Origin of the sequence: Pengzhenrongella phosphoraccumulans, assembly GCF_045689905.1 — a bacterium.
Lineage (GTDB): Bacteria > Actinomycetota > Actinomycetes > Actinomycetales > Cellulomonadaceae > Pengzhenrongella > Pengzhenrongella phosphoraccumulans.
This window is the reverse complement of record NZ_CP144210.1, coordinates 1-56,753: the sequence shown is the minus strand read 5'-3', so window position 1 is coordinate 56,753 and position 56,753 is coordinate 1. Positions and strand designations below refer to the sequence as shown.

Here is a 56,753-nt window from a genome sequence, read left to right as displayed (position 1 = left end):
GCGGGCTGGTTCGGCGACGAGCGGCTCGTGGACATTCACCTCGGACACGTCCGGGGCAAGCTCGGCGACGACGTCGCCGACCCCCGCTATGTCCGCACCGTGCGCGGGGTCGGGTACCGGATGGGACCCGGCTGAGGAATCTGCTGACTCGCTGCGCCCGGGTCGCGAGGGCAGGCCGCTCGCCGAGACGAGTCCGGAGGCTGACGTACCGAAGGCATCCTCCCCCTGGCATTCGAGGAGCCGCATCTCGTTCTGCAGTGGGCTTGGCGGGGAATCATCGGCTGGATTGCCAGTCGTGGACCGCGATGAGATCAATGGGCGAGCGAAGGGAACGGACATGATCGAGTGGTTGGGCGGCAGTGTGGAATCGTCGTCCGTCGCGGACGTGCTGTGGCTCGGCTTGATCATGTCGATCGTCGGGTTGGCGGCAGCATTGGGCCGGTCGCGCGTCCTGCCGGGTTCGCCACAGCGCTCCGGGCAGGACTCTGCGGTCGATTTTCTCGACCGACGGTTCGCCGAGGGCGAGATCGATCCGCAGACCTACCCCGCGCAGCGAGCGGCGCTCGTTCGGATCATGGCCGCATATCGGGAGCGTGAGCGGAATCCGGGGCAGGACGGCAGCCCGACATGAGAGCGCGGCGGGCGGGTCAGCGGCGAACACCGCTGGGTTTCGCCTGGCGGTTGATGGTGTCACTGGGGCTGGTGGTGCTTGCCGGTGCGGTGACCGTGCTCGGGGTCGCACTGGGCGTCGCGCCGCAAATCTTCGGCTCGCACCTGCGGATGGTCGCGGGTGCCCCCCTGGAGGATGGAATCAACGCTCAGGTGGAAGGGGCCTTCGCCAACGCGATCGTGCTCACCCTCGGGGTGGCCCTTCCGGCGGGAATGCTGGTGGCGTTCGCCGTCTCGTGGCTCGTCGCGCAACGCCTGGGGCGATCCGTGGCTGCGGTTGCCGCAGCAGCGGACCGGATTGCGCGTGGAAATCTGCAGGCTCGAGTCGAGGCGCCAGCCATCGGTCCCGAGTTCGCCCAGCTCGCCGACGCGTTCAATTCGATGGCCAGCCGGTTGGCCAAGACCGAATCCACCCGGCGGCGCCTCATCGGGGACCTGGCCCACGAACTGCGCACACCCCTGGCCTCGCTCGAGGCCACCGTGGAGGCCGTCATCGACGGGGTCCTGCCGGCAGACGGCATCACCCTGGACACGCTGGTGGACCAGACCGCACGATTGCAGCACCTCGTTGCTGACATGGCCGCTGTTTCGAGGGCCGAGGAACGACAGCTCGATCTGCGCCCCCGCGTCGTGGAGGTGGCATCGCTGGCGAGCGACGCCGTGCTGGCAGCGACGGCCAGGTTCGTCGCGGCGGGGGTGCGGCTTGAGCTCGACATCGTGGGCGAGCAGCCGAGAGTTCGGGTCGACCCCCAGCGGATCGCCGAGGTGCTCGCAAACCTGCTTGACAACGCGCTGCGACACACCCCTGCGGGCGGCAAGGTGCGCGTGGTCGTAGGTCCGCAGCGGGAGGCCACGGATGCCGGCGACCCCGTGCTGGAGGTCAGCGACACCGGGGAAGGGTTCGACCCGTCGGACGCCGAGCGGATCTTCGAACGCTTCTACCGCACCGATTCGTCCCGCACCCGGACCACGGCCGGGAGCGGGATCGGCCTGACGATCGCGCGGGCGATCGTCGAGGCCCACGACGGGACGTTGACGGCAACGAGCGGGGGCCTTGGAGCAGGCGCGACGTTCCTGATCCGCCTCCCTCGTCACCCTGCCCGCGGAGAAGATCGACGGGTGGGGCTCGCACGACGGAACTAAGTCGCCCCCGCCTTGTCGGGGGCCGAAGCTTCAAGAGATCGTCGACGCCCGAGTGGGACGGAGGCGGTCCCTCGACCCGATTCATCGACCTCGCGATCGTCCTTCGAATCTTCACCAAATCTTCAGCGTCTCGGTGTTCAACGAACATCCGCGGGGGCTTGACTGATTAGAGATACCCCACCGGGGTATGTGACGAGGGTACGGACCGAGACGTTCGCTCGACCGATAGGCACCGGAGGACCGATCATGACGACCGCCAGCTACGCCGTCACAGGGATGACCTGCGGCTACTGCATGGCCGAGGTGATGGAGCGCATCCGGGCACTGGTGGGCGTGACCGGCGTGGCGGTCGACCTCGTCCGGGACGGGCCGTCCCCGGTGGTGGTCACCTCGGGCGTAGCGGTCAGGATCGCCAATGTCCGGGCCGCGGTCGGGGAGGCCGGTTTCGACCTCACCGGGGAATGGACCAGCCAGCAGGCGGTGGACAGCCAGGACGTACTCAACAGTCGCAGTTTCGTGCGCGGCCGTTTCATGCGGGCAACACGTGGAGGCGTGAGTTCATGAGTGTGAACGAAGTACTGATTGTCGTCGTGGCAGCGGCCTTGACAGCGCTGATGGTGTGGTACTTCTTCGGTCCGAAGAAGTCACGCCTGGCCGTGATCGACGACGGGGTCCAGGTCGTACGGGTGACCGTCAAGGGCGGGTACAGCCCGGACGTGATCCAGGTCTCGCCCGGGGTACCGGTACGGCTGCTATTCGACCGGCAGGAGTCCGGTGACTGCTCCTCGCGGGTCGTCTTCCCGGACTTCAAGGTCAACCAGACCCTGCCCGCCTTCGAGACCACCGCCGTCGAGTTCTTGCCCGAGGTGCCCGGCGAGTACGAGTTCGCATGCGGGATGAGCATGCTGCACGGCAAGCTTCGCGTGGTCGACGAACTGGTTTCAGCAGGCGCCCTCGCGACCGTCGCCGCGTCGCCCCTGGCTCAAGATCGCACCGACCGCGGTGTCGCCGCCCTCGATCCCGATGCACCCGGCGGGCGCCCCACGTTGTCCAACGGGGTGCAGGTCGTCGCGATGACGGTGCGCGGCGGCTTCAGCCCCGAGGTGATCCGCGTGGTACCCGGCGTGCCGATCAGAATCGTCGTGTCCAGGCAGGAGGACACGGCGTGCTCCGAGCGGATCCTCGTCCCGGACCTGGGCATCGACGTCCCGCTGCGCGCCTATCGGCGAACGACCGTCGACCTCCCGGCGCTGACCGTGGGCACGCACGAGATCACGTGCGGGATGGGCATGCTGCACGCCCGCATCGTTGTCGAGCACGCCGCGACGACCTCGAACCCCGCCCCGGCACCCGCTCTGGCCGCGACGGAACCGGCGCCGGCCGCCACCCGTCCGAGTGAGCACGACCCGATGGGCGGCCAGGCCGCAGCAGAGTCCGCAGACGCGGAGGAGCGTGAGCGCAACGCGGAGATCGCGGACCTGAGGCGCCGGGTGATCATCGGCGCCGTCCTGACTGCCCCGGTGCTGTTCGCCGTGATGCTCGTCGAGGTCTTCGCCGTGACGTGGATGCCAGACCTGCTGATGAACCGGTGGGTCCAGCTCGCGTTGATCACGCCGGTGATGCTCTACACGGGCTGGCCCATCCACCGCACCGGCTGGCTCGCGCTGTCGCACCGCACAGCGGACATGAACTCCCTGATCACGTTGGGCACCATCGCGGCCTACGGGTACTCCCTCGTGGTGACCCTGGCCCCAGGTGCGCTGCCCGCCGACGTCCAGCAGGTCTACTTCGAGGCAGTCGGGGTCATCGTCACGTTGATCTTGCTCGGGCGGCTGCTGGAGACCAAGGCGAAGGCCGGGACCGGCGAGGCGATCCGCGCGCTGATCGGGCTCGCGCCACGCACCGCCCGCGTGATCCGCGACGGGGTCGAGTCCGAGGTCGAGATCGAGGACGTCGCCGTGGGCGACGTGGTCGTGGTCCGGCCGGGGGAGAAGCTCCCGGTGGACGGCGAGGTCCTCGAGGGCCGTTCGCCGGTGGACGAGTCGATGGTGACCGGCGAACCGATCCCCGTGACCAAGACCGTGGGGGACACGGTCATCGGCGCGACGATCAACCAGACCGGGTCGTTCAAGTACACCGCGACGCGCGTCGGCGCGGACACGATGCTCGCTCAGATCATCAAGCTCGTGCGTCAGGCTCAAGGCTCCAAGGCCCCGATCCAGCGCCTTGCGGACCGGGTCTCGGGCTATTTCGTGCCCGCGGTCATCGCGCTGGCGATCTGGACGTTCGTGGTGTGGGCGCTGATCGGGCCGCCGCCGGCGTTCATCTTCGCGCTCGTCGCTGCGGTCTCGGTGCTGGTCATCGCCTGCCCGTGCGCGCTGGGTCTGGCCACCCCGCTGTCGATCACGGTCGGCACGGGCAAGGGCGCCACCGCCGGGATCCTGATCCGCTCGGCGCAGGCCCTGGAGACCGCCCACAAGCTCGACACGGTGGTCCTGGACAAGACGGGCACCATCACCAAGGGCACCCCTGCCCTGACGGATGTCCTTCCGGCGGACGGCTTCACCGCCGACGAACTGCTGGCGTTGGTCGCGGCGGTCGAGGTCTCCTCTGAGCACCCGCTGGCCACCGCGATCGTGGCGGGGGCCCGTGAACGAGACGTGGCCTTGGTCGAGGCGACCGCGTTCGACTCGATCACCGGGCAGGGAGTGCGCGCGCTGGTCGGGGGTCGGGAGGTTCTCGTGGGCAACCGGCGCTTGCTTGCCGGCGCGGGGATAGACCCGGGCTCGCTCGAAGTGGACGCCGAACGGCTGGCTGTCGACGGCAAGAGTCCCATGCTGGTGGCCGTCGACGGGCGCCCTGCCGGGGTCGTGGGCGTGGCGGACACGATCAAGGACGGGTCGGCTGCGGCCGTCGCTGCTTTGCAGGCCCGCGGCATCGACGTCGTGATGATGACCGGCGACAACCGGGCCACCGCGGCAGCCATCGCCCGCCAGGTCGGCATCCGGCGGGTCCTGGCGGAGGTGATGCCCGAGCACAAGGCAGCAGAGATCCGTCGCCTGCAAGGCGAAGGCCGGGTCGTGGGCATGGTCGGGGACGGCATCAACGACGCCCCGGCCCTGGCGCAGGCCGACGTCGGTTCCGCGATCGGCACCGGCACCGACGTCGCCATCGAGTCCTCCGACATCACGTTGATCTCCGGTGCGCTGTCCGGGCTCGTGACCGCGATCGACCTGTCCCGGGCCACGATGCGCAACATCCGCCAGAATCTGGTGTTCGCGTTCGCGTACAACGCGATCGGCATCCCGATCGCCGCCGGCGTGCTCTACCCGGCGTTCGGCCTGAGGCTCAGCCCGATGATCGCCGCGGGCGCCATGGCGCTGTCCTCGCTGTCCGTGGTCGCCAACGCCAACCGGCTGCGGTCCTTCACCCCAGCGGTCATCCCCAACACCGTCCGCGTGCCACCCACCGATCCGGTAGTGGACGTCGGACGCGATCAAGAAGAGGAGCACGACATGTCAGAGAAGTCCCCGAAGGTGACCGACCCGGTCTGCGGCATGACCGTCGACCCCGCGAAGGCGGCGGCCAGCGTCGAGCACGAGGGCCGGACGTACTACTTCTGCTCCAAGCACTGTGCGGCGACCTTCACCGCAAAGCCCGAGAGCTACGTCAGCGCCGCGGTGTCCTAGCGAAATCTTCGCCGGGGGCGGACATGCCGCCCCCCGGCAGGCGACCGCTTGCAGGACGCATCGAGAATGAAGGGAGCCCCGGATGATCGGGGAGGCAAGCTCCAAGCGTGACCAGCTCAACCGGCTGCGCCGCATCGAGGGTCAGGTGCGCGGGATCGCCACGATGGTCGAGCAGGACGCCTACTGCATCGACGTCCTGACCCAGGTCGCGGCAGCCTCGCGGGCGCTGCAGTCCACGGCCCTGGCACTACTGGAGGAGCACATGAGCCACTGCCTGGTGGCTGCCGCAAGAGCGGGTGGTGACGAGCAGGAAGCCAAGCTCAAGGAAGCGTCGGCCGCGATAGCCCGACTGGTCCGGAGCTGATCACCAGATCGGCCCGTACTGAAAATGGCGTCGTGGAGCCGCCCGACGGCGACGCGCTCGTCGCCGTCGAACGGGCATATGACGGACCCCGTCGCGATGGGGGGGCCCGAGACGAACTACCGAACGGAATCTGACATGAACACTCGGACCACAGTCCTGCAGGTCGGTGGGTTGCATTGGGCGACGTCGGAACGCGGTGTCGAGGATGCGCTGATGCGCCGTCCAGGGGTGCTGGTCGTCGAGGCGAATGCTCTCTCGCAGACCGCGAGCGTCACCTACGACGCAGACCGCACCGCTGTCGCGGAGCTGGCGGACTGGATCCGCGACTGCGGGTACCACTGCGCGGGGCAGTCCGTGCCGGAGCACGTGTGCGACCCGATGGCCGAGCCGTCCGGCGTGACCACCACGGCGCCGCCCGTCGCCGACGCCGGGCACTCCGGGCACTCCGGCCACGATGCCCCAGTCGAGCCTGCCGGGCACGACGCTCCCGCAGAGCACGCGGGTCACGACGCGCACGCAGGTCCTGAGGTGGCGGGTGCGTCGCCGCATGACGTGATGGGTCATGGCGGGGGCCACGGCGGGATGTCGATGGCGGGCATGGTCCGCGACATGCGCAACCGCTTCATGGTGGCGGTGGTGCTGTCTGTGCCGATCCTGCTGTGGTCACCGATCGGGCGGGAGGTCCTGGGCTTCACGGTCCCGGCCCCGTTCGGGCTGCGTGACGATGTGTTCTCGCTGCTGTTGTCGTTGCCGGTGATCTTCTACTCGGCGTGGATCTTCTTCGACGGCGCCTACCGGGCGCTTCGAGCCAAGACGCTGGACATGATGGTCCTGGTCGCGGTCGGGGTCGGCACCGGGTGGCTGTACAGCGTCGTGATCACCCTCACCGGCGGCGGGGACGTGTTCTACGAGGCTGCCACCGTGCTCACATCGTTCGTGCTGCTGGGGCACTGGCTCGAGATGCGCGCCCGGGGCGGGGCGAGCGAGGCCGTTCGGACCTTGCTCGAACTCGCCCCCTCGACAGCACTGGTCCTGCGTGACGGCGAGACGGTCGAGGTGCCCACGGCGCAGGTCCAGGTCGGTGACCTGCTCCTGGTGCGCCCGGGGGCGAAGGTCCCCGTGGACGCGATCGTGGAGGAGGGCGAGTCCGACGTCGACGAATCGATGGTCACGGGGGAGTCCCTGCCGGTGGCCAAGACCCCGGGCGCCGAGGTGATCGGCGCCTCGATCAACACGACCGGCACCCTGCGCGTGCGGGCGACCAAGGTGGGTGCCGACACAGCGCTGGCGCAGATCGTGGCCATGGTGCAAGCAGCGCAGAACTCCAAGGCCCCGGGGCAGAGGTTGGCCGACCGGGCCGCGTTCTGGCTCGTGCTGGTCGCTCTCATCGGCGGCAGCGCGACGTTCCTGGTGTGGCTAGCGACCGGAGCGAGCGTGCAGACCGCGATGCTCTACGCGATCACGGTCGTGGTCATCACCTGCCCAGACGCACTGGGCCTGGCCACGCCGACGGCGATCATGGTCGGCACCGGGCTGGGCGCACAGCGAGGGGTGCTGTTCAAGAACGCGACCGCGCTGGAGACCTCCGCCCGCATCGACACGGTCGTGATGGACAAGACCGGAACCTTGACCAAGGGCGCGCCGGAGGTCACTGACGTGATCGCCTCGGGGTTGCCGGAGGAGGAGATGCTCGCTCTGGCGGCCGCCATTGAGCGCGAGTCCGAGCACCCCCTGGCGCGGGCCATCGCCGACCTCGCCACCACGCGGGGCCTGCAGGAACTCTCGGCATCGGACTTCCGCAACGTCCCCGGCCAGGGCGCCATCGCCCAGGTGAAGGGCCACCGCGTGCTGGTGGGCAACCGGCGGCTCATGACCGCAGAAAACGTCGACCTCGGCGACCTGGCGGGTCGCCGCGACGAGCTCGCGGCCGCCGGTCGGACCGCCGTGCTCGTCGCGGTGGACGGCAAGGCCGTCGGGGTGATCGCCCTGGCTGACGCGGTCCGGGACACCGCCGCGGCCGCTGTGGCAGCCCTGCACGAGTCCGGGATCGCCGTCGTGATGCTCACCGGGGACAACGAAGCGACCGCGCAGCGGATCGCCGACCAGCTCGGCATCGACAACGTAATCGCCGAAGTCATGCCCGGGGACAAGGCCGCCAAGGTCGCCGAGCTGCAGTCGGCGGGCAAGCGCGTGGCGATGGTCGGGGACGGCGTGAACGACGCCCCCGCACTGGCAACGGCCGACCTCGGCATCGCGATTGGCGCCGGGACCGACGTAGCGATCGAGACCGCCGACGTCGTCCTGATGCGCTCGGACCCGCTGGACGTTCCGGTGGCTCTGCGCATCGGCAAGGGCACGCGGCGCAAGATGCGCCAGAACCTCGGCTGGGCCATCGGCTACAACGTGATCGCCCTGCCGATCGCCGCCGGCGTGTTCGCGCCCGCCTTCGGTCTGGTGCTGCGCCCCGAGATCGCCGCACTGTCGATGTCCGGGTCGTCACTCATCGTCGCGGTCAACGCCCTGCTCCTCAAACGCCTCAACCTGCCCGCGACCGCGACCTCGGCGCCGGGCACCCCACCGATCCCGGTGCCGGCCCCTGCCGCGCACCGATGAGCGGTTAGTCGCAGTGAGTGCCATGGCGTTCGCGTCGGCCCTCCCGGGCGCGTCGGCGACCGGAGAGCGCGGACGCCCCCGGGCGCTGCGGATGGTGTGGCTCACGCTCGTCTACGGGGCCTGTTTCGTCGGTATCCAGATCGGCCTACGGGATGCGCCCGTGCTGTGGTTCGCGGCCCTGCGGGCCATCGTGGCCGGGATCGCCCTGTTGGCCCTCGCGGGTGTCCAGCGCCGGCCCGTCCCCTCCGGCGCTCGGGCGTGGGGCCTGATCACGGCGCTCGGCCTGGTCAACGTGACGATCGCTTTCGCGGCCATGTTCGGCGGTGTCGCCGGCTTGGCGACCGGCACGGCTGCGGTGCTCGCGAACGCCCAGCCGTTGTTGATCCTGCTGCCGGCCTGGTGGCTGTACGGCGAGGCGGTCTCCGGGCGCACGGTGGTGGCCTTGGCGATCGGCTTCGCCGGCCTGTTGCTGGTCGCGGTGCCCGGGGGAGGGGGCAGCGGCGCCGTTCTGTCTTTGCTGGCTGCCGTTGCCCTCACCGCCGGCACGCTCTTGGCCCGCCAATTGGGTGGGCTCGACGTCGTCGCCGCCACCGGCTGGCACCTGGTGATCGGCGGCGCGGGTCTGGTCGCCCTGGCCGCGGCCGTGGAGGGTGCACCAGATATCGCGTGGACCCCCCGCTTCATCGCGGCGCTGGCCTTCCTCTCCCTTGCTGGGACTGCCGCGACGACCGTGGTCTGGTTCATCGAGGCTGGCCGGTCGAGGCTCGACATCCTCAGTGCGTGGACGTTCCTGACGCCCGTCTTCGGGATCGCACTGTCGGCCGTGGTGCTCGGTGAGGTCCCGGCTGGCTGGACAGCAGTCGGCTTGGCCGTGGTGCTGGTCGCGATGCGCGTCGTGCTGCGACCGGCTCCCATTCGTGGGGCCATCCGTCGAGGGCGTGACCGGCGACCTAGGCAGAACGGCCGATCCGCCGGTGTCGTCGATGTGGAGGAAGACTGATGACGGGCACCGCAGAGCAGGCCGGAGAGGTCCCGCGGGGGTCGAGTGCGTTCGCGAGGTCGGCGCTATGAATGTCGACCTGCTATCCCGGGTCCTGGTCAGTCGCGCCCGGTATGAGCGACGCGACAGGTGGTCGCCTACCCAGCTCGCCGAGCACCAAGCCCGATCGTTGGCTGAGCTGCGCCGCTGGGCGTACGCCCGGTCCCCCTTCTACTCGCGCCACCACGCGGGCTTGTTCGATGCGCCCCTGTCGGAGTTGCCGCCCGTGACCAAGGAAGAGCTGATGGGCCACTTCGACGAGGTGGTGACCGATCGCTCCCTTCACCTCGGTGACATCGAGGACCACCTGCGCGCGATGGTGGACACCGGTGCGGACCCGGGTCGACCCTGGCGGGGCAGGTGGTGGGCTGCGGCGACTGCCGGAACCACCGGTCGCCGAGGTGTGTTCGTCTGGGACATCCGAGAGTGGTCCACGATCCTGACGTCGTACGCGCGCGCCAACGACTGGGCCGGCGTGAGCGCGGGCCTGACCCATCCGTTGCGGGTGGCTGTCGTGAGCTCGCTGAACCCCACGCACCAGAGCGCCGTCGTCGGCGCCTCGCTCGCCTCCCGGCTCGTGCCGACGCTGCGCCTGGACGCGACCGCGCCCATCGGCGAGACGATCGGCGCGCTGAACGCGTTTGGGCCACGGGTCCTGGTCGGGTACGCGTCCGCGCTCCGGCCGTTGGTGAGCGAGCAGCTGGCTGGTCGCCTGCGGATCGCGCCCGAGGCGGTCTTCTCGGCCTCGGAAGTGCTCAGCGACGTCGCGCGCCGAGAGTTGACCCACGCGTGGGGCTCGACTCCCTTCGACGTCTACGCCGCGACCGAGACGGCCGGAATCTCCTCGCCGTGCGCGCTCGGCAGCCGACACACCTACGACGACCTCGTCATCCTCGAACCCGTCGACGACCGCGGCGCACCCGTACCTGCGGGAACGACCGGTGCGCGGCTTTGGGTGAGCGTGCTGTTCTCTCGGACGCTGCCGTTGATCCGCTACGAGCTGTCCGACCAGGTGGCTCTCTCCGGGCCAGGATGCCCGTGCGGTCGACCGTTCGGGCTCATGGCCGGCGTCGAGGGCCGGTCTGAGGACGTCCTGAGCCTTCCCGCACCAAAGGGCCTGGTTCGGATTCACCCCAACGTGTTCCATGGCGTGCTCGACGAGCTCACGGTGGCCCAGTGGCAGGTCGTCCATCAGGCCGGCGCGGTGCGCATCCTGCTCGTCGCCACGGGTACACCCATCGACGAGGCCAGCGTGCGCCGGAGCGTCGAAGACGCATTGCGTACCTCGGGTGTTCCGCAGATACGGGTGGGGGTCGAACTGGTCGACAGCATTCCCCGGACCGCGCTGGGCAAGACGCCCCTGGTCCGGCGGGCACTGCCCTGATCGGAGCGGGACCGGCCCGCCCGGCAACGGCATTTTGGACAAGTCCCGGTAATCCCTCACAGCCCACCAGGTCGGATCGGCCGTGCTCCGGGTTTGCCGCTCGTGGCGACGATCCAGAGTTCAGAGAATCTTGACCGTTTGTTCGTAGGACCTACGTCCTTCTCGGCGAGCATGGCAATGGCCGCGGCGAGCGCTTTCTGTTGTCGAGCGCTCGACGCCCCCCTAGTGACTTGGAGTCCTCTCGTGCCGATGACCTCAGCTGGTCCACTGCCTGCCGCTGCGCGGACCCTCAGCCGCCGTAAGTTCCTGTGGCTGGGTACCAGCGGTGCCATCGTTGCCGGCGGGGTCTTCGCCGGCGCCCGAATCCTGACCTCGACGACTTCGGTGGGGCCTCGAGACGCAGCGGTCGGCGCGGCCGAGGCTGCGCGGCGCACGACGGGGAACGTCGTGCGCCGCGAACTGCGTGCCGCACCAACCACGGTCGATCTCGGCGGCCGAACCGTGCAGACCTGGGCGTTCGACGGAACGGTGCCCGGCCCGCAGATCCGGGTCACGGCCGGGGACGAGCTGCGAGTCCGGCTGCTCAACGATCTGCCGGCTCCGACCTCTGTGCACTGGCATGGGCTGGCGTTGCGGAATGACATGGACGGAGTGCCCGGCCTGACGCAGGATCCGGTCGCTGCCGGTGGCACCTTCGACTACGCATTCGTCGCCCCGTACCCCGGCACGTACTGGTTCCACCCCCACGTCGGGGTTCAGCTGGACACGGGCCTGCAAGCAGCGCTCATCGTGGACGACCCGCACGAGCCGGGCGACTACGACGAAGAGGCCGTGCTGGTGCTGGACGACTGGACGGACGGCTGGGGCGATTCTCCTGACACCATCCTCGCGCGCATGCGGCGCGACGGCATGGTCATGACCGGCCAGGCGATGGGCGGCATGGACATGGGCGGCATGGACATGAGCGGGATGCCGACCGCCGACCAGCCGCTCGGCGCCGACACCGGTGACGTCGCCTATCCGACCCACTTGATCAACGGTCGGATGCCCGCTGCGCCGGTGACCATCACCTCGACACCGGGCCGGCGCATCCGCTTCCGCATCATCAACGCGGGGGCCGACACGGCCTACCGGTTCGCGATCGGCGGCCACCGCCTCACCGTCACCCACACCGACGGATTCGGGGTGCGTCCGGTCGAGGTCGACACCCTCATCATCGGGATGGGCGAGCGCTACGACGTGGTGGTCACAGCAGGCGACGGTGCCTTTCCGATCGTGGCAGTGCCGGAAGGCAAGGACGACCCGGCCGGCCGGGCCGTCCTCCGGACCGCCTCTGGAACCACGCCCGATCCGCAAACTCGTCCATCAGAACTGGACGGCAAGCTCCTCACCTACGGCAACCTCGCCCCGACCCAGGACGCCGCCCTAGACCCGCGCGAGCCCGACCGCACGCTGACGCTCGATCTGCAGATGGCGGATGGCGGTCGTCGGTGGCTCCTCAACGGAGCCGCTTTCGGCGAACACGAACCGTTGGAGATCCGGGACGGCGAACGGGTGCGCCTGAAGCTGCGGAACCAGTCCATGATGTTCCACCCCATGCACCTGCACGGACACACGTTCGCCATTGCGGGCCGCTCGGGCACCGGCACCAGGAAAGACACCATCAACGTCGCGCCGATGGAAACCGTCTCGGTCGACCTGCAGGCTGACAACCCCGGGCAGTGGGCGCTGCACTGCCACAACATCTACCACGCCGAGCTCGGAATGATGTCCGTGGTGTCCTATGTCGCCTGACGCCGACCGGCCGCGACCGGGGTCCCGACCGATTCAGTTCGCAAGTGCGGGTGAGGCGGCGCGAACCACACGTGCGGCGAGCCCGCCGGTCGACGTGGTCATTCCGCGAATGGCCGCGATCAGCGGCGGATCAGGGCCCGGCTGGCCGCTGAACTTCGTGACGCTGGGAGTTGAAGCGCTGGCGTCGATGGAGCCACAGGCGATCGGCCTGACGTACTGGTTCGACGCGGCACCGCAGGGCGATCCCTACCAGGTCGCTGTTCGCTTCACCGGCAGACGCCTCGACGTGGAGGGCAAGCCCGGCCCCGCGGACGCCTTCCAGGTTCTCGCCACGATGGATCATGTCATCCCCGGAAGCGGCCGCGTGGCACTGACCCATCGGGTGCTCGACGCGGCACCTGGCCGCTGGCAGGTGACCGCCGACGCGCGTGAGATCGAACTGGCGGTCGCCGACGGCGCGCGGCCGACGACGCGGCGCCTTCCCCGGTCGACCACAGTGGGAGTCTCCACGTACGCCCCGCTCGTGCGGGTGCGCGCTCCGGGCGTCGTCCTGGGAGCGTGGCCGGCGCTGGTCGGTCTCGGCGTCGTGGCCGCGCTGATTGTGCAGTCGGTGCTCGCGGCCAGGCGCGGGCTACCCGTAACGCGCGTCTTCTTTATCGCTGCGTTGGCCTGTCTCCTGGGGCTGGCGGGAGCCAAGGTCTATCACCGCGTGACGCACCTTGAGGAGAAGGGCGGCCTGTTCCTCGTCGGGATGAGCATTCAGGGCTTCGTCATCGCGGCCCTCGGTACGTTCGTGGTGGGAGCGGCGGCCGGCGGCATGTCCATCGGCCTGCTGCTGGACGTCACCGTCCCCGCGCTGCTGCTCGGCCAGGCGATCGGGCGCCTCGGATGCTTCTTCGCCGGCTGCTGCGCGGGACTCCCGACATCGTCGCGGTGGGGTCTGTGGTCCTCGGACCGCACCGTCGGTGCCCGGCGCATCCCGGTCCAGCTGATGGAGTCCGGCCTCGCCGGCGTCCTGGCGGTGGCAACCCTGATCACAGTCCTGCTGTTCCCTCCGGCGGTCGACGGACTCGTCTTCGTGGCCGGGTTCGCCCTCTACCTCGTGGGTCGCCAGCTTTTGTTTCCGCTGCGCGGTGTTCCGCGCAAGACCGCCCACGGTCGGCAGATCACGCTCGTCGTGGCCTCAGCGGCCTTCCTTGCCTCGGTCGCAGCGGCGCTAAATGCGTGACCTCCTCGCAGGAATTGCGTTCGGTCGCACACGTGGTGACCGGGAGCACAAAGAGCACGAATCTTCAGTGATTCTTCGTCAACTCTGCACCAATCCACGCGGGTTCGACCGCCACGCTAACGGTGACAGGAATTCGGCGGAAGGGACGAGATGGATGTGAGCACGTGGCTCGTCCTCGGTGGCGTCAGCCTGCTATACGTCGCGCTAGGGCTGTGGGCGGTCTCCCAGATCTTCCCGACCGACAAATCATCGCGCGACAAGGCCCAGGCCACCCGAGTGCCGGACCTCAAACGCGATCAATGAGCTCGCCGTGGCCGACAACGCCCTCGAGGTCGCTGTGCTGCTCGCTCTCGTCTTCTGCATCGTGCGGGCGACCCTGCTGATCGCCGCGCCGCGGTGAAGTGGAACGGATTTGCGCTCCCAGCACCTCCTCGACCCACCACGGGTCGCCTGCGTAGCGATCAACCCCGATGAGGAACCCGCCGCGCCACCGGCGAGCCGCGCGATTGCCGGCGGCACGACAGCGGTTGGACGATGACGTCGCGCCTGGCCCCCCTCGAACACTTCACCTACTTTCGGCCGCCCGTGCCGTCCTTTTCAGCCACGGCGGCCGTGAATTCCCAGTGCCACGGTTCGAAGGATCCACCGCCACCGCGGCGCGCCCACGCGGGATTGGACCACCCGAAGACGGGACCGACGTCGGCCATCCACTGGCCTGCCTGGCCGGTGTAGACGGATGGGCAGAAGTCGACCGCAAGACCCCAGCCATGGTTGCTCTGCCCGGCGGGTGCTGCAATTGATCCCTTCTTCGCTCTCAATGCAGCTTGTTCCTCGCGGTCTCGGTACGCCGACGACAGGCACATGTCGGTGCCGAATCTTGCTTTGAACGAGTCGTTGAGGGCATCGAGCGATACGACGGCATCCGCGCGATCCTGGTAGGGGTGCTGCCATAGGTCGCACAGTTCCGAGGCGGGCACCCGTCCGTTCTCCCCCGCGCCTGATGCGATGCCGTCGCAGCCAGGCACCGGATCGCGGGCGAGCGACCGCGAGGCCCGTTCGGCGTTCTTTGTCAGGCCGGCGAGGAGCTTGACGGGAACCGCTACGTCCACGGGGGCTGCGAGGAGTGCCTCGACAACCGTCGGGCCGGCCGGCACCGCAACGGCCTCAGCCGAGGGGGCGGCCTCCTTGTACGAGATCGCGGTGAAGGAGACGACGAGAGCAGCGCTGATGAGGGACCGTGCGATCACCACACGAGGGCGGCGAGCTCGGGTATGAGCGGCGTCGACTCCGACCGAAGATCGCGGGCGAACACCCCGGGGTGAACGCTCGGTGGGCTCACTCGTCGAAGCTGGACCCCGTGGACGACGTGTCGGTGCGGCCTTCCGGTGTCCCCCCGCCCGCAGGTCGCGGCGGGAGACTGGCGCTGAGGGGATTTGGTTCGTCTCGGGTAGCTGTGGTGTTGCCAGTGGTGCAGGCAGGTAGGCATGGCGTGCTGAGATGAAATTCTCCGATCGTCGGCGCGGCGAGGTGGCCGGTCGCTAGCGGGGTGACGCAGGTCGGTGATCTGGGTCATCGAGCGCACCAAGGCGGGCCTGACGAGAGACCGCACGCATTTGGGCAGGCTGCCGTGCAGGCCGGTTTGCCGTCGCTCACGCCGCGAGACGGGCGGTGACCTCGTCGAGGAGCTTTTGGGGTTCGAGCCACATGGACGGGTACTCCCCGTTCCAGAGCTGGGTGCCGTCGGGGCCGATCAGGACGAAGGAGTGTCCGGGGAGGCCTTCGTGCATGCCCTTGCCGAGCGTGCCGTAGGCCTTGGAGACGGTGCCGTCGTCGAGGAGGACGGGTGTGGTGACGCCGTACTGGTCGAGGTCGGGCTGGATCTGTTCCTTGGTGTTCATCACGATGGGCAGGACGGTGATGCCTGCGGCGGCGAAGCCCGGGTCCTTCTCGATCGCGGCCAGCTGCATGGAGCAGGCACCGCAGCCGGCGCCTTCGTTGAAGTACAGGATCACGGGACGGTCGCGGTAGTCGCTGAGGCTGACGCTCGTGCCGGCGGTGGTGGGCAGGGTGAATCCGGGGGCCGTGCGCTGGCTGGCGGACGCGTCGGGACGCGAGGTGAGCAGGCCAACGGTCACCACCGCGGCGATGAGGACCAGCGCCCCGGCCCACGCCCCGAGCTGGAAGCGGCGGCGGTTGCGTTGCGTCTTGGCGCGGGCCGTCGCCTGGGCTTCGACGATGGCTTCGCGTTCAGTCTTGCTTCGGGTGGTCATGCGTGGGGCTCCTTCGGGGTGCCGAGGGTCTGTGCCGTCTCGGATGGTGTGGTGTCGGTGTGGCTGTCCACCTGGTCGTCGTCGACCGGCCTGCGGTGCAGGGTGGCGACGACGAAGATCGAGGCGACGGCGAGCAATCCGATCCCGAGGACGACCTCGGGGACTGGCGCGAGCCAGGTCTGCACGCGTTCGAAGGTGTGGGCGAGGTTCTCGCCGATGGCGCCTTGGATTGCGGACCCGCCGGTCATTTCCCCGGCCGCGGCCAGGTAGAAGATGCCTGCGCTCATGATCGTGAAGGCGACCGCGACCCCGATGTTGAGGGTGTTGGTCGCCAAGATCCGGCCAGCGACATGGATTCGGACGGGACGCGCACGCATCCACCGACGGTCGGACAGGTGCGCCTTGTCCCACACGAGCGCCATGACGAACAGCGGGAATACCATGCCGAACACGTACGCGAGGCCGAGGGTCAGTCCGCCGATCGCGGATCCGGACAGTGCCGACAGGGTCATCACCCCGGCCAGGACCGGGGCACAACAGCTGGACGCGATCCCGGAGAACACCCCGAGGGAGAAGAAGCTGGCGGTGTCCCCGCGGGTGGTGTCCGGGGAGGCGATGAACGACGGCAGCGACCACATCCGCCCCGACAGGGACAATGCCGCCAGGACCAGCATCAGGACCGCGCCCGCGTAGTACAGCGGTGCGTGGTAGTTGGCGATGGCGCCGGCCAGCAGTCCCATGCCGAGGGTGATGGGGACCAGGACCAGGGCCAGACCGGCGGCGAACACGAACGTGAACGGCAGGAGCCGCCAGCGCCGGTTCTTGACCGCCACGGCCATGTAGCTCGGCGCGAGGAACACGATGCAGCACGGCGCGAAGAGCGCCACACCTCCGGCGAAGAATGCCGCGAGGACGCTTCCGGTCGTCAGCAGATCACCCATGGTCAGCCCGCCATCGGAGAATTGTCTCGAGCGGCGTGCTCGACCGCGACCTGCTCGAGCAGCGCGGTGAGCTTCTCGCGCTGCTCCAGCAGTGCAGTGAGCTTCTTGCGCGGCAGTCGGCCCGCGCTGAAGAACCGTCCGTCGACCAGGACGAGCGGGCTCATGGCGGGTCGGTGTTTCGTGGTCAGGAGCACGCCCTCGTCGGACTCCAGCGCAACGACCCGCACGGCCAACGGGAATCGCGCCGCCAGGACCGACAGCGCCCGTTCCGCGTCGTCACAGAAGTGGCACGCGGGGGCGTGGACAACGGTGATGTCGACCCAGGTCGCGCCGCGCGGGAGTTCCTGCGCAACGCGGGTTGACTTGCCGAACATGTGTCCTCCGGAACGGTGATGGCGCGGGCGCGCTGGGCGCCGCTGAAACGAATACTCGGTCGTCTAACCCGCTTGTAGCCCGTAGAGCCGATGAAGATTCGATGAAGGAGTTGCTCGCGGTCGGTCGGGTGCGACTCGCAGCGGATTCGGCACGCGAAGATAGGCACATGTCAATCCCCGCCCACGATCCTCGACCTTCTTCGGCGACCCGGCCTCGTGTGCTGGTCGTTGACGACGAGCTACCTCTGGCCCGACTGGTGGCCACCTACCTTGAAAACGACGGGTTCGAGGTCGAGACAGCGGGGGACGGCGAGGACGCGATCGCCCGCGCCCGAGACTGGGATCCGGCCGTGATCGTGCTCGACCTGGGCCTGCCCGGCGTCGACGGCATCGAAGTCTGCCGCGCGGTGCGGACCTTTTCTGACTGCTACATCGTCATGCTCACTGCCCGTGTTGAGGAGATCGACAAGTTGGTCGGCCTGTCCGTGGGCGCAGACGACTACCTCACCAAACCCTTCAGCCCCCGCGAGCTGGTCGCCCGGGTTCGCGCGATGCTGCGCCGACCAAGGCGAGGTGAGGCCGAAGCCGCCGACGATCCGCCGTCCGAGTTCGGTGCCCTGTCGATCGACCTCGAGGGGCGAGAGGTCCGCGTGGCCGGAGAACTGGTCGACCTCACCCGGACAGAGTTCGACGTGCTGGCGGCGCTGGCCGCGCATCCCCGCATGGTCTTCACCCGGATCCAGCTCATCGAGGCAGTCTGGGGGGGTGCCTGGATGGGCGACGAGCACCTCGTCGACGTCCACGTCGGGCACGTGCGCCGCAAACTCGGGGATGACTCGGCCGCCCCCGTGTTCATTCGAACGGTCCGTGGTGTCGGTTACCGGATGGGCCCCGGCGAATGAGGTGGGCCCGGTCGTGGATCAACGGCCGCAGGGACCTCGGCACGCGTCTGCTCGGGGCGATCCTGGTCGTGGTGATGGTGGGAGGCGCAACGGCGTGGGTCGTGGTCGCGGGGATCGGACCCGCGATCTTCCACAACCACATGGGCCACATCGGTGGCTCGAGTGCCTTTGCCACGTTGCACGCAGAGGAGGCGTTCCGCACCGCCTCGGCCCTGTCGCTCGCGCTCGCCCTGGCTGCGGCTCTCCTCACCTCCGTGGTGGTCAGCATCTTCGTGACTCGGCGTGTCACCCGCTCTCTGACCCCGGTGACCGCCGCGGCCGGCCGGGTGGCCGGCGGCGACTACACCGCGCGGGTCCCCGCCGTGGGCATGGGTACCGAGTTCGACGACCTTGCCGAGGCGTTCAACACGATGGCCGCGGACCTGGGCCGGATCGAGGTGAGTCGATCGCAGATGCTCGGCGACCTCGCCCATGAGATGCGCACCCCGGTCGCCACGTTGGGTGCCTACCTGCAGGCGATCACCGAAGGCGTCGAGCAGGCCGACGCCCCAACCCTGGCCATGCTCGGCGACCAGGTCGCGCGTCTGACGCGGCTCAGCGAGGACATCGCCTTGGTCACCACCGCCGAGGAAGGACGCCTGACGATGCGTCGCACGACTCTCGCTGTCGCGCAGGTCGTGGCCGACGCGACCGCGCAGGCGACCCATCGGTACACCACAGGTGGGGTGGTCCTGGATGTCCGGGTCGCGCCGGTCGCCGCGACCGCCAGGATCGACGCCGACGCAGATCGGATCGCGCAGGTTCTCACCAACCTGCTCGACAACGCACTGCGGCACACCTCGCCTGGCGGCCGGGTCACGCTGATGGCGGACCGCGCGGGTGCGTCAGTCCGCATCGTGGTGGCCGATGACGGCGAGGGAATTCCCCCCGACCACCTGCCGCACATCTTCGATCGGTTCTACCGGGTCGACACCGCCCGAGACCGCGCCCACGGCGGATCTGGCGTCGGCTTGGCGATCGCCAAGGTGATCACCGAAGCGCACGGCGGAACCATCACCGCACACAGCGATGGGCCGGGTCGAGGCGCGGTCTTCACCGTGACGCTGCCCGCAGCCGGGGTGGTCTCAGGCCTCTAGGTGCACCTCGGGCTCGTGGCGCCCGCGAGATCCTGCTGGCACCGTGGATGGCCGGTTGGGTTCATCGGTCGGTCGCCGATTCCCTGGCAGACGAGAGCCTGTCCGCTTGGCTCGAATCGGCAGAAGAGCGCACGACGCCCGGCGACTCGGTGTGCGCCGGGCGTCGCGCGCTGCTCAGCCGACCCGGATGAAGGTCGGGTTGGACTGCCAGATGCTCCGGATCTGAATGGTCTGGCCGGGGCGGGGCGCATCGACCTGCAGGTCTCCGCCGGCGTAGATCGCAATGTGACCGGGGGACCAGATGAGGTCTCCGGGCTGGGCGTCGGCACGGGAGACGACCGTGCCGACCTCGCGCTGGGCCGATGAGGTGCGGGGCAAGGTGATGCCGACCTGCGCGTACACGTAGGACGTGTAGCCCGAGCAGTCGAACCCGGCCGGGGTCGTGCCGCCCCACAGGTAGGGCACCCCGACGTACCGCGACGCGATCTCGACGATGGCGCTCCCGTTCGCGCTGGCAGGTGCGGTCGCGCCGATCGCCGCGGCCGGTACGGCTGCGCGAGCCGCGCTCCGCGACGCGGCAGGTGGGGTTGCGCGGGGCGGCGGGGGTGGCGGGTCGGCCACGACGGCGAGCGCGGGGATGTCCAGGGACCAGGACGCCTCGTCGGGCACGCTGACGATCGGCGAGGTCGCGAGCGCCGCGCGTGCGCCTGCGGTGAGGCTGGAGGTGTCCACGGCGGCGTGACTGATGGTGTTCTCGTTGGGCCCGGTGGCGCTCGCCGGTGACGCGATCACCGACATGATCAGGCCGGAGGACGCCGCGACGACGACGGATCGACGACTGACGACCGAGAGAGTCCCGGTCGCGGTAGACGCGAGCTCGGAGAGGGCGGTGACTGGCCGACCGGCTGATCGGTGGCGGGCGGGAATAGAGCTCACGGGCATGGGGACCTCTCCGGTCGCCTTCGGGGTGAGCTGTCGGGTTCGGGCGGGAGTTTGCGCCCGGCCGATCACGAGCGATCGGCTTCACCCCAAGGACACCGACGTGCGATGTCCGCCGTGCTTGGGTCCCCCGCTCCTGCCAGCGAGACTTCGAGAGGGCCATCGGTGGTGGCAGGACTCGGCGTCCACCCCAGGCGACCCGGGATCGCCCCAGGGTGAGCCGACCCTAACTGACGCGAGCCCCGATTGTCACGGTCAGGTCACGGACCCTCGCAGGTGGCCGTCGACGGACACATTCCCCCGAACGCCAACGAGGCGATAGAGGCCGAGGACAACGGTCTCAACGTCCGCGGGCGCGTCGAGCAGATCTACGCCGCCGGAGGATTTGACTCGATCACTGCGGACGACCTTCGCGGCCGGCTGCGTGGGTGGGCCCGGGGCGCTCAACGACGTGACGATCACCCAGGCGTCCGCAGTTTGGGAGCTGCGCTCCGCGGACCCGAACGCGAGCCCGCGTGAGCTGTTCGGACGCGCGATGCGCATCGGGCTCGATCACATCGCATCGACCGTGTACACGATCGCCTTCGCGTACGCGGGAGCCTCTCTCCCGCTGCTCCTTCTCGTCGAGATCCACCAGCTGCCGCTGGCGCAGACGCTGACGGGCGGGGAGTTCGCCGGGGAGATCGTGCGCACCCTGGTCGGGTCCATCGGACTGGTTCTCGCGATCCCGTTGACAACCGCGATCGCCGCCCTCGTTGCGATCGCGGACCCGGCGAAGCCCTCACGTCAACGACACCGCGTGGCCGAGACAGCGGGCTACCACCACTGATCCAGGCATCTCGTGGACCACGAGCGCCCGCGGGCCGCCACGGGTCCCAGGCTTGGACCAACGGTGCGATCCACCCACCGTCACCGGACCTCGCGTATCGACGCGCTGGGGTTGGCATCGGTGACGAGGGCCGACTTCGCCTCCGTCCGTGATGCCGCGATCTTTGTCGGATCTTTGTCGTTTCGTTGCCGGGATCGATGGATTGGGGCGCAATTCTGGAGTCATCCCGAAAGACAGAATCCACCATGCACGTTGAGGAGTTCACATGATGAGCACCAAGAGCAGCACGAAGCTCGGCCGCGCCGTCGCCACCGCGGCGGTCGCAGCCGCCGTCCTTCTTCAGGCCTCGCCGGCCAGCGCTACCAGCGAAAATGCACGTAGCGAGTCCGTCGCCAGCGGCCCTGCCTACGGTCAGCACGTCTCCGAATGCGCCCACGGCGCTGGCTTCTCCGGCACCCACAACCCGGGGATGCACCAGGGGGCGCACGGCTCGGACCTCATGCGGACCATGTCGGCGGTCGCCTAGCAGACGTGCCCACGATTCTCGAGGGAGCGGGCGGGTCGGGCGTGAGCGCCGGCTCGCCGTTCCTGATGGGCTCCTCCGAAATGGTCAGTCGGGCCTGAGCGCGATCCAGGACAATGTCGCTGCGTTGAAGTCCGACGCTGACCAGAAGGTCATCGCCGCCGATGCTTCCCGCTCGGCGGCGCAAGCCCGGCAGGTCGAGATCGAGCAGCTGATCGCAGACCAGAGTGCCGAACAGCGGACCCTTGAGGGCATGAAGGATCATTCCGAGGCTGAACAGGTCGAGATCGACGCGCAGCGCGCCGTGTTGGCGGCCGATCTCGAGCGAATCATCGCGCAGCAGTGCGCCGCCGAAGTTGCGGCGCGAGCGGCGGCGGCCGCAGGCAGGCCCGCACCGCCGCCAGTTCCGGAGCTGTCAGGAGCTGTCGCCCGTTCATTGTTCGGGAACCCCGGGTCTCCCAGGGGGCAATTCATTGAGTACGGACGTCACGCTCGGCGCGAAAGAGCCCCGGCTAGAAGGAGGATAAAGAGATGGCAAGCCTGAGTGCTTCTTTGGAGGCCAATCTAGATAAGCAGGGATTTGACAGTTTCGACACCGAAGCCAAATCCTGCTTCGCAATGCCGCTGCGATTCACCCCCGCCGTGGGCACGATTCTGATCGTAATCGGACTCTTGTTGCAGTCGCCTATCTGGCTCGGAACCATGGCACTCGTTGCCTTGAGCGGGATAGTTTGGCCGCGCGGGATGATCCTCGACCTGGTCTATAACTTCATCGTGCGACACCTGTTTCGATCTCCGCCACTTCCGTCGACACCAACGCCGCGACGATTCTCGTACCTGCTCTCCACGGTAATGCTGGCACTGTCGGCATTGTTTTTTTACAACGGAGCGCCCGTGCTCGGTCTGATCTCCGGAGGATTTGTCGTCGCCGGGGGAGCGATTCTAACCGGCAGTCTCTGGTGCCTCGGTTCGTGGATCTACAGACTGTTCTTCGGGTCGAGCAGAAGTGTCCGGGAATTGCGTTGAACGGGTTGGTGTAGCGGCCCGCGACCAGCGCGAAGTCGATCGCATTGATCCCGCCGCCGACGACCAGGTCTTTCTACTGGCCACGTGCGCCGACTTCCTTATGCCCATGGATAAAGAAGATCGCCGACGCACGGATCCCCTACCGAGTTCCGGGCCGGGCGGAGCTGCCCGAGCGCCTGGACAGCGTGCTCACCGCCATCCACCTGCTCTTCAGCACCGGCCACACGGCCGGCGAGGGGGACGCGCTCGTCCGTGAGGAGCTCTGCGACCGGGCCCTGCACCTCGCGCGCACCCTCGCCGCGCTGCTCCCCGAGCAGGCCGAGACCCGCGGACTGCTGGGCCTGATGCTCCTCACCGACGCGCGCCGGGCTACCCGGACCGCCGAGCAGGGCCGGCTGCTCCTGCTCGCCGACCAGGACCGGACGCGCTGGGACCAGCGCGCGATTCTGGAGGGGCTCACGGTGACGGCCGGGGCGCTGGCGTCCGGCCCACCGGGGCGGTTCACCCTGCAGGCGGCGATCGCCGGCGTACACGCGATGGCGCCGTCCCTGGAGCAGACCGACTGGCCGCGCGTCGTGCACCTCTACGACCGGCTGCTGGCGGTGTGGAATACCCCGGTGGTCGCGCTGAACCGGGCCGCCGCCGTGGCGTTCGCCGACGGTCCGGCCGCCGCACTGCCGCTCCTCGACGAGCTGGCGACCGATCCTCGGCTCGCCGACTATCCCTACCTTCCCGCCACCCGTGCCGACCTGCTGCGCCGCCTCGGAGACGCCGCTGGCGCGGCTGAGTCGTACCGGCGCGCGATGGAGCTCACGGCGAACGCCGCGGAGCGCGCCTTTCTGGAGCAGCGCCTGGCCGAGGTCAGCCGGGCCGTCGGCGCCGAGCCCGCGCCCGGCTGAGGACGGCGGGCTCGGCGGTCACCGGGTGCACCGACGGGCGTCTCAGCCCAGGCGGAACTCCCCCCGGGTCCGTCCTGGCGCCCTTCCAACGCGCCGACTGGAAGGGATAGACCTCGACCACGACGGCCCGTACACGAGCACGCCGACGTCCGCCCCGAGCACCAGAGCGGTGACGATGCCGATGGTCCCCGCCACCGAGAGCATCGTCTGGAACGGCTACCGACGGGGAGAGCCCCTATGTTCTTCGTCAAGCGGTTCGGGCTGGTGGGTCGTAGAGGGTGCCGTCGCGGAGCATGGCGAACATGACGTCGCAACGGCGCCGGGCGAGCGCGATCAGGGCCTGGTTGTGGCGCTTGCCCTCGGCGCGTTTGCGCTCGTAATAGGCCCGGGAGATCGGGGCGCGAAGGGCCGCGAACGCGGACAGGAACAGGGCGCGTTTCAGGACCTTGTTCCCCGATCGTGAGGGGTGCTCGCCTCGGATCGAGGTCCCGGACCGGCGCGTGACCGGGGCCAGCCCGGCGTAGGAGGCCAGGTGCGCGGCGGAGGTGAAGTCCTTGCCGACGATCTCGGTCAGGACCCGGGCGGCGGTCCTGATGCCCACTCCGGGCATCGACATCAGGACCAGGTGAAGAGGGTGGTCATCGACCAGTTCCTCGACCTTGACGGCGACCTCGTCGCGTTGCGTGCGCAGCGCGGCCAGCTGCGCCGCGAGCTTGGGCAGCACGACACCAGCGGCCCTGGTGCCGGTGACCACGACCGTCTGCTCGCCCAGCGCGCGGGTGATCTGAGCGGCCAGGCGCTCGGCCAGGCGCGGGGCACCCTTGCGCAGCCGGGCGGTGATCCGCCGCGAGCCAGCGGCGGCGAGGTCGGCCGGCGTTGGCCACGTCTGGATCAGGTCCAGGACCGCGGGGTGGTCCAGGTGCGGGCCCAGGACCCGCTCCAGGGCCGGGTGGATCTGAGTGAGCAAGCCCCGCGCCCGGTTCGAGGTGGCCGTGCTCTGAGCGCGCAGGTCGTCGTCGAACCCGCACAACATCGACAGCTCGGCGACCTGTTCGTCGTCGAGCGCGATCGAGCGCAACGTGTGCGGCATCGAGCGGGCGGCCTCGGCGATGATCGCCGCGTCCCGGGCGTCGGTCTTGGCCTGGCCCGGGTGCAGGTCCGCGATCCGCCGCATCGACAACCCCGGCAGATACCCGACGATCACGCCCGCGTCCAAGGCGACCGCGACCGGCAGAGCCCCGATCGTGGCCGGCTGGTCAACGACCACCAGCACCTGCCCGTGCTCGCCGAGCTGGGCCAGGATCTGACGCAGCCGGGCCTCGTCGTCGGGCAGCGCCCGATCGAACAGGACCTTCCCTCCGCGGTCCAGCGCGACCTCGTGGTGGTCGCTCTTGCCGACGTCCAGCCCGACGAACACGTCGACCTGGTCATGACCACGAATCATCGCTGGACCCCCCTCGTCGGCAACAAGGCAAGCTGGACTGTCCCACGGTGACGAGCGTCGGCATCCACGTTACGGACGGCACTACGGAACCCCAGCGGGTCCTTGGCCGTGCCCCTATCAGCGATCACCCCTCACCTACCGGTCCCGGTGACAACACCCCCCGGATCATGGACGACTGGGGGCGGCAATCATGCCGAGACCGACAGGCCAGCACCCCCGATCCAACCCGACCCGCGGGGCTGAGAAGAAGGTAACGGGCGCCCTGGGAGTTGTCGGCGCGCACACGGATCGCGCGACGGCTCGGCGACGAAAGCGTCCGAGCGCTCACCCGGCTTACCCGGCGGCTCCCCTAGGAACACGTTGAGCTTCTCGTCGTCGGTGAGGGTGCCGAGGTTTTGACCGCGGGTGGCCGAGCGGTCATCGGCGGGTGTCAGACATCGAGAGTCAACCGGATGAGGTCGCGATGGGTGTCGGCCTGGAGCCTGCCTCGGTGTTTGGCAACGGTGCGAGGATGGTCGACGTGACGCTGCACCCTGATCCCGCGGAGGTTGAGCCCCGTCGTGCGGCCCTGTTGGTCGTCGTGCGTGCGCTGGGCGGCGAACTGGACCGTGCCGAGATCCGTGCCGCACTCGACGTCCTGGTTGACGCGCTCGAAGAGGTTGGGGTCGATCGCGCCGGTGTCGACGCCGACCTTCAGGAGTGGCGGGACACGGTAGCCGTGCGCATCGCCCTCATGCGCGAGCAGTCCCTCGCGATCTCCCAGGACCTCGACGACCGCGTTGAGGCCCGGCGGATCATGGCCGACCTGGCGCCCGACACCTACCCGGACCGGTAACGGGCGACTTCAACCTCGACCTAGGACGACCCCCTCGTGGCCATGACCGCGCTGGTTCTGTACGTGTTGGGGTGTGTCCTGGCCTTCGGTCTGCGCAGCTGGGCCCAGTGGCGCTCGACCGGGTCGACGGGCTATCGAGGCCTCTCCGGCCCGCCGCGGTCGTTGACCTGGTGGGGCGGGATCCTGTTCCCCGTCGGCGTCGTCTTGGGCATCGCCGCCCCGATCCTGACCCTGGCGAACGTGATGGCGCCGCCCAGCGCGTTCGCCCATCCGGCGTTCGGCATCGCCGGTGCGGTTCTTGCGATCGCCGGGCTGGTCGTGGTTCTTGTCGCCCAATCGACCATGGGTACCTCCTGGCGCATCGGCGTCGACCCGGGCGAACGAACCCCGCTGGTCACGACGGGGATCTTCGGCAAGGTCCGCAACCCCACCTTTGCCGGAATGGTGCTCATGGCCGCCGGCGTGATGGCGATGGTGCCCACACCGGTCGCGCTGCTGGGACTTGCGTGCCTGGCGGCGGCGATCGAGATCCAGGTCCGCGCCGTTGAGGAGCCCTACCTCGAACGCGTGCACGGTTCTGACTACGCGGATTACACACGGCGCGCGGGCCGGTTCATTCCCCGTTGAACCCGGGTCAACCCCGAGTCTGGCCCAGAGCCGGCTCAGAGCTTCTTCGGTGGTGCGACGAGGATCTCGACGCTCTGGGGGTTTGACGTCGGTGCCTGGTCCTCACCGGCGCAACAAGTGTCCGTGCACCCGTCAGCGCAATCACATCCGTCGTCGTCGTTCTCGGTGTCGTTGGTCACCAGTCCGTTCGGCACGCAGGTGCACGCTTCTCCGCGCCATGCCTCGAGTCCTTCCTTCACCGCGACGGCGGCGATCACCAGTCCCGCGAGGGGGTCGGCCCAGGACCAGCCCAGGGTCGCGTTCAGGAGGAGCCCGACCAGGAGCACCGCGGACAGGTAGGTGCACAGCAGGGTCTGGGTCGAGTCGGCGACCACTGTGCTGGAGCCGAGGGCTCTGCCGGTGCGGCGCTGTGCCCAGGACAGGAAGGGCATGATGGCCAGCGACGCGATCGCGAGGCCGATCCCCACCGGGGACGGGTCCGGGGTACCTCCGCCGAGAAGCGCACGGGCGGACTCGACGGTGACGTAGGCGGCGAGGGCGAAGAACGAGAAGGCCATCAGCCGCAGAGCCGCCCGTTCGCGGCTCTCGGGCAGGCGGTGCCGGAACTGCCACAAGATGATCAGGCCGCTGGAGACTTCCACGACCGAGTCGAGCCCGAAGCCGACCAGGGCGACCGACCCGGCCACGAGCCCCGCCGTGATCGCGATGACTGCTTCGACGGCGTTGTACCCGACACTCACGCCCGCGAGGAGCTGCGCGCGACGACCGAGGCGCGCGCGATCCGACGCCGAGAGCCCAGGCGCCGCGATCGGCGCACGGGCGCTCATCGGTTGGCTTTCTCGCCGTACGTCGGGCACAAGGCCACCGCGTTCCCGGTGACCTCCAGCAGCCGCTCGGCGGAGGCGAGCACACCGAGAAGCTCTACGCTCGCCGTGAGCGACCACATCGTCGCCCGGCCCTGCGCCCGGGACGCGACCAACCCGCAGTCCCGCAAGCACGCGAGGTGAGCCGACACGGTGGACTGCGCCAGCCCGAGATGCGCCGTCAGGTCCTTCACCATCAGCTCGTCCCCGGCGAGATGACGCAGGATCGCCAGCCGCGCGGGATCACCCAGGCTGCGAAACATGCACGCCGCACCGGACAAATCCGGCGACTCCTCGCGCGGGATTCTTGTCGGCCGTTTCACCTGGGTGTCAATCGTCATTGGACGATGATATCGCGAGACGCGAGCAGTCCACCCCGCCGTGTCCTCGAGGTGACCAGCCGATCGCCGCGTCGTCATCGCCTACAACCAGGGCTACAGCTCTAGCCTCGCAGTAGACACCTTGCGTCGTTGGGGCATTCGGCGCGCCACCGACCTCAGCGGGGGATCCCAGGCGTGGGTGAGCTTCGTCGAACGACGGGCCTGAGCGACGAACGGGGCGTAGCGGGAGGGCGACGAGCCGGCCCGACGACGGCGTCGTGTCAGTGGGCGTGGCGGTGGCGCGTGTCGGGGTAGTGCTCGTGGGAGTGCGCGAGCGCGGGGTGGGTGTGCTCGTGGGTGTGCCAGGTCCCTGCGGGCACAGACTCGGCGTGCTCGTGCTGGTGGTCGGCGTCGTGGGTGTGCCGGTGGTCGTGGGTGATCGGGTCGTGGGTGTGCTCGTGCGTGTGGCGTTCGGTCAGGTGCAGCCAGACCCCGATCGCCATGAAGGTCCCGGCCACGACGAGCGGCCAGGTGAGGCTCTCGCCGAGCGCGATGGCCAGGAGTGCACCGAAGAACGGTGCGGCGGAGAAGTAGGCGCCGGCGCGGGCTGTGCCGACGTGGCGCATCGCGACGATGAACAGCACGAGGCTGACGCCGTACGCGAGGAAGCCCACACCCAGGGCCGCGATGACGTGGTTCGCGGCGGGCAGGTGGGCTCCCAGTGCGAACGCCAGGATCAGGTTCACGGGTCCGGCGACGGCGCCCTTCACAGCCGCGAGCCAGGTCGCGTCGGCGAGGGTGACCTTGCGGGTGAGGTTGTTGTCCAGCCCCCAGGATGCGCAGGCGCCGAGGATCGCGAGCGACGGCCATGGGCTGCCGAAGCTCGCGCCGGTCGGGACGGCGAGCACGACCGCGCCGGCGACGATCGCGACCATCCCGAGCGCGACCCGTCGGTCGACGTTCTCTTTGAACACGAACCACGCCAGGAGTGCGGTGAATACGCCCTCGGCGTTGAGCAGCAGCGAGGCGCCCGATGCGGGCATGTTCGACAGGCCGAGCATGAGCAGAACGGGCCCGAGGATCCCACCGAAGAAGACCGCGCCCGCGAGCGGGAGCAGCTCGCCGGGCGCCAGGTGCACCGGGGGTGAGCGTCGGGCGATCCGGATCAGGCCGAGGCCGAGGCCGGACCCGCAGTAGAGCAGTCCGGCGAGCATCCACGGGCTGACGTCGCCGAGGAGAAGCTTGGCCAGCGGTGTCCCGGCGCCGAACAGCGCCGCAGAGACCAGGGCGGCCTGGACGCCCCGGTTGCGCAGGCTCGTCAGCATCACTGGCCGTCAGCCGTGAGCTCACCGGTTCGCGTGTGGTGCGCGGGCGCGACGTCCAGGACGTGCTCGGACTGGAACATGGCGTCGGTCACGAGTCGGCGGGCGTGCTCATTCTCGAGGAGATAGAAGACCCGGGCACCGTCGTGGCGGGCCGCAACGATCCGGGTGAGCCGCAGCTTCGCCAGATGCTGCGAAACGGCGGACGGGCTCCTGTCGACCACGTCAGCGAGGTCGTTCACCTACAGCTCACCGTCGCGCAGGGCGAGCACGATCCGTAGGCGCGTCGCGTCCGCGAGCATCGCGAAGATCTCGACCGCGAGCTCGACGTACCGACTTTCCGTGGCCTTTCGGACGGGCTGAGTATCTGCATACATACGCAGATCCTTTCACGATGGCGCGTGTCTTTGTGTCGTGGGCCTGACACGGAGTGCATCAGTCCGAGTCGGGGCATCGGGGGAGGCGCCGGATAGATGCGTCGGGGGGCAGACGTCCGGGTCTGATCCGGAGTCAGGCCGACTGGTTCAAGGCCGGCCTGCCCCGGATCGCGCCGCACCCGCCATCGAGCCTGCGGCAGACTTTCCGTCATGACACTGCTGCGCTCCCTGCTCCTGTTCGTCCTGGCGGCAGTGGCCGAGATCGGCGGTGCCTGGCTCATCTGGCAGGGCGTCCGCGAGCATCGCGGCGCTGTGTGGATCGGGGCCGGCATCATCGCCCTTGCCGCGTACGGATTCGTCGCCACCTTGCAGCCCGACCCGAACTTCGGACGGATCCTCGCGGCGTACGGCGGGATCTTTGTGGCCGGATCCCTGGCCTGGGGCGTGGTTGTCGACAAGTTTCAGCCCGACCGGTGGGACATCACGGGCGCGGTCATCTGCCTACTCGGCGTCGCGGTGATCATGTACGCACCCCGAAACTGATCCTGGGGATGGCATCGACCGCAATCTTCCGCGCGTGGCAGCGGGCCGCGGTACCGCTGACCGGCCATGAACGATGAGGACAACACCGCCCACGAGCGGCCAGGATCTGCGTGGCCGGCCGCCCTTCACAGCTGGCGTGGCCCGTCCTACAGTCGAAGCGCCGGGGTCTTTGGAGGAACGACCGATCGAACGCTATCAAACCTGAAGACCCCGGCCCCGACCCACTCGACGTTCAACGCCAGGTTGCACGTACCTGCCGGCATGACCCGACAAGCGCTTTCGATCGACAGGCATGCAGCAGGAGGCGCTCGCCCCCGTCCACCCAAAGGGGTCATGCGCTGGAACGCGGCGTTGAACGCCTTCGCGATCACCTTCGACGGACGCATCAACCCGTCGATGAACTAAACCGCCAGACGGCAGTCACACCGTCTATCGGACACTCCCGGTCTCTACGGTTTCAGGGATTGCCAGCACTGATGGGTTGAAACGCAGGTGGTACGGCGATGTTTCGGGGGATTGCCAGTCGGGTCCCGGCGTCGACGTGCCTCAAGCGGTCCCTGGTTGTCGGGTGGCTAGCTCGTGCCGCGCGTCCCATGCTGCTCCTGATTGGGTTTGGCGAGGATGTCAGCGGTGCGTTGCGGCAGGGAGATGGGTGCGTGGTGGTCGTCGGAGCGGTTGACGATGCCTTCGTCGAGTTTGGTGCGGGCGAGGGTTGAGTGGCCCTCGGCTTGGAGGATGTCGATGAGGTCTAGTCGTGCGGTTTCGTCGTCTGGCGCGGCGAGGATCGCCACGTCGACGGCACGCCGGGCCAAGGGGAGGTCGCCCGCGGTGAGCGCGTGAATTACTACGGTGTGGGCGACATCGACGATTGCGCACGGTGCGATGAGGTCGAGCCGTTCGGATTCGTCGAGCCACTTCCACGTTTCGGTGTGGCGCTGGCTGAACGGCACTCCAGTGACGAGGCCCAGCGCGAGCTCGAGGTCGCCGATGCCTCCGTTGGCGGCGCCACGCGCGGTGCCGCGGGCTCTCAGAGCTTTGAACAGTTCCCAGTCAACGAGTACGTCGTCGACCTGGTAGCGCGCCTCGCCGCTTGCCTTCGCCGCTCGGGTCCTGTCCGCGTAGGGAACGTAGTCCTGCCCCGTGAGCGGGTTCTTGCCCATCCATCGACGCAGGTCTTTGATGCTGTTGCGGTAGCTCTCGGCGCCGGCGACAGTCTTGACTTCGTCGGACGTCACCCCGCCGGGGTGGAGAGCGAGGTAGCCGAGCAGGCCGGTCAGGAAGGGTCGGCGTTTGGTTGCTGCGTGCGGGTCTCCTCGGCCGTGCGCGACCACTGGGCCGAGCAGGGTGAGGCGCGGTTTGGTGCAATCCCGCCCCCTGGCCCATTCGGCAAGGTCGCGGTCGAGCTCGGGGTACGTCGCAAGGACACTCCTGCGTGTCTCGTCGGGGACGGTGGGAGCGAGGGTCTGGACGTCTTGCGCTGTGGTTGGGGTGGTGGCGACGTACTGCTCGGTGGCCAGGGGCAGGAGCGAAGTAGCGCCCGCGGGTTCGGTCAGGTCTGCGGGGCGGTCATTGATGAGTTGGGGGCGCAGTGCGCCGGCGGCGTCGACGAGGGCGGCGATGCCACTCGAAGCTGCTTCGTCGATCGGGTACGCGACGCACGGGGCGTCGTCGGTCGTTGACGCCAGCAGGGCGCAATCGTGTGCCTCGGTGGCCGTGAGCCCGACACCGTCGAGCTTGAGGTCGAAGAAGGGGATGACGAGGCGGCCGTCGGGGGTCATGGTCGCCTCGATGTCGCCCTCATGGGCGCCAGCAGCGACTACGACGACGGCCGCGCCTGAGCGAGCGGGGTGCTTGGCGATCGCTTTGACGATGTCCCGCACCTGCGCGGAGTCTGCGCGCGGGGTGGTGGCGAGCAGGACGTGGAACGTCTCTGGGTCGAACCCGACGACGCCGCCGGATGGGTCGACGGCTTGTGTCATCTCGTCCAGGGCGTTGTGGTCGTCGTCGGCGTAGCTGGTGAACCGCAGCGGGTCGATCAGTGCGAGTTCTTGGCCGAACCCGATCGCATGCACCGAGACGAGCACCGACCATGGATTGAGCGCGAGTTCGGCGGCCAGGTAGCGCCCGAAGGCCTGCGCGCGCCCGCGGTCGCCCGTGATCGCCAACGAGCCGACTCTTTCGAGGTTGAGCAGCCAGAGGTGCCCGTCGCTCGACCGGCCGGCCGTGACAAGGAGCGGGTAGGGCGGGACGCCGGTCGCGGGCGCGCGCTCGGTGAGCGGCGCGGACCAGTGGCGGCCTTCGCCGGCCCACGGCGGGGGCAGTGTTGCGTTCGTTTCGAGGTGCAGGTCGGCGCTGGCGTCGGACAGTTCGACGGTGAGGATCGGCGGGTAGCCCTGCGGATCTGGGTACGCCGTTGATAGTTCGCGCAGCAGCGCGTCGAGCGTCTGGATCTGCGGGGCCGTCGGGCCTCCGGATGCTTCGATGGTGCGGTCGATGGCGCCGAGGCCTGCGGGCAGCGGTTGGAGCATCTGGCCGGGCTTGCGGTAGCGAATCTGGGTACGTCGGTGCGCACGTACGGTGAGGAACAGGGCGCCAGCAAGGAGTGCTCCAGTTCCGCTGAGCCCGGGCAGGAGCCATCCCGGCAATGCCGTCGGGGTCAGTTTCGCGATTTCAGTGTCGGGCGAAACCGTCGAGGGCGTCGGTGATGCCTCCAACGCTGGGGCGGTGGACGCCGTGGGCGTTGGGGCGGGGGCCACGGAGGCGGGCGGGGGCGGAACTGGCTCGGGGAGTTCCACGGTCGGTGGAGTCACGGGCTTGCTCGCCGGCGTGTTCGTGGCTGCGGCGGGCTCGCTGCCCGGTGTGACATCGAGGGCCCAGCCAGGCTTGATGAGGTCGGGGTCTGTGAGCCGCTCGCCGCCCGGCTGAGTGATGGCCGTGGAGGCTTCGAATATCTCGGGGTAGCGGGAGGCATCTCCCAGCTCGTCTTGCGCGATCTGCCAAAGCGTGTCACCTGCCTTGACGGCATAGGTCTGGTTGTCGGACGTGACCGACTGCGCCGCGACGACTTCATCGGTGGGCACGAGCAGCACCATTGGCGGTGCGATGAAGTCCGGCTGCCCGCCGAGCAGTTCGGCGTTCAGGGAGGCGATCTCGGTGTAGCGCAGGGGGTCGCCGAGAAGCTTCTCGGCGATCTTCCATAGGCTGTCGCCGCGTTTGACCTCGTATGTGGCCGTGCCGGGCGCGAGCATTGGTGGACTCGCAAGCGGGGCGGGGCGTGACGCGATCTGTGGGGACCGGGTTTCGGGGGCGCCGCGGCGGGGCACGTCCACGGATGTACGCACCGGATCTGGGCGCAGCGGTGCCGATGTTGCTATCGCCGGGATCGTTGGGCTCAAGGACGCCACGGCGCTGGGAATGGGGATCGAAGCGGTTGCGGCCGGCACCGCGACGAATAGCAAGGACGCCCAGGTGAGCAGGGTTCGAGCGGCGCCCTGCGGCAGGGCGAGCCCGCGCAGCGTGGGTGCGTCGATCCCGCGCAGGGCCGCGACGAACTCGAGAAGTAGGCACGAGACGAGCACCGCCCAGATAGCCCACACGATGATCGCGGTGCCGACCCACGCCATGGTGCCGTTGTCGGGGGCCAGGAGGTTCGACCAGATCGGGTGGGTGAGGAGGTCCAGGGGGCTGAGCCCGAACGAGGTGAGCGCGATCGGGATCCCGGCGGCGAACGAGACGAGCCCGAGTGCGGCGAGTAGACCGAGGAGCCTGCGGGTGAGTGTGGTCATTGTTCGGTGTCTCCCATCGTGCGGATCACGCGGGCGGTGGCGTCGCCGGTCACGGTGAGGTCGGCGATGCCGATGATGCCGAGGAAGAGGGGGCTGTAGGTGTCGGTGACTGCCACGTGGATCGTGGTCGCGCCGGTGATGGTGACCGTTCCGGCGACGTCGGCCGCGGCTAGGTAGGTGCTGGCGGCGGACTTGGCCTGGCCGATGGCCACCGATGGGAAGCGGCCCTCGATGGCCGAGTCGTCGAGATACTGTCCGGCGACGCGGGCTGCTTGCGCGGCGACGTCGCGTGCGTGCTGTTGGGCACGGACCTGGCCGCCGAGGTCTACGGCGATGCCCACGCAGATGATCATGACGACCGATGCGGCTGCGGCCCACACGGACACGGACCCGCGCTCGTCTCGCCCCCATGACGGCAGATGCGCCCGGCCCCGGTGCTGGGGGCGTATCACGGGTGCGTCCTGGATCTCCAGGCATCTGCTGGACTGACCATGGTTGCGGTAATCGTCTGAGATCCGGGCACTCCGGGCACCGACAGGTCGGCCAGGTTCAGGGTGCAGGTCACCGTGGCGGTGACCATGGCGGGTGTCCCGATCGGCGCCGACAGCCCGGACACATCAAGCTCGAGCGAGCTGGAAGCGCACCGCAGGTTGTTGTTGGCCAACGAGTAGGCAACGGCTTCTTCGGCCGCCGCTTGGGCTTGGCTCGCGGTCCGGGCGATTGACGCCGACCGGGCCGCGTCGGTGGCAACGGCGTCGAGGCCCTGGTGGGCGATGGCGGTTCGACCAGCGAAGATGAGCAGTCCGAGGAACAGGGTGAAAGTGGGCACGAGGATCGCCGCTTCGATGGCAGCAGAGCCACGGTCGTCGCGGCGTGGCAGCAGTTGACGCAGCCGGATGGTCATGTCCCGAATGCCGTGGGTTCCTTCGGCCACTGAGTTCCCGCTGTGACCGTTGGTCCTGCTCATCTCACGCATGAGCCACCGCCACCAATCTTCGAGATATGGTCGGGATTCCTGAACAGAGTCTGATATATATGACATGTGCATCTGATTCGTGATCCCGAGGCCTGGTCATGACTTTGGCGGTGGTGCGCTCGATCGACTCCCCTCGGCGGCTGGCTTCCGCGGCCGACATCGAGGAGTTCGAGCAGGACATCGTCGATCAGCACGCGCTCGCGATGGTGGGGGCAGGGCTGACCGACGGCTACATCGACGCTGAGCGCTCGGCGGTCATCGAGTTCGCCCGCTACCTCGGCGAACCGCTCTGGACCGCCACTGGCGACGACGCGGATCGGTACCTGACCTGGCTGCGTCGTGACCGGGGCCTCATGCGGTCCACCGTGGAATTGAAAGCGGCCGCGGTGGCGCGGTTCTTCGAGTTCATGATCGTCCGCTATCAGGGCGACATCCACACACTCACCGGTGTGGTCGTTGGCCAGCCGATCGACGAGTTCAACCGTCCCGCCTCGACCTGGACCCGCGCCGTACGGGTGCCTCCCAGCAACGACGATGTCGACCACCTCTTCGCCAGTTGGGGTGACGCGCTGCCCGACCAGCGCAAGTACCTGACCGCAGCCCGCGACTACATGGCCGCCTCGCTGTGGCGAAGGCTCGGACTGCGGCTGAATGAGAGCGTCATGCTTGACCTGCGTGACTGGCGCCCCGACCTCGGCGACCACGGCAAGCTTCATATCCGCCACGGCAAGGGCTCGCGCGGCCGCGGGCCCAAGACCCGTCTCGTTCCAGCCATCAACAGTGTCGACGAACTGCTGACCTGGTGGCTGACCGACGTACGCCACCAGTTCGGTGACGACTGGGACAACCCTGACGCCCCTCTCCTGCCTAGCGAGCGACACGACCCGATCACCCACCTTCCGACCCGGGCTGGCGCCGACACCCTGCGTTCGGGGCTGGCCAGCGCCGTCGAACGGTGGCTGCCCGACTGGAAGGGCCGCCTGACACCGCACGTGCTGCGGCACTACTGCGCGAGCTCGCTTTACCACCGGGGCATGGCACTGAAGGCCATCCAGGAACTGCTCGGCCACGAGTGGCTCAAGACCACCACCATCTACGTCCACGTCCACGACGACCACATCGAGCACGCGTGGGCCGAAGCCAACCAGCGACTCACCGACCGGTTCGACCTGGCCACAGACCCGAAGGAGCGATGACGAGGTGCAGTGGAACCTGCGCATGACCGCCGCCGAACGCGGCATCTGGAAGTCCACCCAGCTGCGCCGCATGCTGGCCGACGCCGGCCTCGAGATCTCCACCGGCAAGATGTCGGGGCTGTGGACCGGAACCCCGACGACCATCCGCCTCGAGGACCTCGACGTGATCTGCGCTGTCCTGGACTGCGAACCCAGCAAGCTGCTCGTCCGGGAGCCCGCCAAGGTCGCGGCCCTGCGCACGGCGAAGGCCGCTAACGGCGACGAGCAGCCGCCCGCCACCATCTCAGTCGTGCAGCCCCGGCTCGGGCGCAATCGGACCAAACCTCCGGCATAGGCGTGACCACACCACCCAAGCCCTGCCACGCCTGCCGCATCAGACCCGTCGCCTGGACCTCCCCACGCGTGGACTACTGCTACGACTGCCTGCCGGGCGGCCCCTTCGACCCGCCCGGCTGCAACCGCTGCGGCGTCGGCACCCATGCCGGTGGCTACCAGCACGGAGTTACCTACTACTCCCAGGGCATGTGCACCCGTTGTCACCCGACGGCGCCACAACGCCTGGAGTCCTGCCGCGACTGCCTCGCCTGGGGTGTAATCCGCAAACACAAGTGGCTGTGCTGGCGCTGCCGCAGCTGGCGTGCGCGTCTCCCGAAAGGAACCTGTCGGATCTGTCGCCGGGTCGACCTGGCGGTCAACCCTGCTCAGGTCTGCAACCTGTGCGACCGACAGATGACCATCACCCTCGGCGTCACCGTCGACGACGCCAATGCCGGCGGGCAGCAGCTCTACTTCGCGAACATGCCCTGGCAGCCCACCAGGATCCGCTGGGGCAACGTGCGCCGCGTGGACAGGCCCAACCCTCGCAGCCTCAACCGGGACCGCGCCGACAGGTTCGCCACCATCGAGTTCTCCCCGGTGGAGCACGTCCAGCCCGCGCTCTTCGACATGCCTCGCGATCTGGCCAACTGGATGACCGGCGCCCCACAGCGAGGGCCGTTCGCCGCCGAAGGACTGCCGGACCCGCCCAACGAGCAGATGGCCGCCTTCCTGGACGCCGCGGTCCTCGACCACGCCCGCCGCCACGGCTGGCCCAAGTCCACCATCCACCGCGCTCAGCGGTCGCTGCGCGTCCTGCAGTTCATGCAAGACACCCCTGGTGCCATGCTCCTCGCCTCCGACGCCATGCGACTCCAAGACATCGGCCTCACCGCGATCCCCGTCATCGACGTCGCAACCGCGGCCGGCGTCATGCTCGACGACCGCCAGCCCGCGATCCACGCCTAGTTCGCGACCACCATCAACGCCCTGCCCGACCCCATGCAGGCCGAGCTGCGCGCCTGGTTCGACGTCATGCGCGACGGGTCGACCACGCCGCCCCGACGACGACCCCGGGACGAGCAGACCATCCGTCACTACCTGCGAGCAGCGATGCCCGCCCTGACGACCTGGGCCGAGCAAGGCCACACCAGTCTGCGGGACATCACCCGCGCCGACGTCGTCGCGGTCCTGCCCCCGTCCGGCAACCCCCGCTCGATCATGGGAGCCGGACTCCGCTCGATCCTCACCGTGCTCAAGGCCGGCAAGATCCTGTTCGTCAACCCGATCGCCCGCATCCGGACCGGCGCCCACGAACGCCGCCAACCACTGCCCTTGGATACCGCCAGCATCCAGAAGGCCCTGAACTCGCCCGACCCGGCCTGCGCCGCGATCGCCGCCCTCGCTGCCTTCCACGGCGTCCGCACCCGCGACGTCCGCCACATGGTCCTCACCGACCTCGCCGACGGACGGCTGCGCATCGACCAGCCCAAGGACAAGCGCAGCATCCTGCTTGCCGAACCCGTCAAGGTCCGCCTCGCCGCGTGGCTCGACCACCGCGCCCGACGTTGGCCCAACACCGCCAACCCCTACGTGTTCATCAACCATCGCAACGCCGGCAGGCTCCTGCCCACCGGCTTCCACTGGGTCAGCCGCACCATGGACGTGCCCGTCAGCGTCATCCGCGACGACCGCATCCTCTACGAGGTCAACGCCACCAGCGGCGACCTGCGCCGCATCTGCGAGCTCTTCGGCATCAGCGTCGAAGCCGCCCTGCGCTATCTCCCCGCCCCCGACCTCGACGACCTCGAAGTCCCCTGACATCAACGAACCTCCGACGGTTCCCCGACGCACCACCACACACGCACCCCGTGCCACGCCCAGCGCATCGGTACCGTCAGATCCATGAACCCCTGGGCGATCGCCACCGCCATCCTCGGAGGGCTCCTGCTGTTGTGGCTGACCCTGGTTTTCGCGCTGTGGCTCGTTGCCCGCCGCGAGGGCAAACGCGTCAACCTGCGCGACATGCTCCGCCTCATCCCGGACCTGGTGCGCCTCCTGCACGGGCTCGCCCGCGATCCAGCCATCCCGCGAGGAGTGCGGATCGGGCTCGGGGCCCTTCTTGTCTACCTGGCTGTCCCGATCGACCTCATCCCCGACTTCATCCCAGTCGTCGGGTACGCCGACGACATCGTGCTGGTCGCTGTCGTCCTGAGGTCTGTTGCCCGACACGCGGGCCCAGAAGCCATCGATCGGCACTGGCCGGGCACACCAGAAGGCCTCCTCGCCATCAAAACGCTCACCGGCTACAGCAGCCCTGCGAAGTAGCCGACCGTCAGTTCGCGAACCCACGCCCACAACAGCGGTGGATGAGAGGCTTGGCACGTCAGTTCCCACCTCTGGACCCTTCAGAATTCGTGAACTCGCCGGAGGTCATCCGCTCAACAGGTACCGATGCTGCGGCCTGAACGCGGGGGCTCCACCCGGGAATCAGGGAGGCGGAGTTCCCCGCAACAGTGATCCGTGCGGCCGTGTCCGTGCGCGAGGCCGCGACTTCGACGTTCGTGAGGACGTCGTCGCCGCCGACATCTGCGACGAAATCCGCGGCTTCCGTGATGCCCTGACTCGCGGTGGAGTTCAGGGCCCCGGCGGTTCGGGCACCTTCTTGGGCGGCGGCGATCGCGAGGGTGTGTGCGTGGTAGTAGAACGCACCTTGGATCCCGAGGATCACGATGGCGAACAGGGCGGGCAAGACGAGGAGCATCTCGAGCGAGATCGAGCCGTGCTCGTCCCACCGGCCGCGCCGGTGGGGCGGGCGGGGGCGCTTGGGTCGCGGGCGCTGTGCCCGGCGCTCAGGTGATGAGGCCGGCTTGGGCATTGACATAGGCATTGATCGCAGCAACGACGACACCGACGATCCCGATGACCGCGACCGCCCACAGGACGTGCTCGACGGTGACGGACCCACGGTCGGGGTGATCGTCTGACTGAGGGGTCAGGAACATCTTGACGAGGGCCAAGGCGGCGATGAGGTGAGGCATATCTGTTCGTCCTTCCCAATGTGGTCGATTCCTTAAGTGGGTACTTCTTCCTTGTTCAGTTGGGTCCGGCTGTCCGGGTTTCCGCCGCACCGCAGGGGACGGGCCGGGGGTCAGGTTCTGGCGAACATGCCGAGGATGGCGGGAGCCAGGAGCAGGGCCATGAACACGACGCCGAGCAACGAGCCGGGGATCGACATGCGTTCGCCAGCGGCGTTGGCGGCGCTCAATTCGTCGGTGAGCATGGCTGCGCGCAGTGCTGTGGAGCGGGCGCGCAGGCTGGTGTAGACGGCGGCGCTCTCAGCCCCGGATAGGCGCATGATGTCCGCGAAGTCGGCGAGCTCAGGCAGGGCGAGCTCATCGGACAAGCTACGCAGCGCATCCCAGGGCGGCGCGCCGGACCACCGGGAACGGCGTAGTTCTTCGGCGAGCCGGGTGAAGACCCACGAGGTGCCGATTTCGGCGGCGGACTCCATTGCTTGGCGTGCGCCGGAGCCGTTGTGACGTTCGGTGGCCACGAGGTCGATGTACGCCGCCAAAGCGCGGCGGAACTCCAGGCGGGCCTTCTTGGCCTCATCTATGGCGTTGTAGTTCGGGATGAAGAACATCACCCCTGCCAGGGCAAGGCTTGCCGCGGCGGGGATGACGATCGGCAGCCGCAGGCCGAGCAGCGTGAAGAGCGTTCCGAGCAATGGCGGGATCACGAGGCCAAGGAACGCGAACGTGACCTTGTCGGCGTAGAACCGGGTTACCGGGATGCGCAGCAGCACGAGCTCTCGGGTCGGCGTTTTGGCCCACACCGCCGGTGGTAGCACGCGCATCGCCCACACGCCGAGGCGCTCCACGCCGACGGCGTTCGCCGCTGACGTCGCCAGCAGACGGCGCCCGCGGGGTGGCGTCAAGCGTTCAAAAGCGTCGGTCACGTCCACGTGCGCGGTCCCGAGCTGTGCAAGAAGTAGCACAAGGCAGACTGAAACGAGCGCGCCCAGCGCCGCGACGAAAACCAGGGTTGCGTTCACGGGTTCGCTCCGCGGCTCGGGGTGAGGATCCTGGGCCAGTCCTTGCCTGCTGCCATGCGCTTCATCCACACCAGCACCGCGACGTAGGTGGCGAGCAGGAGAGCAAGGACCACTTGGCCGAGCGGGGAGGCGTAATTGGCGGTGTAGTTGCTCGCCACCGACAGGACCGTGAGCACCGCGACAGAGATGATCGTGACCCACCGGGCCGTGGCCCGGGGTTTGGCGCGGTCCGCCTCGACCTGACGGCGTGAGCGCACGTCCTCGGCTACCGATTCAGCGAGTCCCTCGAGCACGGACGCCAGGCCAGCGCCACGCTTGCGGGAAGCGAGGATGAGGTTCGCAGCGACGAGGTCACCCGTGGCGTCGTCCAACTCATCGGCGAAAGCCCGCAGGGCGTCTTCGGTGCGCCATCGAGAACGCAGCCGGGAGGCCAGTCGGTTCACCTCCGGTTCAATCGCTTTGGGTGCTGAGCGCAGCGACGCAAGGAGCGCGGCCTCGAGGCCGAGACCAACCGTGAGCACCCCGGCCAGCGACCGGGTCCACTCCTCCATCGCTTCAAGGCGGGCGATCTGAGCTTTCGCCTCCGGCGCCGCCACCAGAGCGGGCAGTCCGATCACGGCCACCGGAACGATGACGACCGCAAGCACCCACCCGGTCATCCACCAGGCAATCAGCCCGCCGCCGAGGCCAGCTAGCAGCATCAGTCGGGTCCGCCGCGGCAGCGCGCGGACCGATCGCCCGCTGCGTGTTGGGCCGGGCACGCGTTCGGGCGAGGGAAAGAGCGCCATCACGAAAGTGGCCAGGCACGCAGCGACCAGAGCGCCTAGAGCGATCAGCACAGCAAGCATCACGCCACCTCCTGTGCTCGTGATTGGGCAGCGAGGTAGCCAGCGAGGTCGAAACCATGTGCGGTCAGCGCCCGATACTCATCGGGCAGCACCCCTGGAACAGCGACGCCGCCCCTACCGGGGCTGAACACATGTGTTGTGGCGTACCCGGTCGTCTGCTCGCCCGGGGAGACAGCAACGATCTCCGCCACCTGGCGAGTGCGCACCCCCGTGCGGCCAGGTTCGGCGGCCGAGGTCGACAGGGTGATGTGCACGATGAGGTCGACGGTCGCCGCGAGTTTGGCGGTCGCGAGGTCGGCAGTGATGTGCGGTCCAGCCTCCATCGCGCAGGTGACCAGTTTGCGGATCGCGGACACGGCGTCGGCGGCGTGGGTCGTGGAGATCGAACCGGTCCCGGACTCCATTGCTTTGATCATCGGCCACACCTCTTTGCCGCGAACCTCGCCGACGATCTGTCGGGACAGGTTGTACCGGTAGGAGCCAGACAGGGCTTGGTCGAGAGTGAACTCACCCGCACGATGGCCGCCCAGGCCGATCTCGCCACTGCCGGGACGGTGCTCCCACGCGCGAACCATCCGATGCTGGTCGCGCAGGTCGTGCAGGAACAGTTCGAGCTCGGTCTCGAACGTCCCAATCGGCTCCCACATGTCGATCTCGGCGCACAGCGCCCGCACGAGCGTCGTCTTGCCGGCGCCTTGCGCGCCGGACACGACGATCGACTTTCGAGCCCGCACCGCAGCGGCAAGGAACGAAGCAGCGGACGGGGTGAGCATGTCGAGATCGACGAGATCCTGCAGCGAGACCTTCACGAGGCGGTGCCTGCGGATATTGACCTGGGGGCGAGGGCAGACCCAGGCGCTCGCGGCGAGGCGGGATCCGTCGTCCAGGCGCAGGTCCATGGTCGGGTTGGACTCGGAGAACTCGCGGGTGTTCGACTCGGAGCGGGAGGCGAGAAAGACAAGGAACTCGATGAGTTCGGCGTTGGAGTCCGCGACCGGTGGGCCGATCTCACGCGACCCGTCCGACAGCTCGAGCAGGACGTTGTCGAAACCGTCAATCATGATGTTCTCGACCCGCCCGTCTTCCACGAGCGGTTGCAGCCGCCCAAGGCGGAACAGGGCGTCGAAGACCGCCTTGGCGATCACCTGCCGCTGAGCCTCGCTCCACACCGTCAGGCCTACGTCGATACGGTCGGCAACGGCGCCTTCGATGAGGTCGAGAATGATCGACCGGCCAAGCTCTTCCTGCGCGAACTTGTCCAGGTGGTCGCGCTGGCCGACTTCTTCCGAGAGGCGGGTTGAGGCACGCGCCCTCAACCCGGAGACGAAACTCCAGTCAACGCCACCGGACGCCGCCGCGAGCACGGCCGGGACGGTGTGGTCGATGCTAGTCATGAAGTCACGTCCTTGACCAGGTCCTTGCGGTAGCGAGCGACCGCCTGAGTGATCGCCTGAGCGCTGGTGCGCAAGCTTCGGACGTACCCGCTGGCCTCGAAGCGGCGCGGGGGAGTCGCACCGCGGTGGTAAACGGCGGCCGCTGCTACGTCGTGGGTGATAGTCGAGATGACGGGTAGGCCAAGCGCCCTCTGTACTTCCCGGTGCCGGTACGGCTCGCCCTCGCCGACCAGCAGCACCCCCGGCTGGCGCCACGCCGCGGCCGGCGCCTTCGACCGCACCTCCTCGACCCAGGAGCGGGCCGCGGCCAGCGCCGGTAGATGGGTCCGGGTCACGATCAAGGTCAGGTCCGCGAACGTGAGCAGGGGTTCAGGGGAGCCCACCAGGCCCAGACGACCTGCGTCGACGATGACGTCTTGCCCCGTGTGCTCCAGGTCGGCGAACTCCTCACCGAGTGGCTCCCACAGGTCTCGCAGGCCTCCGGCTTGGGTGTGGGTCTGCACGCCGACGAGATAGCGGACCTCGGTCCCCTCAATCTGGCGGGTCGCTTCTCGCACGGCGTCGTACATCGCGAGCGGGGACGCGGCAATGTCGAGCAGCCCAGCCTCGTACTCGCGAGCCCCGCGAAAGAGCCCCGCGAGCAGTCCGTTGCTTCCGGTGGGATCGGCTTCGACGAGCAGGACGGGGCGGGGCCAGTTCATCGCCAACCCGACAGCCGTTGTCGTCACGCCGGGCGCACCGGCGGCCGAACACAAGCAGACCACCGCCATTTCAGTTCCTCTCCCGGGAGTCGAGCACCAGGTAGAAGTTCCCCGACGCGATCCGAGCAGCCAGCACCGGAGCGTCAGCCACCGGCACGGTCAAGGACACGACCGTGGCGCCAGTCTCGAGCGCCGGGTGCACGGCCGCGACCTCAGCAACCGTGAACGGCGGGTTGCCCTCGGCGACCTGCCCGGCCGGTGCTGTCTGGACGACCTTCACCTGGTCTCCGCCCTGCAGGTCCAGCCCCGTCGCCTGCTCAGGTGGCAACGCCACCGCCACGAGCGAGGTCCCCTCACCGGGCACAGTCTCGGACTGGAACATTGAACCGGTGACGATGGCGCCGACCGTCAACTCGGCTGCGGCGCGCTGGCCAACGATCTCGCTTCGCCGCGAGGCGTCGATTGGCTTCAGCAGGGGGTCAAGGGTGATCCGCGCAGTTCCGAGATCACTCGCCTCGATGACGGCGCCGCGGGGGACCTCTCCGGTGACCACGAGGACCTCGCTCGCCGTGGTGGTCGAGGTCCACACCCAAGCGATGGTCACCGATCCGAGGGCCGCTGCAGCAAGGGCTGCGACAGCCACCGCGGGGCGTCGGCGCATCCTCGGCAGCGGGCCCGGTACTGGAACCGGGCCCGCCGCCTGTTCAGCGGTCTTGTCCCCGTGTGTCGCTGTGCTGGTCATGTCCTGCCCCCTCATTTGGTGGCGAACCTCGCGTGCGAGGTCACGAAGTCACGAGCACCTGCACTTCACCGATCGAGATCTTCACGGACTGGGTGAGTCCGTTCATGCGGATGGTCCCGGTCTGGCCCGCGCCGACCCAGGCGATCACCCAGTCCGAGGTCGCCGTGACGGTGAACCTGTCGCCCGGCCTGCCTGAGCTCGAGGTCGTGTAGATGTGGCCGCAGTCAGGCGACTCGGCGTGTCCATAGCTCGCGTTGTAGGGGGTGCCGGCACTGCGGCACACCACGGTGCTGCCGTCGCCCATATCCCACGTGATCGCGTTGAGACTCGCGGTCGCGGTGATCGTGATGCCACCGGCGGATGCCGACGCCGTGACCGGACCGACCGTGCTGGGGACCGGGTCCGCCGCCCACATCCAGACGGGCATCCCCACGATTCCCACCGATCCCGGGCCCGGCGGCGGCACGATGCCAACGGTGATCGAATGCAGGTCCATCGAGTCCACTGCCATCTCGGCGACCTGCCTCGGAGACGGGCCCGCACCCGACGCCGGTGGCGGGCTCGCCAGCCACAGGTAGACGCTGATGTCGAGGGGGAGCGGCTGGTAGCACTCGTAGATCGCTCCGCCATCGGCCGGAGTGTGACCCTTCCACGCAGGGTCATCGGGACCTGGTTGCGGGTCTACCGCTCGGACGTAGCACTGAGTTGAGTTTGACCAATACCCGTACTCACCGGAACAGAGGACCGGCCCGGCTGGGATCGACGGATTTCCCTGCTTCGACGGGTCGAAGAAGCACGACGAACCAGAGCCGCTGTCCGCAGGACCATCGGAGATCGGCCCCGCCACGGGCGGTGGCGAGGGAGGTTGAACCCATACGAGGCACGTACCGGTTCGCGGATTCACGCGTTCGCAGGTGGGCCCGTCGCTTTTTGCCGTCCCAGCCGTGAGGAACGTCAGACTCGCCGCGGCGAGGACGATGAGGGTTACGTGTGTCAGCCGGCTACGCATGGCGCCTGCTTCAGATCCACACTCGTAGACACGCGCCACCCGTCCGTGGGATCGGTGTCCCAGGAATAGTTGCTCACCGTGTGACGAACCCAGCCCGTGGCGGCCCGATCGGGCGTGACGACGGAGGTGCCACTCGCATCGAGTACATCGACGTCGGTGACGTCGAAACAGACGTCGACCTGAACAGCCGGGACGCGGCCCGTGGCTGGGTCAGAGTTGTCGAGGTTGACCGACTGAACCTCGAGCCTTGCGAGAGTGGTCGCGCCGGTCTGGTGCCACGCATCCCGTCGCTCGCGCTCGAACTGATGCAGCCAGATGGAGAGTTCCTTCGAGATCGCGACGGACTCGAGCTCAGAGAGCGGGCGGGATGGATCGATCGCAAGTTCGTCGATCACGCGGTAGTACTTGCGGACGAGGTCTTCGGCGTTCGCTGCAGCGAGCTCAGTCTCCGACATTGGAGACGGCGAGCTGCTCGAAGTCGGCACGGGCGACGTTGATGACTCGGTGATCGTCGGCGTCGGGGGAGCGTCGTCGGGTGCCGTGACGCATGCCGAGACGACAGCGAGCACCGCGACCACCATCGCTACTGAGCCAATTCGGCGTCCACCCTGCATGCCCCCTGAACTCCCCCCAGAACGGCGCCGCCTGCGCCCCGTCGACATGAGTACAACCCCGTACCGCTGTGACGGCGTGGGGTCGTGCGCCCCAAGTCTGATCATGGGAACCGCACCTCCGCAATCGGTAGGTCGAGCGGCCAGCCGCCGGCGGGGGACCAGCACGCACCTTCATCTACCAGGTGTGCGCCCGGCACCACGCCGACCACCACCCGTTGCTGACCGATGGGGTCGGCGTCCGTAGCCCCAGAGGGCGAGCTCGGCTTGACCCGACGCTGCTGCTGCGTATCCCCTGGCGTATCCCCTGACACCGCTGCACCCCTCAGAGCGATCACACGTCTGGCAGTCGAGGATGACGCCGTGGCTAACGGCCTCGGTGACGGGCAGCGTGGGTCTCGGTGGTGACCCGCGCACACCTCCAATGAGGAGGTGCGCGGATGACGGTCTCGTTGCGGGTGATGACGGCCGGTGACGGCGTGGCGTATCTGTTGCGTTCGGTCGTGACCGGTGATGGTGACCGGTCCTTGGCGACGCCACTGACGCGGTACTACGCCGAGACCGGCACCCCGCCGGGGATGTGGATGGGATCCGGGGTAGGGGAGTTCGGCGAAGGCCAGCTCGCACCCGGCGATGTCGTCACGGCGCGTCAGTTGGAGAACCTGCTGGGTGGCGGTCGTGATCCCCTCACTGGAGAGCCGCTCGGGCGTGCTTTCGCGACGTACGAGCCGCTGCGCGACCGGATCGCTACCCGGGTTGCCACGCTCGACCCGCACCTGAGCGTGCTGCAACGCGCGAGTGCGGTCGCGCGCATCGAGGGCGAGGAGACCGGCTGTGGTACCCGGCGCGCGGTGGCCGGGTTTGACCTGACGTTCTCGGTGCCCAAGTCCGTCTCGGTGCTGTGGGGGTTGGCCGACGCAGGCACCCAGGCGATGCTCGTCGAAGCCCACCACGCCGCCGTGGAGCAGGTCCTGGGGTTCTTCGAGCGGGAGGTCGCCGCGACCCGGGTCGGTGCGGACAACGGACGAGGCCTTGTGGCGCGGGTCGATGTCGTCGGGGTCGCGGCCACCGCCTTCGACCACTACGACTCCCGGGCCGGCGACCCGCAGCTGCACACCCACGTCGTGGTCTCGAACAAGGTCAAGACCGCTGTTGACAACAAGTGGCGCACCCTGGACTCCCAACAGGTGCACGCCGCCGTCGTCGCGGTGAGCGAGTACTACAACGCCGTCCTGGCCGACCGGCTCACCGCCACCTTCGGTGTCGGCTGGCAGCGCCGCCAACGCCCCGGAGCGAACCGGTCCGAGAAGTGGGAGATCAGTGGCGTCAGCGAGGAGATCATCGATGAGTTCTCCAGCCGGTCCCGCGCCATCGACGTGGCCAAGGATCAGCTCATCGCCGACTTCGTCGCCACGCGCGGGCACCAGCCCTCGCGGCGGCAGATCATCAAGCTGCGCGCCCACGCCACGCTGGCGACCCGGCCCGAGAAGGAACTGCACGCCCTGAGTGACCTGACCGCATACTGGCGGAACCGTGCCCGGCCCGTTCTGGGCAAGGGCCCGACCGAGTGGGCACGTGACCTGACTACGAGCCGCAGACCAGCGATGCTCACGGCCGCGCAGATCGACCCAGACCTGCTGCGGGAAATCGGCGACCGCGTGGTGGGGATCGTGGCGGAGAAGCGGTCGACGTGGCGGCACTGGAACCTGTGGGCCGAAGCCTCCCGCCAGACCATGGGCTGGCGGTTCGCCACCATCGCCGACCGTGAGCGGGTCGTGACGATGATCGTCGACACCGCCGAGTCCCGATCGGTCGCCTTGACCCCACCGGAACTCGCGAGCAGCCCGGCCAACTACACCCGACCCGACGGCACCAGCGTGTTCCGCCCCAAGCACGGTGTCGTGTTCTCCTCGGCCGAGGTCCTTGCCGCAGAGGACCACCTGCTTGAACGCGCCGCGAGCCTTTCCGCTCCTACCGTCGAAGCGAGCGTGATCGAGCGCGCGGTCGCTCGCACGCACGACGGGCGCCGGCTGTCGGCCGAGCAGGCCAGGGCGGTCGAAGCGATCGTGACGTCGGGCAGGCAGGTTGACCTGCTCGTCGGGCCGGCCGGGGCGGGCAAGACCACGACCATGCGGGCCCTGCTCGCGGCCTGGATCGGCCAGCACGGCGCGGGTTCCGTCGTCGGCCTGGCCCCCTCGGCCGCCGCTGCGGCCGTCCTGGCGGACGAGCTCGCGATCGCCTGCGAGAACACCGCGAAGTGGCTGTTCGAGCACGACCGCTACCGAGCCGACTTCACTGCCGGGCAGCTCGTGATCGTGGACGAGGCCACCTTGGCCGGCACCCACACCCTCGACCGGATCACCAGCCTCGCTCAGCAGGCCGGAGCCAAGGTGCTCCTGGTGGGCGACTGGGCACAACTGCAGTCCGTCCAGGCCGGCGGCGCATTCTCGATGCTGGCCTCGGCCCGCACCGATGTCCCCGAGCTCGCAGAGGTGCACCGCTTCACCCACCAGTGGGAGAAGTCCGCGTCCCAGGCTTTGCGCACTGGCAGCACCGACGCGATCGCGGCCTACGCGCGACACGACCGGCTGCACGGTGGCACCACCGAACAGATGGTCGACGCTGCCTACGCCGCCTGGCACGCCGACCAGCTGGCCGGGCACGCGACCGTGCTGGTCACCGACTCCAGCGCGAGCGTCCACCTGCTCAACGACCGCGCCCGCGCCGAACGCATTGCCACCGGAGAGACCACCGCCGACCGCGACGTCGCGCTGGCCGACGACGCGCGCGCGTCCGTCGGCGACCTGGTGATCACCCGCCGCAACGACCGCAACCTGCGCACCGCACGTGGCGGTTGGGTGCGCAACGGGGACCGGTGGAAGGTCACCGACGTCCGCAAGAACGGCGCAATAGAGGTCCAACGCTCCGGCCGGCGTTTCGGGGCAAGGGTCGTCCTGCCGCCCGCGTACGTCGCTGAGCATGTCGACCTTGGCTACGCACTCACCGCCCACCGCGCCCAAGGCATCACCGTGGACACCGCGCACGTCGTCGTCACCGGGTCGACCACCCGGGAGAACCTCTATGTCGCGATGACCCGCGGCCGCGACACTAACACCGCCTACATCGCCCTGGACACCCCCGACGACCTGCACACCACACCCCAGGTCGACGACATCGACGCAGCGGCCGTCCTGACCGGTGTCCTGCACCGCTCCGGCAGCGAGCAATCCGCCCACCAGACCATCACCGCTGAGCAGAACACCTGGAGCGGCATCGCCCAACTCGCAGCCGAATACGACACCATCGCCACCGACGCCTCGCGCGACCGGTACGAGGCGATCATCCGCGACGCGCTCACGCGCTCTGGTGACCTGACTGCCACCGACATCGACACCACCATCGCGTCCGACACCTTCGGGCCGCTCGCCGCCCAGTTGCGCCGCGCCGAAGCCGCCGGGTTCGACCTCAAGACCATGCTGCCCGGTCTCGCCTGCGCGCGAACCCTGCAGGACGCCGATGACGTCGCCGCTGTCCTGCACCACCGCGTCGTGAAGGCCACCAACCAGCAGGTGGGGACCGGCGAGCTGGACCTCATCGTTGGCCTGATCCCCGCTGCCAACGGAGAGATGCCCGACGATGTGCGCCAAGCACTCGACGAGCGACGCGGACTCATGCAGACCCGAGCACGCACGCTCGCGCTCGACGCAGTACGAACCGGCGAGGCATGGGCGCGGAGCCACGGCGAGGAACCGATCCTCGGCGATTCGGTCGGGTCGTGGCTGCACCAGGTCGAGATCGTCGCGGCCTACCGGGATCGCTACGCAATCACCGACGACGACCCGATCGGCCAGGACCCGACGACACTCGTCCAGCAACGCGACGCCACACTCGCGACGACCGCCGGAGGCCGCGCGATCGAGATCGCCAGCACCCAGCAGGATGACGAACTCGACGATCCGCTGGGCAGCGGGCTCGAGTTCGCTTGAGCCATTTCCCGCAATCAGTCGTTGGCGCACCCTCATGTGCCGATTCTGGGATCAGGTACCCACACGGCACGAGAGGCCAAGCCGAAGTTGTGGATAACCATCAGGTGTCGGACCGACTGCCTAGCATCTCAAATCGGACGCTGACGACCATGTTGGCCCTAGGGAGGCTCCCGATGATTTGGTATTTCAGCTCGTGGATTGCTGGCGCGACGATCCGCCTCATGCAGGTCTACGCGCCGACGAACATCCTCGCGGGCTTCATCCGCACCCGGCGTGGACACATGTGGGGCATGCCCCTTGCTGCGGTACTCGTGCCCACGTACGCCTTCGCGTTCAGCCGCGTCGCGGACACCGCAACTGCTACGAACTCCGGCTGGCTTTACCTACTCGCACTACTCATGTTCTGGAACACCGGCAAGTTCGTCGCCCTAGGCATGCTCAGCGTCGTCTTGCTCATGCGCGCGGCAGCCCGCGAGTGGGCGTGGGACCGTCGGGCGCTCAGTGCGCTGCAGTTTGGGCGCTGAGGGTGGAGACGTGTCCGACGCGCGCGGGATCGTAGACGTGAGGGAGTCTGCGCACCGCAAGACGCCACGGTATCGGGGACGAGGCCGGATGCCGCGACGGTGCGCCAACACGTACATTCGGAGAGTGGCGGGGGTCGAGTCCTGGGCATCGAGCGCCTCAACGCGCTCTGTGATGATGGCGAATTGCGGCCGGAACACCAAGCCAGAGGTGACGTTGCGGAAAGTTCTGCTTCGCGCTGGGATGCGGTTTCGAGTGAACTATCGAACGGCGGATGCGCCACGCCGCACAATCGACGTCGCTTTCCCTCGTCAGAGGGTGGAGGTTTTCGTCGACGGGTTCTTCTGGCATGGCTTCGCCGCGCAACACCGTCCGGTCCCACCGAAGCCGGGTCCCGTCAGTAGCAGTCTGGGTCGCGTCCTTTGCTGCGACGATCGCCCCGATCACCCGTGAAGGCAGCGTTCAATTGCGCCGCGCCCTGATCGACCTCGGGCTGGGTCTGTGGCAATGGGACGCCCGGCCCGCGGCTTCGCCCACGAGCCCAAAACCCGAGGCAAACCCGGCGGGATCGTCGCCGCAGCGATTGCGCACCGAGCGAACGAAGATCGCCTACGCCCGGGTCCGCGACCAGAGCCCCTGCGCCAGACCCGCTGGACCCACCCACCTCCGGTCGGTGGGCTGCGCCATGATGTACCCGGCGCGCAACGCAACAACGAACGAAGTGGGTATTGAAAGTGGGCTTGGGACTTGAGGGGCTTGACAGACTCTCCAGGACTTCGGACTACCTGGGGAGCCTGGCGAACGTCTTGTCGGTCCTCGGCGGTCCGACGACGATCCTGCACGAACTGACTCAGAACGCCGACGACGCCAAGAGCGCGACTCGGGTTGCCTTCACGGTGACCGATGAAGAGCTGGTGGCTTGGAACGACGGCGAGTTCACCTCGTGCGGCGTCCCGGAACATCTCGTTTGCCCCATGAGGGCGACCCATGGGCGGAGTTGCGATCTTCACTCCTTCCGGACCGTTGCAGGCAGACATAAGTCTCACGATGTCGACACCACGGGCGCATTTGGCGTTGGCTTCACCTCGGTCTACCAGATAACTGACCACCCAGAGCTGATCTCCGGCGGTGACCACCTGGTGCTCAACGAACTGGCAGACGAGAACGATCGGATCACCGTTTGCAAGGGAAAATGCGGCCGGGACCACGACGCCTCGGGGACGAGCTTCTTCCTGCCGTGGGCGAATGTGGAGTCGGCCCTTCGAATGAGGCTCGGCGCGCAGGTCGTGACAGAGCAGGTGATCCAGGCGATGGAGGTCGCGCTTCTCGAACGCGCCTCCGACGCGGTGCTGTTTCTGAAACGGATCGCCAGGATTGAAATCCGGACGCGGTCTGCGCACGCGACCGTCAGGCGGGCATGCGTCGAAGACCGCGTAACCATCACAGTCGGCCAGTCCTCAAGCGAGTGGTTGTTCCTGGAGGGCGAGTACGACAGCTCCAAGCACCTCAAGGCGCGGTTTCCGCAGATCGACCAGAACCGATCGGAGCACGTGACGGTTGCGCTCCCGATCGGCGACAACGTCGATGGGCGCATCTATGGCGGGCTCCCAACCCAGACCCGTCTCGGGTGGAGCGGCCATTTGAATGCGTCCTTCTACCCACGCGAGGACCGCAAGGGCGTTCTCTTCGACGACTCCACGTATCAGTCAGACTGGAACAGAAATCTGATCGACTCGGCAGCGACACTGATTCGGGACAATCTCGAGCGCGCTAGCAGGATCATCGGCTTGGGAGCGACGTGGGAGCTCATCCGAGACTTCGAGCTGACCAGCCGTGCTGGCCCTGCACACGAAGTCGCATTCGAGCCATTCTTCGAGCGAGTCAAGAATGAGATCGGCGACCTATCGATCATGCGAACGATCGACGGGAAGGTGCGCCCTCCCCGCGGGTGCCTAGTTCCGAGCACTTCTGACGAGTACAAGGCAGAGTCTGTCCTCGTCGACCTGTCAATTCCAGTCATCGACTCCACGCTCCATGCAACGGTCAGGCCGCTCACGCTGACGGCATATGGCATGGAACTTCTCAAAGCCGCGCACGTGACAGGGGCGCTCATCGCGCATGACGTCATCGAGCCATGGGACCTGACAACCGGCAGATTTACTAACGCCGAGATCGAGTCCCTACTCGTGACACTTGAGGTCCTGCTATCGCGGAGCAAGACTGCAGCGTTCGAGTCCGAGGCGTCCAAGCCTGCCATCGTGCCTTGCATCGACGGCCGCTTCGCCGCCGCCGAGTCGACAGTCATCATCGATGAGGCAGACCAAGCGTTCTTCGTCGCACTTGGCGAGGACCGGATCGCGGACATCGTTCGCTTACGGCAGTTGTGCCCCAGTCTGGCCGAACTCTGCCCCGAACTCGACGGCTCGATTGCACTGGACATCCTCGAAAGCGCTGACTCGGTCGACCTCGCTGCGGCTGCTGACCAAGTTCTTGCGTGGCTCGGCAATCGTAGATTTGAGCTTACCGGCGAAAACCGGTCACGTGCAGCAGAGCTGGCGATCTACCCATCGTCGATCGGCGGGCTCAAGTCACTCCACGAGCTCTACCTACCCTCGGACTTCGAGGACCACCTCGGCCTCGCTGAGCTGGTCGACGTCGGCCTAGTCCAAGGCCATGTCGATCTGCTCCGGATACTCGATGCTCGCGAGCTGAACGCTGTCGACTACCTGACCAAGATGGTGGCGCCGCTGGCGGACGGCGAAACGTTTCGCGACCGCGAAACGCTCGACGCAATCCTGCGGGTCGTCCGCAATGCGAGGCCCCAGCTCGACGAGGACGCCGATGCGGCGACCACCCTCCGGAGTGCTCGGCTTGTGTTCTGCGTTGACGGAGTCGTCCGCCAAGCTACCGAAGTGCACCTTCCGAACGCCGCCGTGGAGCTCATCGATCCCGATGCGCCTATCGCCGACGCGGCGCACCTACCCGAGTACCTCGTGGACACGCTTGTCTGGCTCGGCGTCGGAACCACACCTAGCCCAAGTCTGCTGAACGCGGCGGCGCGCCGACTCGCGGACGGCGAGCGCGACCCCAATCCCGACGTGGTCCTATCGATTCTTGACGCCATTCACGGGTCACCAGAGCTCCACCGGTCGGTACCTCTGGATCTAAGGCACCTTCAGGAACTTCCATGGCTGCCGGTGGAGGGCGGCGGCCGCGAGCAACCGAAGAACCTCCTGCCGACGTTCCGAAGGCACCTCTTCGAATCTCAGGGCCACAAGTTGGGGCTCCCCGTGACGCCCAGCAGGTTCATGCTGACACCCTCCGCTGGCTCGGCATGCCCAGCGACCCCCGACTTCGATGATCATCGCTCACCTGCGGCACTGTGCCGAAGCGAACACCCCAATGCATCCGGACGTCTACCAGGCACTCGGGGCCGCCAACGAGGATCGGCTTGTACGGGAACTCTCCGGGGAGGCGTGCATCCAGGTCACGCCAGGCGAATTCGTCGAGCCGGCCTTCACATTCTGGACGGAGACCGGCCTGGGGCAATGGGTTACTCGGCTGTCCCAGGACCAGCGTCGCTACCAGGAGTTCTTCAACAGGGTTGGCGTCGAAGAGGCGCCGAACGCCGCGCAGCTTGAGCGGCTGCTCGTTCGAATCTCGAAGGACTTCGGCAATGACCTGCTCGATGAGCAAGCTCAGGCGGTCGTACACCAGGCGTGGAGCCAGCTCCAGGCCTTGCTTGTGGAAGACGAGTCGGCGGTCCTGCCGTTCGTGGTAAGGCTGCATCGCGTCCGGTCAGTCGTCGACACCCGGGGTGTCCTCAACATGCCAGATCTGCTCGTCTTCAAAGACGGACGCGGGCTCGCCGAACGGATCTCTCTCATTTCGCAGAACGTCATCCGGCGCGAGCGGCCGACCTGGCGGGCATTGGAGGCTGCAGGTGTCAGGCGAGGCGGAAGACCTGATCGAGGTGATCGTCGACGAAGGCGACCGCGCGCTCCGCGCCCGAGATCGCCGATCTTCTCCGTGAACGGCGACGGTCCATCGTTCGCGTCGTCGAGTCGGAGTTCGACGACGGCGACGAACAGATCGATTCCGGGAGTCTGTTCGACATCGAGTTCTCACGGGCGATCCACCTCTCGGTGAGATACCGGACTGAGTTCGGCCATCAAGTTCAGACGACGGACGCAGCCGCCGTCCAAGCGATCTACGTGGATGAGACCGGGACGCTGCTATTCAGCGACCCGCCCGACCTGCGGCGCATCGCGCGAGAGCTCGCCGATGCCTGGTCGGTGAAGACCGCCCCGGACTGGCGCTCCAACTCGAAACCGTTCTCAGTGCAGCGAGCGTCGATGAAGCCGAGACGAGCCTCGACGAGCTCGGCGTGGCAGACCTGGCAGAAGTCGAGCGGGCGACGGTCGACTCCGGAACGATTGAGGATTTCGAGTACGAAGAGCAGGAGTCTGCCGAGCGAGACAACCCGCCGCCCGGCGCTACCGAGGGCTCAATCCTCGAACAGTCCGTCGAAAGCGGAGGACCACTTTCCGGAAGAAACGACGCATGGTGGGCTCAACGACGGGGCCAGTTCGTCGGAGCGACCTTCACTACCGGGGGTGGTGGGGCAGCAGCGACGTATCGGCGTTGGAGCCGGTCGGCGCGGCCGGCGCGACAGGAACCGAGTCTGGAAAGCGCACTGCGCCCCGACGTCCCGAGCGGAGCCAACCCCACCCGCTCGGGGCGCGCGGAGTGAGCACAATGCGCTCCTACGTGTACTACGGCAGCGACGAGGACAACGAGACGGTCGGCGATGAAGCGCTCCGCAGTTCGTCGATCGACAGTGCGGGCGTGGCGCGAGTACTCGGATACGAGCGCTCATGCGGAAGGATCCCGGAGGAGCAGGACCACTCCAATCCCGGGTTCGATGTCCTCTCGCGAGACGCGACCGGCAACGTCCTGCGCCGGATCGAGGTGAAGTCCGTTGGCCGAGCCTGGTCGCTTCAAGGCGTCCTCCTATCGCGGCGCCAATACGTCGAAGCGACGGACTACCGGACGAGTTCTGGCTCTACGTCGTCGAGAACGCCGAAGGCGACGAAGCGTTCGAGATCCACCGAATCAAGGACCCCGCGCCTCAATCTCGCAGTTCGGGTTCGATGACGGCTGGAAGATCCTCCGCGAGCCGACATCGAGCGCGAGGCGGGCGGCCAGCCCGCGATGCCGACGACCAAGAGCATCTTTTTAGCCTGGGGCGCTGACACCGAGGGGTAGGGCCTTGGTTAGGCGTCGCGGCGTTTGCGGCAGAGCCCGACCAGGTCGCACTTGTCGCAGGCGGGCTCCCATGTCTCGAACTTCGGTAGGTCGTTCGCTCGAAGCGAATCGCCTGCTTTCTTGATCGCTGCTTCACGCCGTCGAGCAAATCATCGCTGATCTCTCTTCACGGACGTTCTTGCCCTTCTCGTCAAGGTTTAGCACCTCGACGAGGTCGGCACCCTCGCCGTTCAGCTCCTTATAGCCGACCGCATACACGTGAAGCTGGTCGCGCGTGACGTCCTCTTCCTGGCTCGCTCCGTCGACTTGAAGTCGACGATCGAGACCTCGTCGAGTCGTTTGACCAGGTCGATGCGCCCGTCAACAGTGATGGCTGGACCTGGACTTCTCGGAGTGGACGGTGCGCGCGAGATCGTCACCGTGCAGGCGTAGGTATCGGTCTAGAGAGTCTCGTGCTGCCTGCACAAGCGCCTCACGTAGGGGGGTAGGCATAGGGCGTGTGCAGGTGCCGGTTCACTAGATCTGCGACGTCGGCCTTCGTCACCAAATCGCCATCCAACGCTCGCTTGTGCATCTCGGCAAGTGCGTCGTGAAGTCCCTTGCCGAAACCGAGCGCCTCGTGGAGGGGCGTTGAAGCCGTACATGAACCGCAACTTGAACTGGTACGAGCACTCGAATAGGTACTTCAGCTCCGAGAACGACAGTGTGACCCGCGGAGCGCGACCTTTGGCTCCGGCTCGAGTCGCGCGAGGTCCGACGGCAGCCCGCTGTCGGCAGTCGAAACGTACGAGACCGCAACGACCTCCTGCATGAAGACGAAGGCGTACTGTTTCGCGACGATCCGCCCGGGAGAACGACAGGTACAGGTACTTCTGAGCACGTGTGACCGCGACGTAGAACAGCCGGCGTTCGTCATCTTCAGTGCCCCGGTATCGGTCGGCGTCGTCGATCGCCGTGTCGGGGATGACGTGGAACAGACTGAGCCCACCGTGACGCTGGCTGGGGAACCGATTCTTCCGAAGACACGGAAACGAAGACGGCTGGCCACTGCATGCCTTTGGCTTGGTGCACGGTGGAGATCGTGACGGCATCTGGTGTCGCATAGCCCAGTCGGCGTCAGCATCGTCGTAGTTGCGCGCTTTGGTAAGCCAGTCGACAAAGGCCCGGTATTTCCGGTCGGGCGCCGAAGAGAAATGAATCTCCTCGAAGTCTGAAATGACCTGCTGAACTTGCCGAGCTGGTAGAAGACC

General features: G+C 68.0%; 55 protein-coding genes, 1 pseudogene and 1 riboswitch (1 of these 57 running past the window's edge). Of the genes and pseudogenes, 32 read left to right on the top strand and 24 right to left on the bottom strand.

What is annotated here, in order from left to right; all coding sequences use genetic code 11:
- From VTA80_RS00280 to VTA80_RS00225, 12 genes are all read left to right on the top strand, one after another.
- Positions 1-135, top strand: the end of a protein-coding gene (locus VTA80_RS00280; protein WP_407343431.1) for a response regulator. The gene continues 615 nt to the left of window position 1, outside the view; only the last 135 of its 750 coding nucleotides appear in the window; its start codon lies beyond the left edge, outside the window; its stop codon occupies positions 133-135.
- Positions 136-295: 160 nt separating this feature from the next.
- Entirely contained in the window at positions 296-631 is a 336-nt protein-coding gene (locus VTA80_RS00275) for a hypothetical protein (protein ID WP_407343430.1), read from the top strand.
- A 53-nt stretch (positions 632-684) separates the two neighbouring features.
- Entirely contained in the window at positions 685-1,812 is a 1,128-nt protein-coding gene (locus tag VTA80_RS00270; protein ID WP_407343429.1) for a sensor histidine kinase, read from the top strand.
- 246 nt (positions 1,813-2,058) lie between these two features.
- Entirely contained in the window at positions 2,059-2,376 is a 318-nt protein-coding gene (locus tag VTA80_RS00265; protein WP_407343428.1) for a heavy-metal-associated domain-containing protein, read from the top strand.
- Positions 2,373-5,501 (top strand): heavy metal translocating P-type ATPase, encoded by a 3,129-nt coding sequence (locus VTA80_RS00260; RefSeq protein ID WP_407343427.1) that lies wholly within the window; start codon positions 2,373-2,375, stop codon positions 5,499-5,501. Before VTA80_RS00265 ends, VTA80_RS00260 begins: the two co-directional genes overlap by 4 nt.
- 82 nt (positions 5,502-5,583) lie before the next feature.
- Positions 5,584-5,865: a metal-sensitive transcriptional regulator gene (locus VTA80_RS00255; RefSeq protein WP_407343426.1), complete on the top strand. Its 282-nt coding sequence runs from the start codon at positions 5,584-5,586 to the stop codon at positions 5,863-5,865.
- A 135-nt stretch (positions 5,866-6,000) separates the two neighbouring features.
- Positions 6,001-8,478, top strand: a complete 2,478-nt coding sequence (locus VTA80_RS00250; RefSeq protein WP_407343425.1) for a heavy metal translocating P-type ATPase — start codon at positions 6,001-6,003, stop codon at positions 8,476-8,478.
- A gap of 22 nt (positions 8,479-8,500) precedes the next feature.
- Positions 8,501-9,478, top strand: a complete 978-nt coding sequence (locus tag VTA80_RS00245; RefSeq protein ID WP_407343424.1) for a DMT family transporter — start codon at positions 8,501-8,503, stop codon at positions 9,476-9,478.
- Positions 9,479-9,545: 67 nt separating this feature from the next.
- Complete coding sequence (locus tag VTA80_RS00240) at positions 9,546-10,901, top strand: phenylacetate--CoA ligase family protein (RefSeq protein ID WP_407343423.1); 1,356 nt, start codon at positions 9,546-9,548, stop codon at positions 10,899-10,901.
- A 249-nt stretch (positions 10,902-11,150) separates the two neighbouring features.
- Positions 11,151-12,695: a multicopper oxidase family protein gene (locus VTA80_RS00235; protein ID WP_407345637.1), complete on the top strand. Its 1,545-nt coding sequence runs from the start codon at positions 11,151-11,153 to the stop codon at positions 12,693-12,695.
- 109 nt (positions 12,696-12,804) lie between these two features.
- Complete coding sequence (locus VTA80_RS00230) at positions 12,805-13,923, top strand: prolipoprotein diacylglyceryl transferase family protein (RefSeq protein WP_407343422.1); 1,119 nt, start codon at positions 12,805-12,807, stop codon at positions 13,921-13,923.
- Positions 13,924-14,079: 156 nt separating this feature from the next.
- Positions 14,080-14,226, top strand: coding sequence for a hypothetical protein (locus VTA80_RS00225; RefSeq protein ID WP_407343421.1), 147 nt, complete (start codon positions 14,080-14,082; stop codon positions 14,224-14,226).
- 266 nt (positions 14,227-14,492) lie between these two features.
- On the opposite strand, the gene VTA80_RS00220 is transcribed toward VTA80_RS00225, so the two are convergent.
- The 4 genes from VTA80_RS00220 to VTA80_RS00205 form a co-directional block, all read right to left on the bottom strand.
- On the bottom strand, positions 14,493-15,170 hold the full coding sequence (locus VTA80_RS00220) for a M15 family metallopeptidase (protein ID WP_407343420.1): 678 nt from the start codon (positions 15,168-15,170) through the stop codon (positions 14,493-14,495).
- 402 nt (positions 15,171-15,572) lie between these two features.
- Positions 15,573-16,193: a peroxiredoxin family protein gene (locus tag VTA80_RS00215; RefSeq protein WP_407343419.1), complete on the bottom strand. Its 621-nt coding sequence runs from the start codon at positions 16,191-16,193 to the stop codon at positions 15,573-15,575.
- On the bottom strand, positions 16,190-17,134 hold the full coding sequence (locus tag VTA80_RS00210; protein ID WP_407343418.1) for a cytochrome c biogenesis CcdA family protein: 945 nt from the start codon (positions 17,132-17,134) through the stop codon (positions 16,190-16,192). Before VTA80_RS00210 ends, VTA80_RS00215 begins: the two co-directional genes overlap by 4 nt.
- Before the next feature lie 2 nt (positions 17,135-17,136).
- Positions 17,137-17,508 (bottom strand): hypothetical protein, encoded by a 372-nt coding sequence (locus VTA80_RS00205; RefSeq protein WP_407343417.1) that lies wholly within the window; start codon positions 17,506-17,508, stop codon positions 17,137-17,139.
- A gap of 167 nt (positions 17,509-17,675) precedes the next feature.
- On the opposite strand from VTA80_RS00205, the gene VTA80_RS00200 reads away from it, so the two are divergent.
- Positions 17,676-18,410 (top strand): response regulator, encoded by a 735-nt coding sequence (locus VTA80_RS00200; RefSeq protein ID WP_407343416.1) that lies wholly within the window; start codon positions 17,676-17,678, stop codon positions 18,408-18,410.
- Positions 18,407-19,546, top strand: coding sequence for an ATP-binding protein (locus VTA80_RS00195; protein WP_407343415.1), 1,140 nt, complete (start codon positions 18,407-18,409; stop codon positions 19,544-19,546). The genes VTA80_RS00200 and VTA80_RS00195 overlap by 4 nt, the downstream gene beginning before the upstream one ends.
- Before the next feature lie 174 nt (positions 19,547-19,720).
- On the opposite strand, the gene VTA80_RS00190 is transcribed toward VTA80_RS00195, so the two are convergent.
- Positions 19,721-20,488 carry a C40 family peptidase gene (locus VTA80_RS00190; protein ID WP_407343414.1) on the bottom strand — a complete coding sequence of 256 codons (768 nt, stop codon included), beginning with the start codon at positions 20,486-20,488 and terminating at the stop codon, positions 19,721-19,723.
- Between the two features lies 1 nt (position 20,489).
- Positions 20,490-20,679, bottom strand: a riboswitch (cyclic di-AMP (ydaO/yuaA leader).
- Positions 20,680-20,870: 191 nt separating this feature from the next.
- Between VTA80_RS00190 and VTA80_RS00185 the strand changes: the two genes are divergently transcribed.
- The 5 genes from VTA80_RS00185 (at position 20,871) to VTA80_RS00165 (ending at position 23,762) form a co-directional block, all read left to right on the top strand.
- Complete coding sequence (locus VTA80_RS00185; RefSeq protein WP_407343413.1) at positions 20,871-21,314, top strand: YibE/F family protein; 444 nt, start codon at positions 20,871-20,873, stop codon at positions 21,312-21,314.
- Between the two features lie 268 nt (positions 21,315-21,582).
- Complete coding sequence (locus VTA80_RS00180; RefSeq protein WP_407343412.1) at positions 21,583-21,840, top strand: hypothetical protein; 258 nt, start codon at positions 21,583-21,585, stop codon at positions 21,838-21,840.
- 124 nt (positions 21,841-21,964) lie between these two features.
- Entirely contained in the window at positions 21,965-22,381 is a 417-nt protein-coding gene (locus tag VTA80_RS00175; protein WP_407343411.1) for a hypothetical protein, read from the top strand.
- On the top strand, positions 22,369-22,863 hold the full coding sequence (locus VTA80_RS00170; protein ID WP_407343410.1) for a DUF4395 family protein: 495 nt from the start codon (positions 22,369-22,371) through the stop codon (positions 22,861-22,863). Before VTA80_RS00175 ends, VTA80_RS00170 begins: the two co-directional genes overlap by 13 nt.
- Positions 22,864-23,048: 185 nt before the next feature.
- A complete protein-coding gene (locus VTA80_RS00165; protein WP_407343409.1) occupies positions 23,049-23,762 on the top strand; it encodes an RNA polymerase sigma factor in 714 nt (237 codons plus the stop codon).
- A 247-nt stretch (positions 23,763-24,009) separates the two neighbouring features.
- On the opposite strand, the gene VTA80_RS00160 is transcribed toward VTA80_RS00165, so the two are convergent.
- Positions 24,010-25,206 carry an IS110 family transposase gene (locus tag VTA80_RS00160; protein ID WP_407343408.1) on the bottom strand — a complete coding sequence of 399 codons (1,197 nt, stop codon included), beginning with the start codon at positions 25,204-25,206 and terminating at the stop codon, positions 24,010-24,012.
- Positions 25,207-25,726: 520 nt separating this feature from the next.
- Between VTA80_RS00160 and VTA80_RS00155 the strand changes: the two genes are divergently transcribed.
- Both VTA80_RS00155 and VTA80_RS00150 read left to right on the top strand, forming a co-directional pair.
- Positions 25,727-26,041, top strand: a complete 315-nt coding sequence (locus VTA80_RS00155) for a hypothetical protein (RefSeq protein ID WP_407343407.1) — start codon at positions 25,727-25,729, stop codon at positions 26,039-26,041.
- A gap of 42 nt (positions 26,042-26,083) precedes the next feature.
- Positions 26,084-26,668: a methyltransferase family protein gene (locus VTA80_RS00150; RefSeq protein WP_407343406.1), complete on the top strand. Its 585-nt coding sequence runs from the start codon at positions 26,084-26,086 to the stop codon at positions 26,666-26,668.
- A 35-nt stretch (positions 26,669-26,703) separates the two neighbouring features.
- On the opposite strand, the gene VTA80_RS00145 is transcribed toward VTA80_RS00150, so the two are convergent.
- The 4 genes and pseudogenes from VTA80_RS00145 to VTA80_RS00130 all read right to left on the bottom strand — a co-directional run bounded on the left by VTA80_RS00145 (position 26,704) and on the right by VTA80_RS00130 (position 29,550).
- The gene (locus VTA80_RS00145) at positions 26,704-27,495 is read right to left on the bottom strand and encodes a cation diffusion facilitator family transporter (RefSeq protein WP_407343405.1); all 792 of its coding nucleotides are present in this window, start codon (positions 27,493-27,495) and stop codon (positions 26,704-26,706) included.
- On the bottom strand, positions 27,492-27,872 hold the full coding sequence (locus VTA80_RS00140; protein WP_407343404.1) for an ArsR/SmtB family transcription factor: 381 nt from the start codon (positions 27,870-27,872) through the stop codon (positions 27,492-27,494). The genes VTA80_RS00145 and VTA80_RS00140 overlap by 4 nt, the downstream gene beginning before the upstream one ends.
- 260 nt (positions 27,873-28,132) lie before the next feature.
- Entirely contained in the window at positions 28,133-29,176 is a 1,044-nt protein-coding gene (locus VTA80_RS00135) for an EamA family transporter (RefSeq protein ID WP_407343403.1), read from the bottom strand.
- A pseudogene (locus VTA80_RS00130) lies at positions 29,176-29,550 on the bottom strand (ArsR/SmtB family transcription factor). Before VTA80_RS00130 ends, VTA80_RS00135 begins: the two are co-directional and overlap by 1 nt.
- Positions 29,551-29,760: 210 nt before the next feature.
- Between VTA80_RS00130 and VTA80_RS00125 the strand changes: the two are divergent.
- Positions 29,761-30,093: a YnfA family protein gene (locus VTA80_RS00125; protein WP_407343402.1), complete on the top strand. Its 333-nt coding sequence runs from the start codon at positions 29,761-29,763 to the stop codon at positions 30,091-30,093.
- A gap of 572 nt (positions 30,094-30,665) precedes the next feature.
- Here the strand turns inward: VTA80_RS00125 and VTA80_RS00120 are convergent.
- The 3 genes from VTA80_RS00120 to VTA80_RS00110 all read right to left on the bottom strand — a co-directional run bounded on the left by VTA80_RS00120 (position 30,666) and on the right by VTA80_RS00110 (position 34,782).
- Positions 30,666-33,878, bottom strand: coding sequence for a LysM peptidoglycan-binding domain-containing protein (locus tag VTA80_RS00120; RefSeq protein WP_407343401.1), 3,213 nt, complete (start codon positions 33,876-33,878; stop codon positions 30,666-30,668).
- Positions 33,875-34,258, bottom strand: a complete 384-nt coding sequence (locus VTA80_RS00115) for a pilus assembly protein (RefSeq protein ID WP_407345846.1) — start codon at positions 34,256-34,258, stop codon at positions 33,875-33,877. The genes VTA80_RS00120 and VTA80_RS00115 overlap by 4 nt, the downstream gene beginning before the upstream one ends.
- Positions 34,259-34,326: 68 nt before the next feature.
- The gene (locus VTA80_RS00110; protein ID WP_407343400.1) at positions 34,327-34,782 is read right to left on the bottom strand and encodes a TadE/TadG family type IV pilus assembly protein; all 456 of its coding nucleotides are present in this window, start codon (positions 34,780-34,782) and stop codon (positions 34,327-34,329) included.
- Positions 34,783-34,952: 170 nt separating this feature from the next.
- Here VTA80_RS00110 and VTA80_RS00105 point away from each other — a divergent pair, with 170 nt between their 5' ends.
- The 5 genes from VTA80_RS00105 (at position 34,953) to VTA80_RS00085 (ending at position 38,693) form a co-directional block, all read left to right on the top strand.
- Positions 34,953-36,050: a tyrosine-type recombinase/integrase gene (locus tag VTA80_RS00105; protein WP_407343399.1), complete on the top strand. Its 1,098-nt coding sequence runs from the start codon at positions 34,953-34,955 to the stop codon at positions 36,048-36,050.
- Positions 36,051-36,054: 4 nt separating this feature from the next.
- Positions 36,055-36,384 carry a helix-turn-helix domain-containing protein gene (locus VTA80_RS00100; protein WP_407343398.1) on the top strand — a complete coding sequence of 110 codons (330 nt, stop codon included), beginning with the start codon at positions 36,055-36,057 and terminating at the stop codon, positions 36,382-36,384.
- A 395-nt stretch (positions 36,385-36,779) separates the two neighbouring features.
- Positions 36,780-37,334, top strand: coding sequence for a hypothetical protein (locus tag VTA80_RS00095; protein WP_407343397.1), 555 nt, complete (start codon positions 36,780-36,782; stop codon positions 37,332-37,334).
- 33 nt (positions 37,335-37,367) lie between these two features.
- Positions 37,368-38,186 carry a hypothetical protein gene (locus tag VTA80_RS00090; protein WP_407343396.1) on the top strand — a complete coding sequence of 273 codons (819 nt, stop codon included), beginning with the start codon at positions 37,368-37,370 and terminating at the stop codon, positions 38,184-38,186.
- A gap of 84 nt (positions 38,187-38,270) precedes the next feature.
- Positions 38,271-38,693 (top strand): YkvA family protein, encoded by a 423-nt coding sequence (locus VTA80_RS00085; protein WP_407343395.1) that lies wholly within the window; start codon positions 38,271-38,273, stop codon positions 38,691-38,693.
- Positions 38,694-38,751: 58 nt separating this feature from the next.
- Here VTA80_RS00085 and VTA80_RS00080 read toward each other — a convergent pair whose 3' ends face one another.
- The 9 genes from VTA80_RS00080 to VTA80_RS00040 all read right to left on the bottom strand — a co-directional run bounded on the left by VTA80_RS00080 (position 38,752) and on the right by VTA80_RS00040 (position 45,571).
- Positions 38,752-39,243: a TadE/TadG family type IV pilus assembly protein gene (locus VTA80_RS00080; RefSeq protein ID WP_407343394.1), complete on the bottom strand. Its 492-nt coding sequence runs from the start codon at positions 39,241-39,243 to the stop codon at positions 38,752-38,754.
- The gene (locus tag VTA80_RS00075) at positions 39,218-39,406 is read right to left on the bottom strand and encodes a hypothetical protein (RefSeq protein WP_407343393.1); all 189 of its coding nucleotides are present in this window, start codon (positions 39,404-39,406) and stop codon (positions 39,218-39,220) included. Before VTA80_RS00075 ends, VTA80_RS00080 begins: the two co-directional genes overlap by 26 nt.
- 110 nt (positions 39,407-39,516) lie before the next feature.
- Positions 39,517-40,422 carry a type II secretion system F family protein gene (locus VTA80_RS00070; RefSeq protein ID WP_407343392.1) on the bottom strand — a complete coding sequence of 302 codons (906 nt, stop codon included), beginning with the start codon at positions 40,420-40,422 and terminating at the stop codon, positions 39,517-39,519.
- Positions 40,419-41,270 (bottom strand): type II secretion system F family protein, encoded by an 852-nt coding sequence (locus VTA80_RS00065; RefSeq protein ID WP_407343391.1) that lies wholly within the window; start codon positions 41,268-41,270, stop codon positions 40,419-40,421. The genes VTA80_RS00070 and VTA80_RS00065 overlap by 4 nt, the downstream gene beginning before the upstream one ends.
- Positions 41,270-42,664, bottom strand: a complete 1,395-nt coding sequence (locus VTA80_RS00060) for a CpaF family protein (protein WP_407343390.1) — start codon at positions 42,662-42,664, stop codon at positions 41,270-41,272. The genes VTA80_RS00065 and VTA80_RS00060 overlap by 1 nt, the downstream gene beginning before the upstream one ends.
- Entirely contained in the window at positions 42,661-43,392 is a 732-nt protein-coding gene (locus VTA80_RS00055; protein ID WP_407343389.1) for a hypothetical protein, read from the bottom strand. The genes VTA80_RS00060 and VTA80_RS00055 overlap by 4 nt, the downstream gene beginning before the upstream one ends.
- A 43-nt stretch (positions 43,393-43,435) precedes the next feature.
- Positions 43,436-44,026 carry an SAF domain-containing protein gene (locus VTA80_RS00050; protein ID WP_407343388.1) on the bottom strand — a complete coding sequence of 197 codons (591 nt, stop codon included), beginning with the start codon at positions 44,024-44,026 and terminating at the stop codon, positions 43,436-43,438.
- Between the two features lie 121 nt (positions 44,027-44,147).
- The gene (locus tag VTA80_RS00045) at positions 44,148-44,618 is read right to left on the bottom strand and encodes a hypothetical protein (RefSeq protein WP_407343387.1); all 471 of its coding nucleotides are present in this window, start codon (positions 44,616-44,618) and stop codon (positions 44,148-44,150) included.
- Between the two features lie 482 nt (positions 44,619-45,100).
- Complete coding sequence (locus VTA80_RS00040; RefSeq protein WP_407343382.1) at positions 45,101-45,571, bottom strand: hypothetical protein; 471 nt, start codon at positions 45,569-45,571, stop codon at positions 45,101-45,103.
- Between the two features lie 596 nt (positions 45,572-46,167).
- Between VTA80_RS00040 and mobF the strand changes: the two genes are divergently transcribed.
- The 5 genes from mobF (at position 46,168) to VTA80_RS00015 (ending at position 55,392) form a co-directional block, all read left to right on the top strand.
- Complete coding sequence (mobF, locus tag VTA80_RS00035) at positions 46,168-49,713, top strand: MobF family relaxase (RefSeq protein ID WP_407343381.1); 3,546 nt, start codon at positions 46,168-46,170, stop codon at positions 49,711-49,713.
- A 173-nt stretch (positions 49,714-49,886) separates the two neighbouring features.
- Entirely contained in the window at positions 49,887-50,237 is a 351-nt protein-coding gene (locus tag VTA80_RS00030) for a sulfate permease (protein ID WP_407343380.1), read from the top strand.
- An 88-nt stretch (positions 50,238-50,325) separates the two neighbouring features.
- Entirely contained in the window at positions 50,326-50,688 is a 363-nt protein-coding gene (locus VTA80_RS00025) for a hypothetical protein (protein WP_407345844.1), read from the top strand.
- A gap of 281 nt (positions 50,689-50,969) precedes the next feature.
- Complete coding sequence (locus tag VTA80_RS00020; protein WP_407343386.1) at positions 50,970-53,876, top strand: hypothetical protein; 2,907 nt, start codon at positions 50,970-50,972, stop codon at positions 53,874-53,876.
- Between the two features lie 1,117 nt (positions 53,877-54,993).
- Positions 54,994-55,392 (top strand): protein NO VEIN domain-containing protein, encoded by a 399-nt coding sequence (locus VTA80_RS00015; RefSeq protein WP_407343385.1) that lies wholly within the window; start codon positions 54,994-54,996, stop codon positions 55,390-55,392.
- A 551-nt stretch (positions 55,393-55,943) separates the two neighbouring features.
- Here the strand turns inward: VTA80_RS00015 and VTA80_RS00010 are convergent.
- Both VTA80_RS00010 and VTA80_RS00005 read right to left on the bottom strand, forming a co-directional pair.
- Positions 55,944-56,468, bottom strand: coding sequence for a 3'-5' exonuclease (locus VTA80_RS00010; protein WP_407345845.1), 525 nt, complete (start codon positions 56,466-56,468; stop codon positions 55,944-55,946).
- Positions 56,422-56,574 (bottom strand): hypothetical protein, encoded by a 153-nt coding sequence (locus VTA80_RS00005; protein ID WP_407343384.1) that lies wholly within the window; start codon positions 56,572-56,574, stop codon positions 56,422-56,424. The genes VTA80_RS00010 and VTA80_RS00005 overlap by 47 nt, the downstream gene beginning before the upstream one ends.
- Between the last annotated feature and the right edge of the window lie 179 nt (positions 56,575-56,753).

Excerpts from the sequence above, each read along its gene's own strand:
- VTA80_RS00050 (WP_407343388.1), bottom strand. The coding sequence starts at position 44,026 with ATGCGCCGACGCCCCGCGGTGGCTGTCGCAGCCCTTGCTGCAGCGGCC.
- VTA80_RS00150 (WP_407343406.1), top strand. The coding sequence starts at position 26,084 with ATGACCGCGCTGGTTCTGTACGTGTTGGGGTGTGTCCTGGCCTTCGGT.
- VTA80_RS00205 (WP_407343417.1), bottom strand. The coding sequence starts at position 17,508 with ATGTTCGGCAAGTCAACCCGCGTTGCGCAGGAACTCCCGCGCGGCGCG.
- VTA80_RS00245 (WP_407343424.1), top strand. The coding sequence starts at position 8,501 with ATGGCGTTCGCGTCGGCCCTCCCGGGCGCGTCGGCGACCGGAGAGCGC.
- VTA80_RS00080 (WP_407343394.1), bottom strand. The coding sequence starts at position 39,243 with ATGCCCAAGCCGGCCTCATCACCTGAGCGCCGGGCACAGCGCCCGCGA.
- VTA80_RS00230 (WP_407343422.1), top strand. The coding sequence starts at position 12,805 with ATGGCCGCGATCAGCGGCGGATCAGGGCCCGGCTGGCCGCTGAACTTC.
- VTA80_RS00030 (WP_407343380.1), top strand. The coding sequence starts at position 49,887 with ATGATTTGGTATTTCAGCTCGTGGATTGCTGGCGCGACGATCCGCCTC.
- VTA80_RS00215 (WP_407343419.1), bottom strand. The coding sequence starts at position 16,193 with ATGACCACCCGAAGCAAGACTGAACGCGAAGCCATCGTCGAAGCCCAG.
- VTA80_RS00265 (WP_407343428.1), top strand. The coding sequence starts at position 2,059 with ATGACGACCGCCAGCTACGCCGTCACAGGGATGACCTGCGGCTACTGC.
- VTA80_RS00045 (WP_407343387.1), bottom strand. The coding sequence starts at position 44,618 with ATGGCAGTGGACTCGATGGACCTGCATTCGATCACCGTTGGCATCGTG.
- VTA80_RS00250 (WP_407343425.1), top strand. The coding sequence starts at position 6,001 with ATGAACACTCGGACCACAGTCCTGCAGGTCGGTGGGTTGCATTGGGCG.
- VTA80_RS00180 (WP_407343412.1), top strand. The coding sequence starts at position 21,583 with ATGAGCACCAAGAGCAGCACGAAGCTCGGCCGCGCCGTCGCCACCGCG.
- VTA80_RS00085 (WP_407343395.1), top strand. The coding sequence starts at position 38,271 with ATGAACCCCTGGGCGATCGCCACCGCCATCCTCGGAGGGCTCCTGCTG.
- VTA80_RS00170 (WP_407343410.1), top strand. The coding sequence starts at position 22,369 with ATGGCAAGCCTGAGTGCTTCTTTGGAGGCCAATCTAGATAAGCAGGGA.
- VTA80_RS00110 (WP_407343400.1), bottom strand. The coding sequence starts at position 34,782 with ATGACCATCCGGCTGCGTCAACTGCTGCCACGCCGCGACGACCGTGGC.
- VTA80_RS00270 (WP_407343429.1), top strand. The coding sequence starts at position 685 with ATGGTGTCACTGGGGCTGGTGGTGCTTGCCGGTGCGGTGACCGTGCTC.
- mobF (WP_407343381.1), top strand. The coding sequence starts at position 46,168 with ATGACGGTCTCGTTGCGGGTGATGACGGCCGGTGACGGCGTGGCGTAT.
- VTA80_RS00105 (WP_407343399.1), top strand. The coding sequence starts at position 34,953 with ATGACTTTGGCGGTGGTGCGCTCGATCGACTCCCCTCGGCGGCTGGCT.
- VTA80_RS00240 (WP_407343423.1), top strand. The coding sequence starts at position 9,546 with ATGAATGTCGACCTGCTATCCCGGGTCCTGGTCAGTCGCGCCCGGTAT.
- VTA80_RS00195 (WP_407343415.1), top strand. The coding sequence starts at position 18,407 with ATGAGGTGGGCCCGGTCGTGGATCAACGGCCGCAGGGACCTCGGCACG.
- VTA80_RS00075 (WP_407343393.1), bottom strand. The coding sequence starts at position 39,406 with ATGCCTCACCTCATCGCCGCCTTGGCCCTCGTCAAGATGTTCCTGACC.
- VTA80_RS00065 (WP_407343391.1), bottom strand. The coding sequence starts at position 41,270 with ATGCTTGCTGTGCTGATCGCTCTAGGCGCTCTGGTCGCTGCGTGCCTG.
- VTA80_RS00090 (WP_407343396.1), top strand. The coding sequence starts at position 37,368 with ATGCAGGCCGAGCTGCGCGCCTGGTTCGACGTCATGCGCGACGGGTCG.
- VTA80_RS00095 (WP_407343397.1), top strand. The coding sequence starts at position 36,780 with ATGACCATCACCCTCGGCGTCACCGTCGACGACGCCAATGCCGGCGGG.
- VTA80_RS00255 (WP_407343426.1), top strand. The coding sequence starts at position 5,584 with ATGATCGGGGAGGCAAGCTCCAAGCGTGACCAGCTCAACCGGCTGCGC.
- VTA80_RS00145 (WP_407343405.1), bottom strand. The coding sequence starts at position 27,495 with ATGAGCGCCCGTGCGCCGATCGCGGCGCCTGGGCTCTCGGCGTCGGAT.
- VTA80_RS00120 (WP_407343401.1), bottom strand. The coding sequence starts at position 33,878 with ATGACCACACTCACCCGCAGGCTCCTCGGTCTACTCGCCGCACTCGGG.
- VTA80_RS00160 (WP_407343408.1), bottom strand. The coding sequence starts at position 25,206 with ATGATTCGTGGTCATGACCAGGTCGACGTGTTCGTCGGGCTGGACGTC.
- VTA80_RS00235 (WP_407345637.1), top strand. The coding sequence starts at position 11,151 with ATGACCTCAGCTGGTCCACTGCCTGCCGCTGCGCGGACCCTCAGCCGC.
- VTA80_RS00200 (WP_407343416.1), top strand. The coding sequence starts at position 17,676 with ATGTCAATCCCCGCCCACGATCCTCGACCTTCTTCGGCGACCCGGCCT.
- VTA80_RS00060 (WP_407343390.1), bottom strand. The coding sequence starts at position 42,664 with ATGACTAGCATCGACCACACCGTCCCGGCCGTGCTCGCGGCGGCGTCC.
- VTA80_RS00140 (WP_407343404.1), bottom strand. The coding sequence starts at position 27,872 with ATGACGATTGACACCCAGGTGAAACGGCCGACAAGAATCCCGCGCGAG.
- VTA80_RS00135 (WP_407343403.1), bottom strand. The coding sequence starts at position 29,176 with ATGCTGACGAGCCTGCGCAACCGGGGCGTCCAGGCCGCCCTGGTCTCT.
- VTA80_RS00015 (WP_407343385.1), top strand. The coding sequence starts at position 54,994 with ATGCGCTCCTACGTGTACTACGGCAGCGACGAGGACAACGAGACGGTC.
- VTA80_RS00040 (WP_407343382.1), bottom strand. The coding sequence starts at position 45,571 with ATGTCGGAGACTGAGCTCGCTGCAGCGAACGCCGAAGACCTCGTCCGC.
- VTA80_RS00125 (WP_407343402.1), top strand. The coding sequence starts at position 29,761 with ATGACACTGCTGCGCTCCCTGCTCCTGTTCGTCCTGGCGGCAGTGGCC.
- VTA80_RS00260 (WP_407343427.1), top strand. The coding sequence starts at position 2,373 with ATGAGTGTGAACGAAGTACTGATTGTCGTCGTGGCAGCGGCCTTGACA.
- VTA80_RS00190 (WP_407343414.1), bottom strand. The coding sequence starts at position 20,488 with ATGCCCGTGAGCTCTATTCCCGCCCGCCACCGATCAGCCGGTCGGCCA.
- VTA80_RS00025 (WP_407345844.1), top strand. The coding sequence starts at position 50,326 with ATGCCGCGACGGTGCGCCAACACGTACATTCGGAGAGTGGCGGGGGTC.
- VTA80_RS00210 (WP_407343418.1), bottom strand. The coding sequence starts at position 17,134 with ATGGGTGATCTGCTGACGACCGGAAGCGTCCTCGCGGCATTCTTCGCC.